Raw genomic sequence first — 56,980 nt, 5'->3', positions numbered from 1 at the left:
TGCTCCGGATAGGTGGTGCACAGCTCCAGGTGGATGTTGCGGCTGCCGGCAGCCAGCTCCAGACCGTCGAGGCCGAATCCGTGGCCGATCACGATCGGCAGCTCCGGCATCTCGCGGTCCAGTTGTCGGAACATGGCCAACTCGTCAGCCGGCGCGGCTCGCACCTTCAGGATGTGGCCTTTGGTCGTCGCCTCGGGCGACCGCCTGAAGGTGTCCTGCGAGGGCGTGTTGTAGAATACGGGGAGCCGGCGGCGGGCGATCTCGGCGAAGAGCTTCAGCCACAGCGGCGAGTGGAAAGGCTCGTAAGTGGAGCCGGGGTTCACCGTGACGTGGAAGATGTCGGGATGCTCTGCGGCGAGATCGAGCCAGCGCATCGAGTCGTCCCAGTGGTGGGGGTTGGCGACTACGCTGCCGCGCAGGCGGGAATGGCTCTCCACTGCGGCCAACATCTCCGCATTGCCGGCATCGAGATCGTCCTTGTAGGCCGAGGTGGCGGAGACGACGCCGTACTCGATGTTGAAGCGCTCGTATTCGCGCTGCATCTGGTCGGCGCCAAAACAGGTGGAAGGCTGTTCCGGCATCGTGCCGATGTGGCAGTGCAGATCGATGGCGGGCAGCGAGGGCAGGCCGGCCAGCTCCGGGAGTGGCGCGGGCGGCTCCTCGGCGTCGATCTCCAGGTCGAGAAACCGGAGGGTGTTGCGGCCGAGTATGTCGGCCTTCTGCTGGGGTGCGATGTCCGCGTCAACCGCCATGTTCAGGGCGGGGCGCATCGGTCGCAGCGGCGCCATCGAACCGTACAACAGGCGGGTGGGGCCGGCCGCCGCCAGCAACTCGACAGCGCCCGGGCTCACCTGCCAGCTGGTTTCCACGTACAGGTGGTCGAACTCCTCGAGGAGCATCAGGAGCTCGCCGAGGTGGTGGTAGCTGACGCCGGCCAGAAGAACCCGGGGGCATCCCAAACTGGCGGTCTTTTCGGCGATCTGCGTGAGTTGCCCCCGCTCGTTACAGACGAAGATCAGTGGTTTGCCGGAGCTGTTGGCGCGCTCGAGGCCGCGAGAGAATAGCAGCGAGCCGACCGGACACGGTATCGCGGTCATGTGAAAAGCGAAGGCTGCGGCGTTGCCGGCGACCGCACGCTCGATGGTTAGATCCAGTCGGGTTACGGCGCGCGGATCGACCACCGCCACTGGCAGAATCCGCGCATCGACCGAAGCCAGCGACATCAGGTGGTCGTTGCCGGCCACGGCATCGACCTGAATGGCGCGCATGCTCATGGTCAGGGCGCGATCGACCCCGTTTTTCGCCATGGCGGCACCGAGATCGGCATGTCCGATTTTGACAGGGCGGGCCGGATAGCCGCCGGCGACAGCGAAGGCATCAACAATCATGCGACCAATGACCCAATGCGGCAGATTACAAGCTGACCGATTCTCTCTTGTTGAACTCCCGACAACACATTCACTGTAACGACGGAAAATGAGCAGCGCAACAATTACGGCGCCGGCGAGCGAGCCGGCTGCCGCGACTCATTGTCGCATGGGTAGGAATCAGGGGCGTTGTTGAAAAACTGGAATCACCGGGCTTGCCCAGGTTGGCGACGGTGCCATTATCAATGTAATATTGGGCTTCCGAAAGGAGAGACGAAATGACTTCCAACCAATATTGGTGGCCGGATCAGTTGAATCTGAAGATACTCCGCCAAAACTCCTCCCTGTCCGATCCGATGGGCAAGGATTTCGACTACGCCGAGGCTGTCAAGACCCTTGACGTCGATGGGCTGAAGAAGGACATCGACCAGGTGATGACAACCTCGCAAGACTGGTGGCCGGCCGACTACGGCCACTATGGGCCGCTCTTTATCCGCATGACGTGGCACGCCGCAGGCACCTACCGCATCAGCGACGGGCGGGGCGGTGGAGGTTCCGGCTACCAGCGCTTTGCGCCCCTCAATAGCTGGCCCGACAACGCGAGCCTGGACAAGGCGCGCCGCTTGCTCTGGCCGATCAAGCAGAAGTACGGCCGCAAAATCTCGTGGGCCGATCTGCTCATCTTCGCCGGCAACTGCGCCCTGGAGTCGATGGGATTCAAGACCTTCGGTTTCGGCTTCGGGCGTCCGGACGTCTGGGAGGCTGACGAGACGGACTGGGGGTCCGAGACGACCTGGCTCGACGATCAACGCCACGACGCTGACGGTGACCTCCAGGGACCCCTTGGTGCCGACCACATGGGCCTGATTTACGTGAATCCGGAGGGGCCGAACGGCAACCCGGACCCGGTCGCTGCAGCACGGTACATTCGCCAGACGTTCAAACGCATGGCCATGAATGACGAGGAGACGGTTGCGCTTATCGCCGGCGGCCACACGTTCGGCAAAGCACACGGTGCTGTCGCTGAGGACAATGTGGGTCCCGAACCGGAGGGGGCTGGCATGGAAGAGCAAGGTTTCGGCTGGAAGAACCGCTTCGGCAGCGGCAAGGGCGGCGATACCTTCACCAGCGGCCTGGAAGGCGCCTGGACCAATAACCCGGTGAAGTGGGACAACAACTTCATGGAGAACCTGCACGCCCACGATTGGAAGCTGACGAAGAGCCCCGCTGGCAAATGTCAATATGCTCCCAGGAATGCCGCTGAAGTAGCAACGGTGCCTGACGCGCACGATCCGTCGAAGAAGCACGCCCCCATGATGCTCACCACCGACCTTTCACTGAAGGAGGACCCGGCTTACGCACCGATTTCCAAGCGCTTCCTCGAAAACCCCGGGGACCTCGAAGATGCCTTTGCCAAGGCATGGTTCAAACTGCTCCACCGGGATATGGGACCCCGCAGTCGGTATGTCGGGCCCCTGGTTCCTGCAGAGCCGCAGTTGTGGCAGGATCCCGTTCCCGACGTCGATCACGAGTTGATCGGGGACCAGGATATCGTTGACCTCAAGGCCAAGGTGCTCGCCTCGGGATTGTCCGTTTCCCAACTGGTCTCGACTGCCTGGGCCTCGGCGGCATCCTACCGCGGCACCGACAAACGCGGCGGCGCCAACGGAGCGCGCATCCGCCTCGCTCCGCAGAAGGACTGGGAAGCAAACAACCCGGCCGAGCTCAACGAAGTGCTGCAGACGCTGGAGCAGATTCAGACAGGTTTCAACAGCTCGCAGAGCGGCGGAAAGAGGGTATCTCTCGCTGACCTGATCGTATTGGCCGGTTGCGCAGGCGTCGAGCAGGCTGCCCGGAACGCCGGTCACGACGTGCAGGTTCCCTTTGCACCGGGGCGCACGGACGCGTCGCAGGAGTGGACCGACGAGGAGTCGTTTGCCGTGCTCGAACCCACCGCGGACGGTTTCCGCAACTACCTCCAGGCAGGGCAGGACGGTAGAGCGGAGGACCAGCTGGTGGAGCGGGCATGCATGCTGACGCTCACGGCTCCCGAGATGACGGCGCTGGTTGGCGGCATGCGTGTCTTGAATGCCAACACCGGGCAGTCTGAGCACGGCGTTTTCACCGATCGGCCGGGGACGTTGACCAACGACTTCTTTGTAAATCTGCTCGACATGCACACCGAGTGGCAGGCGTCCTCCGCATCTCAGGACCTGTTCGAGGGACGCGATCGACAGACCGGCGATCTCAAGTGGACCGGCACCAGGGTCGACCTGGTCTTCGGCTCCAACTCCGAACTCCGGGCCATCGCGGAAGTCTACGGATGCGACGACACCCGGCAGGACTTCGTGCGCGACTTCGTGGCCGCCTGGAACAAGGTGATGAATCTCGATCGCTTCGACCTGGCCTGATTTCAGCCTTCAATCCAGGAGGCTCGACAGCTAAGGCGAGACCCCGAAGGGCGATTCCTTCGGGGTCTTGTCCTATCTGGCGCATTTCCGGGGAGTCGCGCCCCATCCGACCTGATTCCCAATTTTCCGGTTCGCGATTTCTATGCCGCACCCTGCCCGCGACCGCGACGGTTGCAGCCACGGAGGCTGTAATTTCGCCTTCGGTCTGTCCAGGGCCGCTACCGACCGCAGAAGCCGGCTGTTGACTGCGGACCAGTTTATGGACTAAATTTGGACTGGAAAGGAGGTGCCCATGAAGCTGTCCACCCAGATCAAGCCCATCAGTTACCTCAAGGCCCACGCCTCGGAGATCGTACGCACGCTCGGCGACCGGGGGGAACCGCTGGTGATCACTCAGAATGGCGAAGCCAAGGTAGTGCTTCAGGATATCGACAGCTTCGAGACGACACAGGAGACGATGGCGCTGCTCAAGATTCTCGCGCTGGGCAACCGGCAGATTGAGGCTGGCCAGGTGCAACCCGCAGCGGACGTGATCGCGCGGCTCCGGGAGCGGAAACGGGATCGCTGATGTCCTTTCACGTTCAGTTGGCCGATGACGCGGCCCGCGACCTGGAAGAGATTTGCGACTATATCGACAGACACGATTCTCGGGCGCGACGGGACTACGTCCTGCAACGGATCGAAAGGGCGTTCCAGGGCCTATCCGAGCATCCTCATCGTGGGAGCCATCCAAGGGAATTGCTCGACATTGGAATTAGAGAGTACCGGGAGGTCTTCTTCAAGCCCTACCGCATCATCTACCGGGTGGTCGGGGATACGGTTTACGTACTAGTCATCGCAGATGGGCGGCGTGACATGCAGACGCTGCTGCAACGACGCCTCTTGCAGACATAGGCCTCTTTCACGACCCTTCAACCGGAGGTTTCCCCAACCATGTCCAAATCAAGTCTGGTCCTGACCAAAGTCGCTACCTTCCTGGCCGGCGCGGGCGCGGGCGCCTGCTTCGCCATCCTCATCTATGGTGCGATCCAGGGCGAAGCAACGCCGTCCGGGCTTCTTCCCGCCGGAATCGTGCTGGCGGTGGTCGGAGCGGCCCTGCAGTACCGGTTGCACAAGAGCCGAGGCGACTCCGGCGCCTGAGGCGCATGGGCAGGTGTCCCGGTCCGTCCTGGATCAGGCACTGCCTTTCTGCTTCCGCATGGACCGCTGGGTGGTTCTGAAGAGCGTTGCAGGCGGCAGACCAACTCGTCGAGCGTCCACTCCAGCAATTCCATGGTGAGGGCATCGTCCCATGGCCGTTTTGTCTGTTGTAAAATCTGTCCCATCCCGTTTACCCATCCTCCAATCGGAGTGCTTCAGACCATGTCGAAAGTCAGTCCACTTTTTTCGAAAGTCGTGACCTGCATCGCTATCGTGGGTCTGGTGGCCTGCCTCGCTGTCGTCATCCACAGTTTGGCAACAGGCCAGGGCCTCCAACTTTTGGAACTCGCCATCGCGCTCTTGCTTACGGTGATGCTGCTGCATGGGCGCTTCCGCAAAGAGTGAGGCGCTTCCGGCTCGGGCAAGCCCACAATTCTCGCCGCGGGACGATCACGGTGCCGGAAATTTGTTTTCAGCCCGTGCTCGCAACCGAAGCGTGCAGCGGGCAATTCTCTCAATGTCGTTTGGGCGGACAGCATCGGCCAATGGGCAGCAGGAGAGTCGGGACATGAGCGCAGACGAAATCGATGTGCTTGTAGTCGGCGGCGGCCCGGCAGGCATGGCTGCGGGAATTTCCTTCGGCCGGGCGGGCTTGCGAACCCTGGTCTGCGAGCGCGCCTCGCTGCCGGTCGACAAGCCCTGCGGGGAGGGGGTGATGCCGACGGGCCTCAAGTACCTGGAGCGCCTGGGCGTTTCGGCCTATCTGGATCGGGCCCACATGCGGGCTTTTGCCGGAATCCACTATCTGCCAACTTCCGGGCCGGGAGCGTCCGCGCGGTTTGTCGAGGGCCCGGGACAAGGCATTCGCCGCACCGAGCTGTCGCGCGCGTTCTACAAACGAGCCCGAAAAATCGACGCTTTGGAGGTGCAGTCCCGAACGCCTGTGACCCTGGGATTGCGCGGACCCAACGGCACCGAAGCCTGGCTGGACGGGCGGAAGACCACGGCCCGAATGATCGTAGGCGCGGACGGCTTCCGATCCGAGGTCCGGCGCTGGGCGGGACTTCAGGGCGTGTCGACGCAGAGGCGACGGTTTGCCGTCCAGCAGCATTTTCGTTGCGAACCCTGGTCGGAATACGTCGAGGTGCATTGGGCGGGGGATGCCGAGGCTTACGTGACGCCGTGCGGGCGGGAGGAAGTGGGCGTGGCCGTGCTGTGGGCGGCGGAAGACAAGAAGTCAGGCGGCGGACAACGCTTGATGGAGTCGATGCTATCCCGTTTCCCCCGGTTGAGGGCATCACTCCAGGGGGCGGAGCCATCCAGCGGCGCCCGGGCAATCGGGCCGATGCACCAGGTGGCGCGCTCGCCGGTTTCCGACGGGGTCGGATTGGTGGGCGATGCCTCCGGATACCTCGACGCAATTACGGGGGAGGGCATCAGCCTGGCGCTGGCACAGGTCCAGGCGCTCTACGACTCCATCGGACCCTGGATGCTCTCCAACGATGCCGTGCCATCGGCCAGGGAATTGCAAGGCTACTCGCGGCGCATCTCGGGAATGGTTCGCCAACACCAACTGATCACCCGCCTGGTTCTATTCCTCAGCCGGAAGCCAACGTTGGCCGAGCGGGCGATCAAGGGTCTCGGCCGGCAGCCGGAGTTGTTCCGCTGGCTGCTGTCGGCCAATATGGGTGCAGTGTCAGCGGCCTCTTTTCCCAAGCTGGAGATGATGCGGTTGGCGACGGCGCTGGTTCGTGGCTGACCCTGAACATGCCTGACAAGTGCTTGAAGATAAAAAGGGATATGGAGTTTTCGGGAGCCTGTCGGCCGGCGATCCAGCCTCAATGGTCATCCTCGTAATCCTCACTTTTGCCGCCGAGCCACCAGCCCAACCCGAAGGTGGCCAACAGTCCCAAACAGCCGGTCGCTCTTCGGGACATGCGGGCCGACGCATCAGTCAATTTTGCTTCCTCCGTAGCGAACAGCGAATCCGCCCGCTGTTCTATCCATCGGTCCAGGTCTGTCAGTGACGGTGGGGGTCCAAGCTCCAGGTCCAACGTGATCGGCACACGTCTGCCTTCCTCAATGGTGAGGCCGCGCTTTTCGAGAGCGCCCATCGGATCGTGCAGGCACTCGAGAAGATCGTCAAGCCAGCCCTGAATCTGGAGCAGCGCCTCGCGATAGACCTGCTCGAGCAGTTGGCACCCCTCGGTATCCACAATGCCGGGAATTGCCCGTCGAACTTCATCATAGTCATCCAGGAGGCGTTCAAGACAAGTCTCCATTCGGGCGGCGCCCCGCTGCACGGCGTTTTCCGAAGTATCGGCAACTTCAAGCAACTCGCCAAGTCGGTTGACCTCATCGACGAACCGATCGATGTCGGCCTGAATCAGTTCCATATGGCTCCGCACGTAGCTGAGAATGTCGGTAACCTGCTCTGATCGGTTGGGCCTGCTCTCCATGCGCGCCCGGAACTTGGAGGCGATGGGGCGCACGCTTTCACCCAACGCGAGCGTTCGCCGCGACAAAATCGATCCGGAGTTCATGTCCCGATTCCTCCCGGTCATACTACCATAGAGAGATTGGCCTCCGACCCAAGGGTCTTAGGCGGGAAGACCAACCTCACGATGCGAGCGTAGCCCCACCCGATTCGTCTTTGCTGAGGGCCTGTCGGATTTCCCGTAACGGATCGTGACAGGTAACTGGATCCAGCCGTTCAGCTTCGTGCCGCAGACCGGGCAACGGTGGAGCACCTAAAGGAAGGGCCGTTCATGAGGACGAGAGACCGGAAAGCAGCACGCTGCAGGTCTCCTTCGGAGCACCCGATACCCGTGCTGGCACTCTTCGTCTACGGCACGCTCAAACGCGGATTCCGAAACCACCAGGCGTTCTGCCGGGGGTTTGTGGAGTTCCGGGAGGCCACCGTTCGCGGGCGTCTATACGAGGGCCCCGGATATCCCATTCTGAAGGTGCCCGAAGCAGACATCCTGGCCCAGGGAACCACAGATCCACTGGCTGACGCAGCCACGCAGACGCGACTTTCCCATCGGGTGCAGGCCGGGCTCCAGCGGCTCCCGGAAGGCGCCACGGGGGAGATCTGGGACATCGTCTGCGGGGAACTGTTCACCTTTGACGACCCCCGGACCCGCCTTCACCCCATCGACCGCCTGGAGGGGTTCCACCCCGGTGGCCGCTCACTCTATCGGCGCGTGCTCGTCCCCGCCACGGTGGAGGGCGCCCGCCAGCCTGCCTGGGTCTACGCGGTCGAGGATCTCGGCACCAGCCGCCGCCGGATCACCTCCGGCCGCTGGCCGGAGTAGCATCCCGCAAGCTCGCCGTCGCGACAGGATGCAGTTCTGGTTGTAAGCGACACGAATTTCGCATTGCATGATCCTTGTGCCAATGGAACGGAGGTCCTGATGAAGAAAGTCACCGTCACCTTGCCCGAGGATTTGGCCCATTGGCTTCGCATCAAGGCGGCCAAGGACGATCTTAGCGTGTCCCGATGGCTGGCCGAGTTGCTGGAACGGATGCGGCGACAGGAAGATCGATACGAGGCCTCTATGCAGCGGTACCTGGCGATGAAGCCGCGCAAGATCGATTGGCCGAGTGATCGCCGGCCGACGCGGAAGGAACTGTACGACCGTCCCGGTCCTCGTTGACACCAACGTCGTGGCCTCCCGCAGGTATGTTTGGATTTTCAATCATCTCGCGACCGCAGTCGAAGAAGCCGTCCGGGTGCACAGCGGCAAATGACGCCTCTAACTATTGTGGCTCACGATTCAACTGCGTCCTTTGAGATTTCGATGCATTGATGCTATGATGCTGTCATGCGGACTACCGTGACTATCGACAGCGACGTACTGGCGGTTGCGCGAGCGCTGGCGGAGCGTAACGGGACCAGCCTCGGCCGGGCCTTGTCGGAGTTGGCGCGGCGCGGTTTCAGGAGTACTCACGCTGCCAAGGAACAGGGGCAAGGTGCGGTTTTTGCCGTTGAGCCCGGCGCCGACGCCATCACCAGCGAGGACGTCTACCGGTCCTTGAGCGACTGGCCGTGATTTCCCTCCCGGACGTCAACGTCCTGATCGCGCTGGCTTGGCCGAACCACGTGCACCACGCCGCGGCCTGGGCGTGGTTCGACATGCATCGGAATGAGGGCTGGGCAACCTGTCCTTTGACAGAATCGGGATTTGTCCGAGTCTCCTGCAACCCCTCGGTTGTCAGACACACCGTTACCCCCCTTGATGCCATCGCGGTGTTGGAGAAACTCACACAATTGGGTGTCCATATGTTCTGGCCGCTGGACAGGTCCATCGTGCACTTGCCGGAGTCCATTGGGGTGCGCCTTCAGGGATATCGGCAGATATCCGATGCCCTATTGCTGGCTGCCGCCATGCAACGAGAGGGGCAATTGGCCACTCTGGACGCCGGTTTGGAAGGGTTGGTTGCAGGAAACCAACGCGCCTTCTTGCGCGTAATTCCCGTGTGAATCCGCATCCTCCTCCATTGGAAATTCATGAGATCGGGTTGATACCACGGTTGGCTCTGCCAGCAGACCGCCGTTGGCTACAATTCGGCGTGGCTCCGTGGATCTTTGCAGACATGGTAGCGGGCACGCCGGCGGGGGCGCGACGACAAGCTGACACGGGTCAATCGCTGGAACCCGGGAACTGCGCCCGACATCGCTGGGCGGGGCTTCGGGGGCGCTGTCGGTTCGTGCTAGAATCGGACTCGCCTGCTTCGAGGTCCCGTTAGGAAAGAGGAACACCAAATGTCAGTGATCGATCAACTTCTGGAGAACAATTCCCGCTACGCCGACGGCTTTGACAAGGGCGACCTGCCGCTGCCTCCGGCGTGCGGCCTGGCGGTGGTGGCCTGCATGGATGCGCGCCTGGATGTGCACAAGATCCTCGGCATCAGTGAAGGGGACGCGCACATCATTCGCAATGCGGGCGGTGTGGTCAGCGATGATGCCATCCGCTCCCTGGTGATTTCCCAGCGCCTGCTGGGCACTACGGCCATCGTGCTGATTCACCATACCGATTGCGGCATGCTGACTTTCCGGGACGACGACGTCAAGGATGCCATCGAGGCCGACACCGGCCTGCGACCGTCCTTCTCCCTGGAGGCCTTCGGCAACCTGGAGCAGGATGTCCGCCAGTCCATCTCACGCATTCACGCCAACCCCTTCATTCCCAACAAGGACCAGGTGCGCGGCTTCGTCTACGACTGTTCCACCGGACGGCTGAACGAGGTGGCACCCGACTGAGCCACGCCTCCTCCCCTGAATCCGAGATACTCCAGACTTGCCATTGAACCGTCGGTCGAGAACCGGCCGGCTAAAGCGGCCAGCCGGCCGGGACCCGCACCACGACGGTTCTGGCGATCTTGTCGTGCCAGGCCTGTCGCTCGGGGTCCCAGAGGATCCAGAGCCAACCCAGTCCCGCGGCCACCGCCGACAGGATGCTGGCCAGCCCCCTTACCAGCGCATCGGTAAAGGCGAGGGGCTTCCCGTCCGTCCGAACCACCCGCAGACCACAGATGATGCCGCCCACGGTGGTTGCTTTCCAGCTCCAGAGAGCCACCCGATAGACCAGCAGCAGGACAAAGGACCTGCCCGGATGTATCTCGAAGAATGCCAGCGTGATTGCCGTCACCAGGAAGAGGTCGAGCAGCAGGGCTCCCAGCCGGCGAAGAAAAGTGGCCCGCGGAAAGGATGCAAGGTGCTCGCCCTGGGGCGGGGAAGCCGCCGGCGCCGTGTCACTGCTGGAGGGCTCGGCAGCACCGCCGGTGGAGGCGTCGCTTCCCGGCTCGGCAATCGGCGGTGGTGTGGGAGCGGGGGAGGGGGGATTCTCCCGCCTCAAGCCGGCAACCAGCGCGGTGGCGGCCGCTCCCAGTCCCAGAAGGCTCACCAGGGCCCAGGCGGTGAGGCCGGCGACCGGAACCATGCCAACCAGGATGATGGCCGCCAGGCCGATCCCCAGCGACCGGGCAGCCTGCAGACGGTTGTGCGGCGACTCCTCGGGCAGAACCCGACTTCCGATCCAGCGAGCGGCGGCCACGTTGCCGATGAGGCCGACAATCATAAAAGCGAGCCACAGGAAGGGCACCAACGCCAGTCCGACCACCGACACCGTCAGTATGAACGACACCGGCGAGATCAGGAGAAGCGTCAGAAATCCCGCCAGACCCGTGGTCAAGGGCTTCCGGCCGAGTGTGTCGGTACAGGCGCGCACCGGCCCGTCAAACACCAGGTTGATGAGCAGGAACAAGAGCGCGAAAACGGCCACGAAAGCCCACATCCAGGGGAGATCGGGTACTATCGGCCGGCCCCAGAGCATTCCTCGAGTGAGCCAGGGAGCGGCATTCGCGAACTGGTCTCCTAACTCAAAGGCACCGACCGAGACCTGATCTCCCCCCGGGGAGAACCCCTCAGGCACCTTCAAGCCACTGCCCACGGCCACCAGGTCTCCGCCAACCTCGGCTCCAGGTTGGAGGTCGCCTGTTCCGCCTACCACGACAACGTCCCCGCCGACCCGGGCGGTGCCGGCAAGGGTCGCGGCTCCGGCAACCACCACCAGATCTTGCTCTATTTCGCCCTCAATCCGAGCGGTGCCCGCGATAACGACTGCGCTCTCGACCCGCTTGCCGGCAGGGAGGGTGTAGCTTCGTCCGATTTGAACGACTTCTCCGTCGACGTCGATGTCCAGATCGATGTCCACATCAACCTCAACGGGAGGATCGGGTGTCGATGGCGCCGTGGTCTCTTGAACCGCTCCGCCGGTGGCGACCAACCCCAGTGTGACTGCCAATACCGCCAAGGGTTTCCAATGTGTCTTCATTGTCTGACGCTCCCTTCCCAAAGAACGCTCTTGAGTGCCTCCAAGAGCAGTGCCAAAAACACCCACATGCCACTGACCCAAAGGATCAGGTAAGCGGCAACGGGTTCCAGAAACACCCGCCATAGGATCTGGGCCTCGCGCGCCATCGCCGCGCCGTTGATGGCCGCATCCTCGGCTGTCGCGACGAAAACGCCCCAGGCACTTCCAACCCTGCCGCCCGAGGTCCAGTCCACCAACAGTCCGCCCAACAGAATCAGGGCGGTCCATGCAACCAGCCGGACCGCCGGCCGCTGCCAGATCCCACCGGTCCGGACCGGTTCGCGCCGGGGGCTCCGCCGGGTTTGGCGCACCTCGGCCATGATTCGAGGCAGCAACGTCCCGGGGGCTTTCGGAGCCGGCAGTTCCGCCAGCTTTCGCTGAATGAGGGATTCCAGATCAGAGGGTTTCATCATCCGCCACCATCAATTTCCTGAGGGTCTCCCGGCCCCGGTGTATGTCGGTCTTGATCTTGCCCAGCGAGACTCCCAGCACTTGGGCGATTTCAGCGTAGCTTCTCTCCTCGAAATGAAACAACACCAGGGGCACCCGCTGATGCCGCGGCAGGCGGCGCACGGCCCTCTCCAGCCGGGCATGCTCCTGGGACCGCTCCAGGTCCGCATCCTGTGCCTCCCGCGCCACCAGGCGTTCTTCATAGGCCGGTTCCGTATCGGGCTCGCCGGGTCGCCTCTGACTGAACAGGCGCCAGCGGGCCCGGAAGCGGGACAGGTGGTTCAGACAGAGGTTGGTGGTCACGGTTCTGAGCCATCCTCCGGCGGAAGGATTCTCGCTCAGACGGTCGAACCGCTCAAAAGCCTTCAGGAACACGGTCTGGGACACGTCCTCGGCCTCGCTTTCGTCTCCCAGCAACCGGACCGCGGTTCCGAATACCATGTCCTGGTACTTGCGAACGAACGCTTCAAATGCGGTGGTTCCGGTCATCGCCCTCAAAGGCTCGCCCAATCATCTTCTCAAAAACCCACAAGCGGGGAGAAAGTTTCAAGGATGGACGGTTATTTTCGGGTTTCCCGCCGGATTGCCCCACTCCCCGATCGCTTGCGGAACACCTGCGGGCCGGGCCGGTTACAAGGCGTCGAGAAGCAGCTCTTCCACCTTCAGCCAGACCTCGGGGTCGCGGTCCATCTTGGCGTGAGCCCTTCGGGCGATCGTTTTGTACCAGGGGAGGTGGGACAGGTCGATGTCCAGGTTGGAGTAGTCGAAGCGGAAATTTCCGAGAATCCGGGTGCGGCTGGAGTCGGCCGCCCGGATGGGCGCCTCCCCGCGGATGAAGCGCCCGTTGTCCTGGTAGAGGTTGGCGGCGGCGCGGACGTTGGGAGGGATCAGGCCGTCGCCGCGCCCCACGCTGTCAACCTGGATGGTCAACAGAACCGGGATGTCCAGCCGGTCCAACTGGCGGGCGAACTTTACCACGGCGGCACCTCCGAAGCTCTGTCCGTAGAGAACGATGCGGGCCCCGCCACGTTCCTCCGGCTGGAGGCGTCCGTCGCCGTTGCTGTCCAGGCAGGCCCGCACCAGTCGAAGGGCCAGGTCGCGCTTGAGGTTTTCGACGGTCTCCACGTGTACTCCGGGAAGTGCCTTGCGGCGGAGCCATTGAGCCGTCCGGCCCACCCCCACCTCGGTGTTGCGCCAGGAGTCTCGGCCGCCCATGAAGCCCAGAACCAGGGTGTGGCCCGGCTGCAGCGGCCTGGGTGCGGTAAAGTGCTGAAACTGCTGGGGGGGGCGCGGGGCGCAGGAGACTTCTCGGCCGGCTGCCAGCAGTAGCAGGAACGGGAGGAGCCGTGAGACAGTTGCTGCAAGAGATGGTTTCCCGTTGATGCGCGCGCGCCGGTCCATGGGTCGATCAAACTGAGTTACCAGTGGCACATCCCCTCCCTGAGCGGCTACAACAAGAGTGTCCCTCTGCCATTCCAATTGGACCTGAAAACCCGCGTTTTGCAGTTTCGGCGCTGACAGGTGCTGCATCAGCCTGATCGGGTATCAGTTCATGGAGGCTATCACGGGTACGCCGCCGGATGGGGCAAAGGTTATGCCCCGGCGCACCACCCGTACCGTTTGCTCCCCATCGGATACTGGCCTTTGGCAAGGACTTTTCCTAAAATCACCCCAAGTCGGCAAACAGTCTCTTCCCTCCAATGAGGTTCTCCCATGTTGCGGAACGGCATTCCGGCAGTCGCTCTGCTGCTGGTCGCTTGGGCTCCGGCAGGGGCTGAGGAGGAGTTTTCCCGGGACATCCGGCCGCTGATCCAACGGTATTGCCTGAGCTGCCACTCGACCGCCCAAAAAATCGGTGAACTGGACCTGGAGCGTTTCTCCGATGGAGCGGAGGCGCGCCGGGACCTGCAGGTCTGGACCCGGGTCATCGACATGGTCGAATCCGGCCAGATGCCCCCCGAGGCATCTCTTCAGCCGAGCGCCGCCGAGCGCCCGAGGATTCTCGAATGGGCTCGGGACCTGCTGGAGGCCGAAGCCCGATCCAGAGCGGGAGATCCCGGCCGGGTGGTGCTGCGCCGCCTGAGCAACGCCCAGTATCAATACACCTTGCGGGACCTTCTGGGGGTAGATCTGGATCCGGCCCGAGAGTTTCCCATCGACGGAGCCGCCGGGGAGGGGTTTACCAACACCGGCGAGGCCCTGGTGATGTCGCCCGCCCTGCTGGGAAAGTACCTGGATGCCTCCAAGGGGATCGTCCGGCACGCGGTGCTGCTTCCCGACGGATTTCGGTTTTCCAGGCACAGCACCCGTCGTGACTGGACCGACGAGATCCTGGGGCGAATCCGCTCCTTCTATGGCCGCTACACCGAAGTGCGTCGCCGGGAGTGGATGTACGGGGATGTCCCACTTGCGATCGACTACGGACAGGTTCCCCTCGAAGAGTACGTCCGGGCAACCCTGGAGTTGCGTGAGGTTGGCGCGGATCTGGATCAGATCGCCGGCAGCCGGGGACTGTCGGGGAAATACCTGAGAAATCTATGGAGAGTCCTCAACGGGGAGGTCGGGGGGGACACCTTTCTGTTGGAGAACGTGCGCTCGCTCTGGCGCTCGCTCTCCCCAAAGGACTCCGCGAAGCTGGTGGTGGAGATCGAACGCTGGTACGAGCCCCTGTGGAGGTTCAACAGCGTGGGCCATCTGAACCATTGGCTGGAGCCGGTGACGCCCCTGGTCGGAGAGCAGAGTTTCTCCGTTTCCCTGGAGACCCCTGAGCAGAATGGAGCGACGGCGCTCTACCTGTGGACCGGCGACGCCGGAGACGGGGCCGACGGAGACTACCTGGTGTGGAAGCGTCCCCGCTTCGAGGGCAAACCCATCCCGGTGCACGGCGACAAGCCCCGGCCCAGCGACCTGCCTCCGATCCTGCTGCGGGACCTGCCATTGGTGAGCCGGACTCTGGACACGACCCTGAAAAGAACCTTCGCCGACAGCCGGCGCTATCTTGCGGCAGCGGCGCGGCTGGTGGGGCCGGGCGCCCCGCCGGACCTGGAGGCGCTGGCAGCCGGCGACGGATTGAACCCGGAACTGCTGCGGCGTTGGACCGGCTTTCTGGGAATCGGGCCGCCGAAAGCGGGTCTCGAGAAGCCTCTGTCCCAAGCGATGCATAGCCTTCAGAAAACGGCCGAGCTCAACGGCTGGCGCACACCCTTGTCGGGAGGGGCGCCGGCTCCCTACCAGGACACTGCCTACCTGGTGGCGAACTCGGGGGATCAAAGCTGGCAGATCCCGGGCACGGTTCCTCCCAAGTCGGTGGTGGTGCATCCCACCCGGCAGCGGTGGGTCGGGATGGGCTGGCGTTCCCCGGAGGAACTGACGGTGGGAGTGGAAGCGCGGGTGGAGGATTCCCACTTGGGCTGCGGCAACGGCATCGAATGGATCCTGAAGCTTCGCCAGTCGGGGCTGGAGCGCATCCTGGCCTCGGGGAGCCTGAAAAACGACAACCGCGCCATACGCCCGGACCAGAAGTTCCGGCTGCGCCGCGGGAATGAGATCTCGCTGCTGGTGGGATCCCTGAAGCACAACGCCCGCTGCGATCTGACCCGGGTCGACCTGACCGTTCGGGAAGAAGCCGAGGCCGCCCGCGTGTGGGATCTGGCGGACAACGTCATCGACTCGGTGCTGGAGGGCAACCCGCACGGCGACGCTTTTGGAAACCCGGGCGTCTGGCGCTTTTTCACGCTGCAAGAGCCCCCGAGCGATCGCTTGCATGCCATTGCCCCGGGTTCGGCACTCTACCGCTGGCTGGACACCCTCTCGAGTCCCACACCAGGTCATCGGCCGGCGGAGGTTGCCGGGCAAGTGGCGACACTGCTGGACTCGGGACCGCAGGCCGCCGGAGACCATGCGGACGCCCTTCTCTATTCCCGGATCACGGCTCTGGATGGACCCTTTCTGAGAGGCATGGACCTGGCTGCTGCCGGACGGGAGGTCGAATCCTGGAGCAGCGACCGGTCGACCGACCCCGGGCCGGGCGTCTCCAACGGGCTGGACGGGATCGAGTTCGGCCGGCACCCCGGCGGTCAGCCACTCGATGAGGGCAGTTTCCTGGTGCATGGACCCGCCCGCATCCGGGTGGAGGTGCCCCCGAGGATTGCCCGGGCCTACAACTTCGTAGCCGAGGCGGCCCTGGATTCCAGTTGGGGCCGGGCTGGCAGCGTCCAGGTTCACGCGGGCCTGGAGGTTCCGCAATCGATGCAGGGTCTCATTTCCCCGGTAGGCGCCAACGACGCCCACCCGGAAGCCAATGCCAACCCGGAGCCGGCCAGGTTTCCCGTGATTGTGGGGAACGACGCCACCCAGGGACGGTTCCGGGAGGCCTTTGACGCCTTCCGCAAGTGGTTCCCGCCGGCCCTGTGCTACACGCAGATCGTTCCGGTGGACGAGGGCATCACCATTTCTCTGTTCCACCGGGAAGACAGGGCGCTCAGTCGGCTGATTCTGGAGGAGGGACAGAAGAGAGAGCTCGATCGACTCTGGCACGAGCTGCGCTATGTGAGCCGGGACGCGTTCACCATCGCCGATTCCTTCGAGGAGTGGTGGAACTTCGGAGCCCACTACAAGAAATTCACCCGGGAATCCCGGGAGGCGCCGATTCGCCGGCGGGCGGAGCAGTTTCGGGAAGAGCTGCGGTCGTCGCAGTCCAGGCACCTGGATGCCTTGCTACGCTTTGCCGAGCGCGCCTATCGCCGGCCCCTGGAGGCCCGGGAGAAAGCGGGTGCCCTGAATCTCTACATCTCTCTGAGAGACGAGGGGCAGGAGCATGATTCGGCCCTGCGCAGCCTGTTGGGTCGGGTGCTGGTGTCTCCCAACTTTCTCTACCGCATCGAGCAGCCGGCAGCCGGGGTGGAACCGCAACCGGTGTCCTCTTGGGAGCTGGCCAGCCGGCTCAGCTACTTCCTCTGGTCTTCCATGCCTGACGGAGAGCTGTCTCGACTTGCCGACACCGGCTCTCTCCGGGATCCGGAGGTGCTGGTCGGGCAGGCCGGCAGGATGCTCAAGCATGCCCGCACCCGCGCCCTGGCCGTGGAGTTCGCCGCCCAGTGGCTGGGATTCCGGGAATTCGACCACAACCTGGGCAAGAACGAGCGCCTGTTTCCGACCTTTGCCGGCCGGCGTGCCGATATGTATGAGGAATCGGTCCGGTTCTTCGAGGAGCTCTTTCGCCGCGACGGGTCGGTGATCGATATCCTGGATGCCGACTACACCTACCTCAACCAGGAGTTGGCCGACCACTATGGGATTCCCGAGGTGTCGGGGAGCGAATGGAGGCGGGTGCAAGGGATCAAGCGGTATCAGCGAGGGGGTGTGCTGGGGATGGGCAGCATGCTCAGCAAGCAGTCGGGAGCTTCCAGGACCAGCCCCGTGCTGCGCGGAAACTGGATCTTCGAGACCCTGTTGGGAAATCATCTGCCCAAGCCTCCCCCCAACGTACCCGAGCTTCCCGAGGACGAAAGGCACACCCAGGGCCTGACGGTGCGCCAAATGGTGGAAAGGCATCGCAGCCTGCCCGGATGCGCCACCTGCCACGACCGGATCGATCCGCTGGGGCTGGCCCTGGAGGGTTTCGATGCCATCGGCCGCCGCCGCATCCGAGACCTGGCCGGCCGTCCCGTGGACTCCGGCGTGGAACTGCAGCCGGGCATCGAGTTTCGGGATCTTGCCGGGCTGCGGACCTATCTGCTGGAGCAGCGGAGAGAGGAGTTTCTGCGGAATTTCTGCCGCAAGCTTCTGGGGTATGCGCTGGGGCGCTCGGTGGAGGTGTCGGACGAAGGACTCCTGGACGAGGTGCAGCAGTCCCTGGAGAGAGCGGACTTCCGTTTCTCGGCGGCAGTTGCTACCATTGTGCAGAGCCCGCAGTTTCTAAACCAGCGCGGACGGGATGCGGGGAGTCCCGACCAACCATGAATTCCCTTGAATCGCTTCAACGGAGGCGGGGCGCCGGCTTCACCCGGCGCACCCTGTTGCGCGGCCTGGGCGTGAGCCTGGCGCTGCCCTGGCTCGAGTCCATTCCGGCCTGGGCCGGTGTCTCCCCCCAGCCTCGCTCAGGCATGGAGGCGCCGCTCCGTTTCGCCTGCCTTTTTGCCGGCAACGGCTTCTATGAAGGGGAATGGTGGGCCCGGACCGAGGGGCGATCCATGAAGTTCGGCAAGGTGCTGGAGCCGCTGGCGCCCTGGCAGCACAAGTTGAACTTCGTGCGGGGACTCTACAACGCCGAAGCCCTGAAGGGGAACATCCACAGCTCACAGACCGGCAATCTCCTCTCCGGAGCGCTGCTGGCGCCCGGCGGAAAGATTCGTTCCGGCACCAGCATCGACCAGGTGCTGGCCCAGCGCCTGGGGACCGGGACCAAGGTGCCCAGTCTGGTTCTGGGATGCGAAAAGTCGATCGCCAGCGTCCACAAGAACTACTCCATGCTCTACAGTTCCCACATCTCCTGGAGCTCTCCCACCACGCCCACACCGCTGGAGATCTACCCGGCCCTGGCCTTTGACCGCCTCTTCCGGGATGGTGGCGCCGAAGCCGGCGATGCCAGCGTGCTGGATGCCGTCCTGGAGGAGGCGACGGACCTCCGGCGGCGCATCAGCACCCTGGACCGGTACAAGTTCGATGAGTACCTCAACTCGGTCCGCGAGGTGGAACGGCGAATCGAGCAGGCGGGGAAGGACCGCATGCTGCAGGGCTGGAGACCGACACTGGAGAAGCCGAACCGGCCACGCCCCTCCGACGGATTGCCTCAGGACATCCACGAGCACATGCGCCTGATGTGCGACATCCTGGTGCTGGCCTTCCAGACCGACAGCACCCGTTTCTGCACGCTCAAGCTCAACAACGATCTCTCCCAGCTTCGCTTCCCCCACCTGGGAATCGATCACACCATCCACCACATGCTTTCCCACGGGGATTCCGACGACTGGCTCAAGGTGAACCACTACTTCGTCGAGCAGGTGGCCTACCTGGCCGGGCGATTGGACGAGATCCGGGAGGGGGAGCGGACGCTGCTGGACAATTCAGCCATCCTCTTCTGCTCCAGCATGCTGACCGGAAACCACGATGCCTCCCAGTTACCGGTGGTGCTCCTGGGACGGGCCGGGGGCCGTATCGAGACCGGCCGCGTGCTGGACTACCTCGACGGCTCCAACCGCCGAATGTCCAGCCTCTACCTGTCCCTGGCCTCGAAGTTCGGCGTCAAGCTGGAACGGTTCGGGGATTCCGACGAACCCCTGAGGAATATCTGAGCTTCTTGCACCTCCTTCCCATTGACTCTCCAAGAAAATCGTCTGCAATGACAGCCGTCGGCTGTGCCTCCCGGGGGCGGGGGGTAAGAGCGTACCGCGAACCATGATCGCCGCGGCCGTCTCCAGCCTGCCGGCAGGCCGGGAAATTCTCTGAGGACATGCACATCACGGTAGTGGGTACAGGTTACGTGGGATTGGTGACGGGAGCGGCGCTGGCCGATTTCGGACTGAACGTGAGCTGTGTCGACAGCGACGCGCGGAAGATCGAAACGCTATCTTCCGGAACGGTGCCGATTTACGAGACCGGCCTGGAAGAGCTGGTCAATCGCAATCTGAGGAACGGGCGGCTGACCTTTACGACCGATCTGGAGGAGGCTGTGCGTGTTTCCCTGACGGTATTCATCGCCGTGGGGACCCCGGACCTGCCGGACGGCAGGCCCGACCTGAGCCAGGTCGATTCGGTGGTGGACGCCCTGGCCGAGTGCATGGACGACTACAGGGTCGTCGTCACCAAGAGCACGGTGCCGGTGGGGACGGCCAGACGAATTCAAAGGCTGTTGACGGAAAAGCAGGGGGATCCGGTCAAGTTCGACGTGGTTTCCAATCCCGAGTTTCTGAGGGAGGGTTCCGCGGTGGAAGACTTCATGCGGCCCAATCGGGTGGTGATCGGGGCGGATAGTGACAAGGCAGTCGCTATTGTCAAGGAGATCTACCGCCCCCTCACCCTGAATGAGACTCCCTTCGTCATTACCAGCCTGGAAACGGCCGAGCTCATCAAGTATGCCTGCAACGCCTTTCTGGCGACCAAGGTCTCCTTTATCAACGAGATGGCCAACCTGTGCGAGAAAGTCGGAGCCGACGTCCATCAGGTGGCCCGGGCCATGGGGCTGGACAATCGGATCGGCCCCAAGTTCCTGCACCCGGGTCCCGGCTTCGGGGGCTCCTGCTTTCCCAAGGACCTGGTGGCGTTGGCCAGGACCGGCCGGCAACTGGACGCGCCTCAGAGGCTGGCGGAAGCCGTGATTGAAATCAATCGACGGCAAAGGGAGAGGGTCGTCAGCAGGATCAAGGGCGAGCTGGGCAGTTTGGAGCGCAAGAGAATCGGCGTTCTGGGGCTGGCTTTCAAGCCCAACACCGACGACATTCGGGGAGCGCCGGCCATTGACATCTGCCGGAGGCTTCTGGGTGCAGGAGCCCGGATTCAGGCCTACGATCCCGCGGCCATGCCGAACAGCCGGGGTGTCCTCGATGACGAGAACGTGGTTTTCTGCCCGGATGCCTATGCCGCGGCGGCCGGAGTGGATGCCCTCTGGATCGCTACCGAGTGGAACGAGTTCCGGAACATCAACCTGGCCCGGATCAAATCGGTGATGCAGGCGCCTGTCCTCTTCGATTCCCGCAACGTGTTCGATCCCGAGAAGGTGCGTGCCCTGGGATTTCGCTACTTCGGCACGGGACGCCCCGGTCCGCTCCCCTGACAAGTGTGGGCTGACCGCTATGAAGTGAACTGCTGCCGGAAATAGGGAATGGTCAGCTCCAGCCCCTCATCGATGTCGATGGTCGGCTCCCAGCGCAGTTTTTGCCTGGCCAGAGCGATGTCGGGCTGCCGGCGAACGGGGTCGTCCGAGGCTGCCTCCCCGTGGACGATGCTGGCGGAAGATTCCGTCAATTGAATGGTCTTCCTGGCCAGATCGAGAATGGTCAGCTCCCGGGGGTTCCCCAGGTTGACAGGCCCGCGGAAGTCATCCTGGTTCATCATGCCGACCAGACCTCGAACCAGATCCGAGACGAAGCAGAAGGAGCGGGTCTGCAGTCCGTTGCCGTTGATCCGCAGGTCTTCCCCCTTCAGCGCCTGGACGATGAAGTTGCTCACCACCCTCCCGTCATTGACCGCCATCCGGGGACCGTAGGTGTTGAAGATTCTGACGATGCGGATGTCGACCCGGTCCTGACGCCCATAGTCCATCATCAGGGTTTCCGCCACCCGCTTGCCTTCGTCGTAGCAGGCACGGACTCCAATGGGGTTCACGTTGCCCCAGTAGTCCTCGGGCTGGGGATGAACGCGGGGGTCCCCGTAGACTTCCGAGGTCGACGCCTGCAGGATTCTGGCCCGGGTCCGCTTGGCCAGTTCCAGCATGTTGGTCACTCCCAGGACGTTGGCCTGGATGGTCCTGACGGGATTGAACTGGTAGAAGACCGGAGAGGCGGGACAGGCCAGGTTGTAGATCTGCTCGACCTCGATGTCGACGGGATTGATGATATCGTGGCGCAGAATTTCAAAGTTCTTGGAGTCCAGCAGGTGAAAAATGTTTTTCTTGGAGCCGGTAAAGTAGTTGTCCAGGCAGACGACTTCGTGGCCCTGGGCAAGCAGGGAATCGCACAGATGCGATCCGATCAGACCGGCGCCGCCGGTAACCAGTATCCTCATGCCATCATCCCCCTTGCGGGACACCCTTCCCATTGTTCCGCAGAAAGCGTTCGCGCAGCGCCTTTTTCTGAATTTTCCCCGTTCCCCCCTTGGGCAGGCTGGTCAGGAACTCCACGCTGGAGGGCACCTTGTAGGCGGCCAGCTTTTGGCGGCAATACTGCTTCAGTGCCTGTTCGGAGAGGTCGGTTCCTTCCCTGGGGACCACCAGGGCCTTGGGCGATTCGCCCCATTTGGGATCCGGGGCTGCAATGACGGCGCACTCCAGCACGTCCGGATGGGAGAAGAGTGTCTTCTCGATCTCGATGGAGGAGATGTTCTCGCCTCCTCGCACAATAATGTCCTTCTTGCGGTCCACGATCATGAGGTAGCCTTCCGCATCCACCGTGGCCAGGTCGCCGGTGTGAAGCCATCCCTGCTTCAATACCTTGGCTGTTTCCTCGGGTTGCTTCCAATACCCTTTCATGACCACGTTGCTTCTGGCCACGATTTCCCCTACCGTCTCTCCGTCGGCGACCACGTCCTGTCCCCGCGGGTCGACCACCCTGACTTCGCTGCCCGGCAGTTCCAGCCCGGTCATGGCTGCCCGCCGATAGCGGGCTTCGCCATCCTCCCGCAGGTGCGACTTGAGCAGGGAAACCGTCAGGACGGGCGAGGTTTCGGTCAAGCCGTAGCCGCAACTGCACTCGCATCCGAAAGCAGCTTCCAGTTGGCGGACCATGTCCGGGGGGACGGAAGATCCTCCCAGATGGACCAGTCGGAGGCTGTCGAGACGGTAGTTGGGGATGGCTTGGGAGTTGAGCAGCAGGGTGGCCATGGTCGGGACCAGGTTGAGCGAAGTTACCCCTTCGTTCTGGATCAGTTCCAACACGGTCTTGGGACGGAAATGACGCAACATGACGTGGGTCCCGCCGACGCAGGTGATGCTGTGGGTGGCGCCCCACCCGTTGGCATGGAACAGTGGAATGGTGTGCAGTTGCACGTCGGCTTCCCGGTTCTGAAGAGCGAAGACGACACTCTGGGCGTGCAGGTAGAGATTGCGGTGGGTCAGCATCACTCCCTTGGGCCGGGCCGTGGTCCCACTGGTGTAGAACAGCTCGGCAACCGCATCCTCGTCCCGAATGGTTTCGGGGAAGGGTTCCGGACTGTACTCCTCGATAGCCTGCTCGTAGCCGAGGGGGTTAAGCCAGGAAAGGGATGGCTCTCCATCCAGAAGGACATAGCCTTGGAGGTCGAGCAACTCTTTGCGAACCTCCGCGATCAGGGGGAGGAACTCCTCTTCCATCAGCAGCAGCCGCGCCTCGGAATGGTTGAGGATGTAACGAAAATCCCCGGCAGTGAGGCGCATGTTGAGAGGGAGAAAGATGGCGCCGGTCTGTACCACCCCGTAGTAGGCTTCCAGGAGCCGGTGAGAATTGCGGCTGAGATAGGCCACTACCGTTCCGGGCTTGACGCCCAGAGACGCCAGGAAGCGGGACAATCGGTGGATTCTCCCGCTGAACTGGCGGTAGCTGAAGCGCCGGGCTCCGCAGACCACCGCGGTCTTGTCGGGGTGGAGCTTCACCGAACGGCGAAGGAACATCAGTGGGGTGAGTGGGACATTCATGATATGCCGGGCGGCGCTCGGGAGTTGCGGGCCAGGGAACAATAGTACGCGAGCGGCCCGTTTTCCGGTAGAGTTTGCATCGCCGACACTCCCCGGGGAGTCGGCCGGGCTCGATGAGTCGCCCTTGGCCAAGCGGAAGGGAGACCCCTGGAATGTGGGGCTAGGATATTGACCAAGCTGGGTTTATTTGGTACTTTGCCGTCGAGGACGAAGGAGTCGGTGAGCCAGAGATGAGCCAGATTACAGTGACACTGCCGGACGGCAGCCGGAAGGATTTCGATTCTGGAGTAACCGTTTTGGACGTGGCCCGGTCCATCGGGTCCCGCCTGGCGCGAGCGGCCCTGGTGGGCAAGGTGGATGGCCAACTGGTGGACTTGACCGCCAGGCTGGACAGTGACGCCTCGGTCACCATCCTGACCGAGCGGGACCCGGAGGCCCTGCAGGTATATCGTCACAGCAGCGCCCACCTGTTGGCGCTGGCGGTCATTGAACTGTTTCCGGGAACCCAGCTGGGTATCGGACCACCCATCGAGAACGGCTTCTACTACGATTTTCAGCGGGATGCTCCTTTTACGGCGGAGGAACTGGAGAGCATCGAGCAGCGGATGTTGGAGCTGGTGAGGGCCGACTACCCCTTTGAACGACAATGGATGGACAAGGCGGAGGGGTTGGAATGGTTCCGGAAGCAGGGAGCCGACCTCAAATGCGAGTTGATCCAGGACAGGGCCGGGGAACGCTTTTCCTGCTACAAGGTCGGAAGCCTCATCGATTTCTGCAGGGGACCTCACATCCCATCCCTGGGCAGGATCAAGGCGTTGAAGCTGTTGTCGGTGGCCGGGGCCTATTGGAAGGGTGACGAGACCAACCAGCAGCTCCAGCGAATCTATGGAACCTCGTTCTACGACAAGAAGCAGCTCGCCCTCTATCTCCATCAACTGGAGGAGGCCAAGAAGCGCGATCACCGCCGCATCGGCAAGGAGTTGGACCTCTTCAGCCTGCAGGAGGAAGCAGGCCCGGGCCTGGTCTTCTGGCACCCCAATGGAGCCTTGATTCGCAACGAGATCGAAGATTTCTGGCGCCAGCAACATCTCAGCGGTGGCTACCAATTCGTGTACACCCCCCATATCGCCAAGAAGGACTTGTGGCGCACCAGCGGGCACGTCGACTTCTATCTACAGAGCATGTATTCGGCGATGGAAGTGGACGAGGTGGACTATCAGCTCAAGCCCATGAACTGCCCGTTCCATATCCTCATCTACAAGAATCAGTTGCGGAGCTATCGCGACCTTCCGTTGCGGTGGGCTGAAACCGGAACCGTGTATCGGTACGAACGTTCGGGTGTGCTGCAGGGTTTGCTGCGGGTGCGGGGATTCACTCAGGACGACGCCCACATCTTTTGCCAGTCAGAGAAGATCGAAGAGGAAATCCTGGGCGTGCTGGACTTCACCCTGTCGCTGCTGCGCAGTTTCGGCTTCAGCGACCTTGAGGTCTTTCTGTCGACGCGGCCCGAGAAGTACGTCGGGTCGGTCGAAGACTGGGACGTCTCCACCGAGGCCCTGCGCAGAGCCGTGGAGGCGCGAGGACTGGAGTACAGCACCGACGAAGGAGGAGGCGCATTTTATGGGCCCAAGATCGACCTGAAGATCAAGGATGCCATCGGTCGTTCCTGGCAGTGCACCACCATTCAGTTCGATTTCAATCTTCCGGAGCGCTTCGATCTCTCCTATGTGGGAGAAGACGGAAAATTGCACCGTCCCTACATGGTTCACCGCGCCCTGCTGGGGTCCATGGAACGGTTCTTCGGGATATTGATTGAACATTACGCCGGCGCGTTTCCACTGTGGCTGGCCCCAGTCCAGGTCGTTGTTCTGCCAATCAGCCAGCGACACGCGGAAGCGGCCTCGACCCTCGAATCCAGGCTGGTTCAAGAGAAGTTTCGGGTCAAGAGCGACCTGCGGAACGAGAAGGTGAACGCCAAGATCCGGAGAGCTCAAGTTGAGAAAGTACCCTTCATGGTTATCTTGGGAGACAGGGAGTTGGAGCAGGGTACACTTTCGGTCAGGAACCGGTTTGACGGCGATCTCGGTTCTTTTTCCTTTGAAAAATTTCTGGATTTGATTCAGGATTTACGGGACAAGAAGGCAGTGCGGCCCTAGCCGGTCCGCATCTGTCGAAAATGGCAAAATCACGGAGGTGGATGTATTCGTCGCAAGCCCACGTTTAGTCGTCAGCGGATCCGCGTCAACATCAATGATCGCATTCGGGCCAGAGAAATTCGGGTGATTGATGTGGACGGCCAGCAACTCGGTGTTATGCCTCCGGCGGATGCACTGAAGGTGGCCAAAGCAAAAGAGCTGGACCTGGTTGAGATTTCCGCCACGGCCAAACCCCCGGTCTGCCGTATCATGAATTACGGCAAGTACCTGTACCAGCTCAAGAAGAAGGCGCACGAGGCCAAGAAGCACCAGAAGATGATCCACGTCAAGGAGGTCAAGTTTCGTCCCAAGACCGACAATCACGACTACGAGTTCAAGAAGAAGAACATCCTTCGCTTCCTGGAAGACGGAGACAAGGTAAAGGCGTCGGTCAATTTTCGGGGTCGGGAAATGGCGCACAAGAGCATTGGACGCCAGTTGATTCTCCGCCTGATCGAGGACGTCGGCGAGCAGGGTTCGGTTGAGGGAAATCCGAAAATGGAAGGCAACCACATGTTCGTCATTTTTGCAGGCAAAAAGTAGGACAGGGGGCCGGCCCAGGCCGGAAGCCCTGCCCGTTGCGGGAGAGGGGAAGTGCCCAAGCTAAAAACTCATCGCGGAGCCAAGAAGCGGTTCAAGCTGACCGCCAGTGGCAAAATCAAGCGGGGTCATTCCCACGCCCGCCACATCTTGACCAAGAAGACAACCAAGCGAAAACGCAAGCTCGACCAGTCGGACCTGGTGAGCCGCAGCGATCTGTCAAAGGTCAAAAAAATGTTGCCCTACGCCTCCTGATAGGGGGTTGGGCAAGCCCGTCCACCGGGCACTAGCGTATTGATGGGACGGAGGTGAAGCAATCGTGGCAAGAGTCACGCGAGGCGCCGGACGGAGAAACCGAAGGCGTAAGCTCCTCAAGGCCTCTTCGGGATTTCGAGGCACCAAGAGCAAGCTTTTTCATTCCGCCAGGGAATCGGTCGATCGGGCGTTGAGATTTGCCGCCCGCGACAGGCGGGTGCGCAAAAGAGATTTCAGGGCCTTGTGGATCGTGCGCATTTCGGCGGCGGCCAGGCTCAACGGGCTTTCCTACAGCAGGCTGATACACGGCTTGAAGCAGTCGGGCATTGAGCTGGACCGCAAGGTTCTGGCCGACTTGGCGGTGAACGATCCGGCCATGTTTGCCAAGTTGGCCGAGACCGCCAAACAGGCGGCAGCCGCATAGGACGGGCTCGGCGGCTGCGATTGGCCCGGAACTGGACCGGCATCCGGTTGCCGGTCGCGGTTCCGAACGTCCTGGCGGGGCTTTCGGTGTTGGAATAAAGCGATAGGGGTGGGTGTAGCGACAGGGGGGCTTCAGGCCCCTTTTTTTCTGGTTTCACGCCGATAGTCGGCTTGGGAGCCCGGGATGTTGGAGAAGCTGGCCGCGTTGAAACAGTCCTTCGATGCCGATTTGGCGGAAGCCAGATCCGGGCAACAGCTTTCATTGCTGCGAGATCGATACCTGGGCCGCAAGGGAGGGCAGTTGACTCTGCTGATGAAGGGACTCAAGTCTCTTGCCGTGGCCGATCGAAAAGAGGTCGGGCGCAGCCTGAACCAGTTCAAGGCCAGGATCGAGACCGCCATGGAGACCGCCAGACAAAGGATCGAGTCGGAGTCGATCCGGCAGGAGACGGCCAGGGTCACCCTCGACCTGACACTCCCGGGCAAGCGGCGCGGGCTCGGCCACCTGCACCCACTGACCCGTGTGCGGCGCGACATCGAGGAAATCTTTTGTTCCATCGGCTATTCGGTTGCGGACGGACCGGAAATAGAGACCACCTATTACAACTTCGAGGCTTTGAATATTCCCGAGGATCATCCCGCCAGAGACGAGGGAGACACCTTCTACGTTTCGGAAAGCCTGTTGTTGAGGACCCACACCTCGCCCGTGCAGATTCGGACTATGGAACGGCTGAATCCACCGCTCCGCATCATCTGTCCGGGTACTGTCTATCGAAGGGACACTCCCGATGCCACCCATTCCCCTGTCTTTCAGCAGGTTGAGGGTCTGGCCGTGGATGAGCACCTCACCTTCCGGGATTTCAAGGGGACGATGGAGTATTTTCTGAAGGCCTTCTTCAGTGATGGAACCCGGGTCCGCTTTCGTCCCAGTTACTTCGGCTTTACCGAGCCCAGCGCCGAGGTGGATATCTCCTGCACGTTCTGTTCGGGCGGCAGGTGCCGCGTCTGCAAGCAAACCGGTTGGATCGAGGTATTGGGAGCAGGTATGGTGGATCCCGAAGTGTTCCGCCACGTGGGTATCGACTCTGAACGCTATACCGGATTTGCCTTCGGCGTCGGCATTGAGCGCTTTGCCATGATCAAGTATGGGGTCGAAAACATTCAGCACTTCTATCAGAATGATTTGCGGTTTCTACGGCAGTTCTAGTTATTGGCTCGTGTGTAAAACCTGAACGATGATCGTTAGCTATCGCTGGCTTGGAGAAATGGTGGATTTCGACGCCGGACCCGATCGGCTGGCGGCGGATTTGACCAATTGCGGCGTGGTGGCCGAGGTCATCGAATCCGGATCCTCGGACACTCTCCTGGAGCTCGAGCTGACCACCAATCGACCGGATTGTCTGGGTCACCGGGGCGTCGCCAGAGAGATTGCCACTCTCTATGGCAAGACCCTTCGGACAAGGCAGGTCGAGTTGTCCGAATGCCGGCCGTCGACCTCCAGTCAGGCCTCGGTCGAGATCGAATCGCCCCGACAGTGTCGCCGCTACTCGGCGCGGTTGATTCGGGGGGTTCGGGTCGGGCCCTCTCCGGATTGGCTGTGCCAAAGGCTGGATTCCCTGGATATTCGTCCCATCAACAACATAGTCGATGCCACCAACTACGTGCTGATGGAGTGTGGCCATCCGACCCATGCCTTCGATCTGTCCAGGATTGACGCCGCGCGAATCGTGGTGCGAGAGGCGCGCAACGGCGAGCGCCTGGTGACTCTCGACGGGGTTGAGCACCGTTTGAGGGAGGGGATGCTGCTCATTGCCGACCCGGTAAAGCCTCTGGCCCTGGCCGGAGTCATGGGAGGACTGGTTAGCGAAATCGGCTCTGGCACCAGAGATGTATTGGTGGAAAGCGCCTGGTTCGATCCCGTTTCGGTTCGAAAGACCTCCAAGGCCCTGGGAATCCATACGGAGGCCTCTCATCGGTTCGAACGGGGAGCAGACCTGGAAGCGACCCTGCCCGCCGCCAACCGAGCCGCCCAACTGATTCAGGAACTGGCCGGCGGAGAAGTCCTGCAGGGACCCATCGACAACTATCCCGGCGTCTTGCAGAGGCCTCCGGTGCTGCTTCGCCGGTCGCGCCTGGCCAGACTCCTGGGTCTGGAAATTGACGGCGACGAGGTTGAGAGGATCCTCAACTCCCTGCAGTTCAGGATTCTCGACAGTGGGCCCGAAGGCTGGAGGGTTCACCTCCCGACCTCCAGGCTGGATGTGGACCGGGAGATCGACCTGGTCGAGGAGATTGCTCGTCACCACGGTTACGGAAACCTGCCCTCCACGCTGCCGGCCTGGCAGGGCGGCGCCCAGCGCCGCCAGGATCACCGAGTCGAAAAGACCGTGACCGAGCGCTTGTTGCACCTGGGATATTCTCAAACACTGACCTATCCCCTGGTGGATGCGAGGGAGGATCTCAAATTCGGCGCCAAGCCGGCGATTTCGGTGTTGAATCCAATTTCCTCCGAGACGGGAGTCATGAGAACCTCGCTCTTGCCGGGGCTCTTGGCTTCGCTGTCGTGGAATTACAATCGCGGTATTCGAAGCCTCAAGGTCTTTGAGATAGGAAAAGTCTACGGTTGGGTTCAGCCGCAACAGTCTGGAGAGCAATCCAGGGTGGGGCTGCTGGTGACAGGCAACCTGGAGGAAAAAACGGTTCACGGCGCCGCCAAGGCTTACTCGCTCTTTGACCTCAAGGGGGATATCGAGACTCTGTTGGAGCCGTCGACACCTGGCAAGGAGGATGTTCGGTTTGAAGCTTGCGACAAGTTGGATTCCCACTGGAGTTCGGTTGCTGCCGGACAAATCCGGCTCGGGGATGCGGAGCTGGGCAGTTTCGGTAAACTGGATCCCGGCATTTGTTCGGACCACAAGATTGGACAGCCGGTGTTTGCGGCTGAAATCGAGTTGAACCAACTCCATCCACTGTGGCGTTCCGAACCCAGAGCCAAGCGAATTCCGCGTTTCCCTGCCATTCAGAGGGACCTCTCCATTGTGGTGGATGGTGACGTTAGCTATGGGGACATTGAATCGGCTATTCGGGGCACTCGAATCCGGGAGCTCCATTCGATATTTCCGTTTGACCTGTATCGGGGAGGTCGATTGCCGCACGGCAAGAAGGGAATATCGATCCGACTCGTTTACCAGAGGCTGGATCGAACGCTGGTGGAGGAAGATGCCAATCGATTCGACCAAGCGGTGTTGGCCAGCCTGAGAGACAGGTTCGGTGCACAGCTAAGGGGATGACGTTGGGAGACGGATTGGAAAAATTTGCTGACCTCGAGAGCCGGGTTTATCGAATGGCGGAGTTGTTCAAGGCCACCAGGGCTCAAAAGGAAGCCCTGGAAGCAGAAGTCCGGAGACTCAAATCGGAAATGGAGCAGTTTGCCTCGGAGAATGATCGGCTGAAGTCCGAGGTCTCGGAATTTGGAAAGGACCGGGAGATGATCAGGGAGAAAGTCGAGCGGATCCTGGGCAGTTTGGACGGATGGGAAATTTGAATGGTCGACCTTTGGAGTGCGGACGATGCAAAGCGAAAATGAGGTCAGGCGGGTTGAGATCTGCGATCGGGTTTACGCTGTCACCGGGGCCATCGACGGAGACTACCTGGAGCGGCTTTCGGCTTATGTCGACGGAAAAATGCGAGAAATCCAGGAGTCCAGTCGAACCGTCGATACCGTCAAGGTAGCCGTGATGGCGGCGCTGAATATTGCCGATGAGCTGTTTCAGCAACGGGATCAGGCCGAGCGGTCAGACGCCGCTCTCGCCGACAAGAGCAGCCGCTGCTCCGATATGCTGGACGCGTTCCTTCCCGAATGAGAAATGGACCGCCGGGAAGATAGGCCATACTCCGCCGAGAGGTCGGATGATAGTCAGATGATCGACGGGGCCCGACGTTGTGTGCGGATCATACACTGTGAAACAGGCGTGCTTCAGACAAGCCCCCTGTCCTTCCGCGCGGATCATACGAGAGTGAAACAGGGGCCTGTTACGAACCTGGGAGACTGGGGCCCTCCACCGGCTCGATTGGGGGCTGGATCTCCTATCCGGCGATCTCGCTGGTTCCGTCCCCCCCACCGGTTCGACTGCGGGCGGAGCCCTTGTCTCACCGACTCCCCCTCAAGGGGGGAGTGATTCTTCAGGCCAGCACAAGGCTTCCAGTAGAACTCTATCACTCCCCCCTTGAGGGGGAGTCGCAGAAGCCGAGCCGCAGGCGAAGGCTGATGCGGTGGGGGGCAAGGCTCGACTCCGGACCGTGCGACGGCGCGGCTGATACAGGGCGAAACAGCGGTACTTCAGACAAGATGCGTAACGTGTCGATCAAATAACTCTCCACTCTCCACTAGCCACTATTCACTTTTTGCCTAACCCGCCGCCGTCCCACACGACGGGGCGGCCCATGAGGGGTGAGACAGGGTGTTCCAGGTAAGGGGCTTGACCTGGAGAATCGGCTTTCACTAGAATCCTTCCACCCTGCAATGTACGTGTAGGCATGTATTATTTGAACCAACACCTATTTGAAGGGAGCCTGACCTTTGTACGGTGTGTAAGCTTCACCATGTGAAGCTTCCTAATGTTCAAGGAGTGGCGCCCACCTGGTCTCCAGGTCCAAATAAGGTGTCTCACGGCAGAGCGGGGTTTTTCTTTGCCCGCCGGCCGCAGCCCGCCCTTCAATTGTAATCTCCAAGTCTGTCGTCTATGATGGCTTGAGGCCATCAACCTCCTGAAGCACTTGGCCGTTATAAGGGTTTCCCAGCCATCCCCGCCAAGCCGCTGATTGGATCACATTCCGCCGGGGGGATATGCCCGTCAAGAATCTGCGGATCCTGTTTATTGGCGACGTCTTCGGAAGACCGGGACGAGAAGCCGTTCGAGGCCATCTTCCCCAGATTCTGGAGGAAAGACGGATCGACCTGTGCGTGGCCAACGTCGAAAACTCGGCCGCAGGACGCGGGATTACTCCGCCATTGGCCCACCAGTTTCTCGAAATGGGGGTAGAGGTGTTGACCTCCGGAAATCACGTGTGGGACCGGAAAGAGATCCTGGATTACCTGGACCAGGAGCCTAGGCTGCTGCGTCCGGCCAACTATCCGCCGACAACTCCGGGCCATGGCCTCTTTGTGGGTGAAACCCGGAGCCACGTCCCCTTTGCAGTGATCAATCTGCAGGGTCGGCTGTTCATGCCCCTCACCGATTGCCCGTTCCGTGTGGGCGAACAGCTTATCGACAGACTCTCGCCGGACGTCAAGGTAGTCCTGGTGGATTTCCACGCCGAAGCCACCGCGGAGAAGCAGGCGATGGGCTGGTATCTGGACGGCAAGGTTTCGGCCGTGTTGGGGACCCATACACATGTGGCCACCGCCGACGAGCGCACGCTCCCGAAGGGGACCGCCTACATGACCGATGTCGGCATGACCGGTGCCCACGACTCGGTCATCGGTGTCGAGACCGACATCATTCGATCCAAGTTCATCGACCAGTTGCCGGCACGCTTTGGGCCGGCCAAGCAGAACGTCAGGATCAATGCGGTTGCGGTCGATATCGATCCGGAGACCGGCCGGGCTCAGGGAATCGAGAGACTTTCGGTAAGGGCGGAGTCCCCTTAAACAAACGCCGGCGCCTTGTGGCTGGAAGCCGGTTCAAAGTCGAGCATGGGCAGATTTTTTATTCACATCGATGCACAGGATGCACAGGATTTTTCGTACCTGAAACAACTGAGAGTTATCCAAGAAGGCCAAAAAGAAATTCACGAAGGAACACGAAGGACGACGAAGGGCCACCACGGGGTTGGTGAAGCCTCGCCAGGAGTTTTGTGGAATGTTTGATCAACTGACCGAGCGCCTTCAGAGAGTGTTCAAGACTCTTCGGGGTGAAGGCAAGCTCTCTGAGGCTCACGTCACCAGCGCCTTGCGAGAGATCCGACTGGCTCTCCTGGAAGCGGATGTAAACTTTCGGGTGGTCAAGCAGTTCGTAGAGGCAATCAGAGGGAGGGCCACCGGTCAGGAGGTTTTGCAGTCGCTGACCCCGACCCAGCAGGTTATCAAGATAGTCAGGGACGAGTTGGTGGAGCTACTGGGAGGAAATTCCTCCGCCCTTTCCTTTGCCGGCAAGCCGCCGTCCGTTTACTTGATGGTGGGCCTGCAAGGTTCGGGGAAGACGACCTCTGCCGGAAAACTGGCCCGGTGGCTGGACCGCAACGGTCACCGGCCCCTTTTGCTTTCCATAGACGTGTACAGGCCGGCGGCCAGGGAGCAGCTTTCCGTGATTGCCCGGGACCTCGATCTTCCCTGTTACCGGGGAGAGGGCATCGATGACCCGCTACAGCTCTGCCGCTCGGCGCTTGTGGAGGCCGGGACCAGCGGCTGCGATGTTCTCCTGATCGATACCGCGGGCCGACTCCATATCGATGATGCTCTCATGCGCGAGCTGCAGGAGGTCAGGGATCTGGTGGTCCCCACCGAAACCTTGTTGGTGGCTGACGCCATGACCGGTCAAGACGCCGTCAAGAGCGCCCGGGAGTTTCACCAGCGCTTGACGCTAAGCGGCGTCATCCTGACCAAGATGGACGGCGACGCCAGGGGCGGGGCGGCACTGTCCATACGGTCGGTGACAGGACAGCCCGTCAAGTTTGTGGGCGTGGGCGAGAAGTACGATGCCCTGGAGCTCTTTCATCCGGATCGGATGGCTTCCCGGATTCTGGGCATGGGGGATGTGCTGTCCCTGATCGAGAAGGCAGAGGAGACCATCGATCGTGAAAAGGCCTTGGAGCTTGAGAGAAAGGTCCGAAGCGATTCCTTTACCCTGGAAGACTTCCGGGATCAGATGAGACAGATGCGACGGCTGGGGTCGATGGAGGAGATTCTTTCCATGCTTCCTCAAGTGGGCGCGTTCAAGGAACTGAACAAGGTCAAGGTGGACGAAAAGGAACTGCTGCACATTGAAGCCATCATCAATTCCATGACCCCCAGGGAGCGAACCCACCATCAGATTATTAATGGAAGCCGGCGCAAACGCATCGCTCGCGGCAGCGGCACTTCGGTCCAGAAGGTCAACCAGTTGCTCAAGCGTTACGTGCAGGCGCGCAAAATGATGAAGCAGATGAGCAGCGGCAAGATCGGCAGGCGTCTGAGACGGTTGAAGCTGTCGGGGTTGGGCTAGTCAATGACCACTCGAGTTGGTCTTGTCGGCCTTGGCGGGCCAACCGCCGGAACCTACCTGGAGTGCCTCAGGCGTATGCCCGAGGTACAGCTTGCGGCGGTGGTGGCACCTGGGTCCTGTCTGAAGATGGATCGGGGCGGAGGGCTACAAGGGGTCGCCACTTTCCCCCACCATCGAATCCTGCTGGAGCAGTTTCCCGCCGAAGGGATGGTCGTCTGTGTTTCCGGCGACCGCCGGAAGGAAACCGTGGTGGACTGCGTCCGCGCCGGCAAACCGATTCTCTGCGAAAACCCGATCTGCGAAACATTGGTGGAAGCCCGTGAAACGTGGGCCATTTCCCAGGCTCACGACGTGCTGTTCGGGGTTTGCTTTCCGGTTCGATTCAGCTCGGCTTGCAGACAGGTTCGGAAACGGGTCCTGCAGGGAAACCTGGGGAATCCCTTGACTGTCACGGTCCGCAGGCCGGAAGGGATTTCCGGGGGCTCATCGGGAGACGCTTCCGGGGGGGATGGCGGCCTCGGGCCAAATCCGGGAACCGCCCTGGTCGATACACTGCGCTGGCTGTTGGGTGGAGAATTCACCCTGATAACGCTGATAGGCTCCGAGGAGGGAGCCGGCCAACCTTCAGGATGGCTGCGCTTGGAGATGAACCATGGGACTGTGGTCATCCTGGAAAGCAGCCTGATAGACTCGCTGGAAGCAGTCAAGATGGCGGGGGCGGCGTGTCTTGAGATCTGCGGTCCTCAGGGGCGCCTGGATCTGGAGTTTTTCGCGGGTGCGGATTCCGGCGGGTTGGAACCGGGTTGCGACAGATCCAGGGGATCGCCCATAGGGCGGATGCTGGCCAATTTCGTGGAAGCGGTCCGTGGCCGGGCGCGGGTTGCGGCCGGGGGAATGGACGGATTACGAGCCATCGAGGTTGTGGAAGCCGCCCGGCGCGCCTGGAAATATCGGACGGCCGTGGTTCTCTGAGTCGGTTGAGGGAGGTGTGTCATGCAATCAAGTCGGAACAATCCTGCTCTGGGTGGCGGTGACTACGCCTTGGGCATGGTCACCTGGAACCTGGGAAAAGACTGGGATCTGCCGACCCTGATCGAGGCCTGCGAGGAGACAGGCTTCCGTTCGGTCGAACTGCGCACAACCCACCAGCATGGAGTGGAACCCCATCTGAGCAGGGAAGAGCGCGTTGCCGTCGCGAGCCGCTTCGGCTTCTCTCCAATTCGCCTGCTGAGCCTGGGGACTGCTTGCGAATTCCACTCCACCGACAGGAGCGTAGTCGGCAGAAATGTAGAAGAGACCAAGCAGTTTGTGGAACTGGCTCACGATGTGGGAGCCCTCGGAGTGAAGGTGCGCCCCAATGGGATTCCCGACGAGGTTCCGGAGAGTCAAACCCTGAGCCAGATTGCGGAGGCCTTGCGGGAGTGCGGCAAACACGCTCAGGGCTACGGCGTGGAAATCTGGCTGGAAGTCCACGGGCCCAAGTCAAACAGTCCGGCTCGGGTGCGGAGGATCATGGAGTTGGCCGATCATCCCATGGTGGGGGTCTGCTGGAACTCGAACCCCGAAGACGTCAGGGAGGGTTCGGTGGCCGGGAGCTTCGAACTGTTGAAGCCCTGGTTGAGGAATGTTCACATCAGGGAGCTTTGGAGGAAGGACTACCCCTGGCGAGAACTGTTCGACCTGCTCACGCAGTCGGGTTACCGCCGGTATACGCTGGCCGAGATTCCAGCCAGCTCCGACGCGGTTCGACTGATGCGCTACTACGAAGCGCTCTGGAACGAGCTCAAGGGGTAGGGGCGTTTCGCGATTGCTGCGTTTCCGGGTCAAGCCCTGATGTTGACCCAGACGTGTACGTGGGGACTGCCGCGGAAGTACCAGACCATGTTCTTGCTCTGTAGCTGCCAATTGTCCCAGATGCCGTCGTTCCCGATATCGCCGCTGCGGTAGAACGACAGGCTCAGTCCATCCAGCTTGCCCTCCTTCTTGATGTAGCGCATGGCTTCCTCGGCATCTCGCCGGCGAAAGGGCAACAGCAGGTCGGCCAGCACCTCCTCTACCAACTCCACCTGGTCGCGGCTCATTTCCGAGACGGGCAGGCCGGCCAACTCCTCATCCAGTCTCACGGTTCGAGTCTGCTGTTCCTTGCGGGGATCGGCAAGCAGTGCCATTTGGCGCTGCCTGCCGTCCAGGGCCTGGAATACGCGGTTGGCTGACTTGGCCTGGTACCAGTAGACGTTTCCGGGATGGTCCGGAGCCTCGTAGAAGTCACGGGCCGCATGACCATAGAAGATGGGTCCACCGAAGGCGGCTCCTTCCACCGAATCTCCGTCGCAGCGCATGGTGCAGTGGCGTCCGGTTAGAACGAACTCGAACTTTCCGGTTGCCGGTCGTCCGAAGATGGCGATGGAGTAGTTGCCCAGGCTTCCCCCGTCCTCCTTCATGTGTTCCATGACCTTGTCCACGTAGTCCGGATTGTGAACCCCTTGAAAGATCTCCCTGATCATGGCCTGCTGGTCAGCCGTGTAGAACCGGTTGATCTTGTGAGGCGTGATCGCCCAGTTGTTGTCCACCTTGGAACGAAGGGGATGATCGAAGGGGAACGTCATGACTCTTCGTTGTTCCTCCGACAGGCTCTTGTAGAGCGTGGCCACCAGAGTCTCCGAATGGGGAGGGACTCTGGTAGCGGCCGCTGACAGCGCCGCGTCGGGAAGGGTTGCCCGGGCTGCCAGTCCCACTCCTCCCAGAACGGCCGCCTTCAGAAAAGTTCGACGCTCTCCTATCGAGAACCCGGATGATACCTGCCTGGTTTGATTCCCCATGACTCCTCCTTGCGCCTGAAGCCGTTATGAAATGCCAAACGATGGTGGTTTGAACGTATTATACACCCGGCTTCAGGGATTTGGTGGGGTAAGCGGGCGGGGAGGAATGCCCTTGGGGTGGGTTGATGGTGCCCAGGGACGGAATTGAACCGCCGACGCCAGCCTTTTCAGGGCTGCGCTCTACCGACTGAGCTACCTGGGCATCCCGCGGCTTTGGCGCCGGCGCAGCTTGGGCCAAAGCCTGGGAAGTATAGTGAAAGTCCCTCGCCATTTCAAGCACCTTGGGGAACCCCTATGGACGCTATATCGGCCGTTCGCGCGATGACTTTCGATGTCTTCGGCACCGTCGTCGATTGGCGGACCAGCATCATCCGTGAGGGTGAGGCTGTCGGGTGCGAGAAGGGCATTGAGGCGGACTGGGCGGCTTTTGCCGATGAATGGCGGGCCGGCTACGGTCCCGCCATGGGGCGGGTGCGCCGCGGCGAGCTGGGGTGGACCAGGATCGACGACCTGCACCGGATGATCCTCGACGGGCTGGTGCCCAAGTACGGGCTCGGGAGTCTCACCGAGGATGAGCTCGACCACTTGAACCGGGCCTGGCACCGGCTGACGCCCTGGCCGGACACGGTCGAAGGGCTGACCCGGCTGCGAAGGCGATATGTGCTGGCGTCACTCTCGAACGGAAACGTGGCTCTCCTCGTCAACATGGCGAAGAACGCCGGGATTCCGTGGGATGCCGTGCTTTCGGCGGAACTGGCACGCCACTACAAGCCCGACCCCGCGGTCTATCTGACGGCAGCCCGGATACTGGGCCTCGCTCCAGAGCAGGTGATGATGGTCGCGGCCCACAAAGTCGACCTTCGGGCGTCGACGCGCCTCGGCTTCAAAACGGCCTATGTGCCGAGACCGACGGAGTTCGGGCCGAACATGGAGCGGGATCTGGCGCCTGATCCGGACTTCGACCTGGTGGCCACCGACTTCAACGACATGGCGAACCAGCTCGGGGTCTGATGCACGCGTTGGAACGGACCAATGGAGGCGTGGCGGACCGACGTCGTCAGTCGTCGTTCCTGCTCTCGATCCAGGCGCGCACTTCGTCGAGCGCGTCGGCAAGCGCCCTGCGCCTGCGCCTCAAGGCGCTGCGAGTCCGGAGCGGCATGTTGCGCAGCGCGAAGAAGGCACGCACGGTGCGCCAGACGGCGGATTCCCGCTCGAATGCCAGTGTGCCCAGGACGGCCAAAGCCACTAGTGCGAGTCCGATCGCCAAGCCGGTCCCCGTGCCGGTTCGAGTGCCCGCAGAGGTAGCTATCGCAGCAATCCAGAATCCGTGGATCAGGCCGCCGCCGACGATCTGACGTAGCGTACGCTTTTGGAGGTTGAGCGCTCCCCTTCCGATCCGGTCGGTGAGCCAGTACGGAATGGCGAAAACGATGGCGGTTGCGATCGCCATCGGGCCGAGCAGCAGAGCAAGGAGCCCTTCCCGCAGTGTAAAGCGGATGACCTCGCCGGTTGGGATGCGCTGGTCGAGATCGCGTTCGCGGAGCCGGAACCGAGCCAGACTCGTTCGAAATTCCTCCACCTGCGCCATGATTTCGGCCAGCCGCGCCGGGTCCCTCTGGCGCAGTTCCGCCATCCCCGCGGCAATCAGGCGGCGGCGGCCCAACCGCTCCCGCCCGTCCCGAGACGCCCCGCGGGCGGCGGCGTAGAGGCGATCGATACGCTCGACCATTGGCAGGTCGTGCCGCGGCTCCGCCTCGACCATCAAGTGCTTGAGGCGGTGCTCGATCCGGGTTGTGAGAGCCCGTATGGCGGTTGCTTCGTCCTCGGTAAATACTGCAGCGAGGTCCGCGTAGTCCACCGTGCGCCCGAAGACGGCTGTCACCCGGGAACGGAAGCGGGCCAGGGCGTCGAAGTTGAGCCCGACCGGCACGATGCTCACCGCATGCCCTTCGGCGCAACTGTTGAGGGCCATGCGGGCGGCGCCGGTTCGCAGCGGCTCGAGTCGGCCGCGGGCGTGACTGGTGCCTTCCGGGAAGAGGCAGATGGCCTCGCCGGCCGCGAGCGACGCCGCTACCGCGGAAAACATCTCCACGTTGCGGGAGGTGTCCACGCCGGGGTCCTTTTTGCGGTACACGGGAATCGCTCCCGAGCGGCGGATCAGCGGGCTGAGCGGGTGCCGCTCGAAGAGCGTGGACTTGGCGAGGAACCGGATGCGGCGTCCGGCCGTGGTCTGAATGACGGCCGGGTCGATGAGCGTGTTGGGGTGGTTGGCAACCAGCAGCAGCGCTCCGGTCGGCAGCGGCCCGCCGATGTGCTCGACCCTGTAGTAGGCGAATACGACGAGGCGACCGAACCCCCACACCCATGATCGCGGAGACGTCGTTCCGGCGGGCGCGGTCGGAGCAGCCGTCATGGTTTCTCAGTCGCGTCTGGCGGCGAAGCGGAGGCGGACGTAATCGGCCGACCAGCCGCCTTCCGCTGTGCTCAGGACCGGCTCGAGACGCTGCCGCATCTCGTTCAGTACGGCCCGCCGGTCACCCTTCGGGACACCGGCCAGGTATGGCTGGGCGAACGTCTGCAGCCAGTCGGTCAGGTCCGACGGCAGCAGCGTCGGACGCGGGAAGAGACGGATGGAGTCGACGTTGAAACCGTTTGCCTCGAGCCGGTCACGGTACTCCTCCGCGGTCGGGAAATACCACGGATTCAAGGCTTCTGCGTCGATCCCGCGCCTGGCCAGGACCTCGCCGAAAGCGGCGCGTATCGAGGCAACGCAGCCGTGGCCGCCGAACTCGGCCACCAGGCGTCCACCGGGTGCCAGCGCGTAGCGGATGGCGGCCAGGGCCGCATCCGGATCCCGAATCCAGTGCAGGACGGCGTTGCTGAATACGGCATCGAACTCTGCGTCGAAGGCGAGCGCGGTGGCGTCCGCGACCCGGGCGTCGATCCCGCGCTGGCGGGCCGCGCGCACCTGCCCCGGGCTGCTGTCGACCGCCACTACGCGGCAGCCGGCCTCGACCAGCTTCTTCGTCAGGGCTCCGTCGCCGCAACCGACGTCGAGCACTCGTTCGCCCGGCCGTGGATCGAGCAGCTCAACCACCGGCGCCCCCAGGTCGGAGACGAACCGCGCATGGGTGGCGTACCGATCGGCATCCCAGACTTGCATCGGATGATTGTTCTTACCGCTGGTCTCCCGACACCGTGGATCGGGTCCCCGGCATCTGAAGCATCCTGGGAGACCGATGGCGTTGGGAACGAGGTGCGGGTTCCGGCGGCGCCGCCGGAACCCGTCATTGGAGGATCAGGGGAAACAAGCCCGGATTACAACTTCCGTTCGGCAGAAAGGCCCTTGTCCTTGGGGACGCTCAAGTAACCGATGATGCGATTCCTTCGGACCTCGTTGACGACCAGCTCGTAGCGCAACTTGGTGGGGCCCACCAGAAATTGCACCGGCTCGTTGATGGTGCGCCGCTTCTTCTCCAGGGTGTTGTCGTCTACCACGATACGGACATTGTAGCGTTGCCTTCTGCGATTGGTCTTGGTCACCCCGATACGAATATCTCCGACCAAGGCGAAACCCTTTTTCTTCTGAATGTCGAACTCGTAGAAGTTCCGCTCGCCCTTGAGACGCAATTGCTTGAGCTCATCCTTGTTCCTGGCGATCTGCTGGGTCAAGGTGGCCCGAACGTCAACGATCTCGCGGCGGGCCCCCTCCAATGCCTTGCGTGTGGCCTCCACGTCGGTTTTGACCTTGGTAACGTCGGCATTGACGGCTCCAAAGCGACTGTCGGCGGTACTCTTGAGCTCGGAAAGCTGCCGGGAATCGGCTTTTCGGGCAATTTCCGTGTTGAGCTGCTGGACCGACCGCTCCTGTTCCTCCCTGAGCCGGCGGGCCGCGGCCCGGGCCCGGTTCAATTCCTTCTGGGTCACGCCCAGCCGTTCCTGCACGACCGTGAAGTCGGCCGTCAAGGCGCCCAGACTCTGTTCGAATTTCTGGTCCTGCTCTTCCTGCTCGTCAACCGCCTCCATCATCTCATCTTCCAGGGCGGCCACCTGGTCCTGGGATTCGAGGATCTGATCCTTGTTGCCCAGAACCTGGTAGATCAGAAAGATCTGCAATCCCAGCAGAATGATGAAGCCGAACAATCCCCAGCGAGGCGTGGACCGACCCGACATGCCGGTCATGGCCGGCTGCTTCGGCTTGGGTTGGTCGAGGGGCTTGCCGTCCGTAAAACTGTTCATGGTTGTTCTCTCCTTTCTCACTCAAACCTGCTGGAGATCGGCTGACTATCCTTGCGCTTTTTAAACCGGTAGCTTAGCAATGTTCAGCCTGAATTCCCATGAAAAGATGGCGTCATCCGCCGGCGAGTTGCTTCATGGTTGGGACCGATTGTCCTTCAAGGAAGGCGACTTGATGAAATCGGACTTCTATTCCTAAAATGTCGGCGGTTCAGGGAGCTGTTTCTGATGAAAGCCCTCATGTTCGCAGCCGGTACGGCCGGTGCCTTGCTACTCGTATCCGGTCAGTCGTCCTTGCCCCCGAGTCAAGGGACGTTCCAGCAACGGACCCTCACTCTCGGCCGGGACGCCTACCGCTATCAGGTTTTCCTTCCGGCCGGATGGCACCCGCGGAAAAGTTGGCCCGTGGTGCTTTTTCTCCACGGCAACGGCGAGCGGGGAGATGACGGTTGGCGCCAGACAGTGGTCGGTATCGGCCCCGCCATTCGGCGGAATCCCGAGAGGGTTCCAGCGATCGTTGTTCTACCGCAATGCCGCCGGGGAATGTGGTGGACCCACATCCGGATGGAGAGGTTGGCGCTGGCAGCTTTGGAGGCGTCGGTTCGGGACTTTGGCGGTGATCCCACCAGAATATTCCTGACCGGAATTTCCATGGGAGGGTACGGCACCTGGAGTCTGGCGGCCAAGCATCCGGGAACGTTCGCCGCGCTGGCTCCGATCTGCGGCGGCGTGGTGCCTCCCCCGGGAGTCAAGGTCCCTGAGGATCATCCGCCGGTGAAATTCTCTCCCGATCCCTACCGCAGCATGGCCGTCAGAATCGCCCCCACTCCGGTCTGGATATTTCATGGAACCGATGACCCGAGGGTGCCGGTCTCGGAATCCAGGAGAATGGCCGGGGCGATACGGGCATTGGGGAAGCCGGTGCGCTTCAGCGAATATGCGGGAGTCGGCCACGATTCCTGGGAGCGAGCCTACGCCGAACCCGATTTTTTCTCCTGGCTCCTGTCGCACCGGTCGGTCGGGCCGTAGCCGGCATTTCCCATTGAGGGGGTAGTTCGTCAATGCGGACTACCTGCGCCACCGCGTGCCCAGGCCGGGCGGAAGCCATGGCAAGGCCTGAACCTGACAGCCGCGTGGTCCGTTTGCCTTCATCCCGATCCTTTCCCTATAATGGCCCCGTTTATTCAGGACCGGAATGGTGCAATTGGCCCTCCAGGAGTCGTTCCACCCCCTTCGGTTGGCACCAGGACGCAGATGGCTCAGACACTGGCGGAAAAGATATTCTCCAACCACTGTGGTAGAGCAGTGCGAGCCGGGGATTTCATCCTGGCGGACCTGGACCTGGTTATGGCCCATGACACCACCTGCGCCTGGGCCCTGGAGCCCTTTTACCAGATCGCCGAGCGGGTTTTCGATCCTAAAAAGATCTTCATCCCCTTTGACCACGCCTTTCCGAGCCCCAGCGTGGCCATGTCCAAGTTACAGAGCCAGATCAGAAAGTTTGCCGATGAGCAGGGTATTCCGGTGGTCTATGACGGGGTGTGCCACCAGGTCATGTCGGAGCGCCTGATCAATCCGGGCAACCTCATCCTGGGCGCAGACTCCCACAGCCCCACCGGCGGCGGGCTGGGGGCCCTCACCATCGGCGTGGGTTCTACTGACGCCGCCATCGCCATGGCCACGGGCAAGAGCTGGTTTCGGGTTCCCCAGACGATCCGGGTCACTGTCAATGGTGAACTGCCAAGGGGTTGCTATTCCAAGGACGTGGTGCTGGCGGTGGCCAAGGAGATGGGGCCTGACGGGGCCAACTATCGGGTTATCGAATACGCGGGACCCACGGTGGAAGGCTTCAACGTCCCGGCCCGGTTGACGCTGACCAATATGAGCGCCGAAATGGGGGCCAAGGCAGCCGTGGTTGCCCCCGACGACCAGACCCGGGCCTATCTTGAGGAAAATGATCGACTGGTGGCCTTCGAACCTCTGCGCAGTGATCCCGGGGCTTCCTTCGAACGGGAGCTTCGCTTCGATGTTTCGGACCTGAAACCGATGATTGCGCGCCCCCCGGATATCGACAACGATGTGCCGGTGGAACAGGTCGAAAGCGAGAAGGTTGCGGTGGATCAGGTTTTTATCGGATCCTGTACCAATTGCCGCATCGAGGACCTGGAGGTCGTTCACCGAATGTGGAAGGGGAAGCGGGTGAAAGAGGGATTGCGAGCGATTGTTACCCCTGCCTCGCGCCGGGTCTACCTGCAGGCGCTCCAGCGAGGGTACGTTGAAGAGTTCGTCAACTTCGGGGCGGTGGTCTCCAGTCCCGGTTGCGGGCCCTGCCTGGGCCGGTCGGGTGGCGTGCTCTACGACAACGAGGTGTGCGTTTCCACCAGCAACCGCAACTTCGAGGGACGAATGGGCAGCCCCACGGCCAAGATTTTCCTGGCCAGTCCCGCGACCGCCGCGGCGACGGCCCTGACGGGCATCATTACCGACCCAAGAAGGTACGTTGCCTGAACTGGGATTGCGATTCGATGAATTGGAAATTCGGGGACAACATCAATACGGACCTGATTACTCCCGGCCGTTACAACATCACAACCGACCCCAAGGAGTTGGCCAAGGCCTGCTTTATCGAGTATCGTCCGGAATTCCGACAGCAAGTTCAACCAGGCGACTACGTGGTGGCCGGTCACAACTTCGGCTGCGGCAGCTCGCGCGAGACGGCGGCGGTGGCGCTCAAGCACTCCCACCTGCGAGCCGTCATCGCCAAGTCCTTCGCCCGAATCTTCTTTCGCAACGCCATCAACCTGGGGCTTCTGTGTGTGATCGCCGAAACCGACTCCATCGAGGAAAGCGACCGTCTGCAGTTGAACATACAGGCGCAGCTGCTCCGCAACGCAAGCAAGGATCAGACCATACCGATTGAAATTCCCGGCATGATGCTCCGGCTCCATCAGGAAGGCGGCATCATCAACTTTCTCAAGAAAAATGGCCTCTCCGCACTCGCCGACCTGGAAAAGTTCTAAGCCTGGCAGTTTTGGAACACCAGTTACTCAGAACAGTCCGGCCCCCGACGACGGGGCGGATCATAAGAGAGTGAAACAAGAGAAGTTCATGGCCTGTCGGGAACAAGATTATTGAACATCGATGCACAGGATGCACAGGATTAACAGGACGAGAGCTTCTTGCACCAGAATCCAGCTCGGGTGATGAACCGGTCCGGGATTGCGGATGCCCAGGATTACAGGACACCGGACTCCCAAGACCATATCCTGTATATCCTGTGCATCGATGTTAATAATCCTTAGTGGCTGTGCGCGCCGTTGACGCAGAGCCGTCTCGCTTAGTGGCCCTTTGTGGTCCTTCGTGTGTCTTCGTGGATAACTCTTTTTTCTTTTGTTTCAAATAAGGTTGCCTTGAAGGGAGCCACTGGAAAATGAAACCTCTAGCCAAACCGAGGGCGCTGGTAGTGACGGTCAGCGACTCCACATCGCGCGGGGAGCGTGAGGACCTTTCCGGTCCGGCTGCCTGCGAGGCCCTGCAGGCGCTGGGGTGCGAGGTTCTGGACCGTGCCGTGGTCCCGGACGAGTTGGAGAGCATCAGGGAGTGCCTGTTGAAGGGCTGCGAGGTTCACAAGGCCGAACTGGTGGTGACCACCGGTGGGACCGGCCTGGCCCCAAGAGACGTCACTCCCGAAGCCACGGCCTGCGTCATCGAGAGGGAAGTTCCCGGGCTGGCCCAGTTGATGCGGTCGGAGGGGATCAGGAAGACTCCCAGGGCGGCTCTCTCTCGCGCCCTGGTCGGCGTGCGCGGCAGGACTCTCATCGTCAACCTGCCCGGAAGCGTCAAGGGGGTTCGGGAGTCCCTGGACGCCTTGCAGGCCGTGCTGCCCCATGCGCTGGAGGTCATCTCCGGGAACACGGTCCGCTGCGGCGGCTAGTCGCCCCAGGCTCAGACCTTGTCCGGCACGACGTATGGCGGACGATAGGAACGTTTTAGAAATTGATTGGCTTCCCGGTCGTCGGCGAATCGCTCCTGTTGGGGATCGAAATTCAAGGTTCGGCCGGTGCGATAGGCGATGTTGGCCAGGTGCGCCAGTGACGACGAGATGTGCCCTTCCTCGATCTCGGAGTTCAGATGTTGGGGCTTGCGGGATCTCACCGCTTCAATGAAATTCACATAGTGGTTGCCAACCTCCTCCCGGGCCGGTCCAGGTTCGCGTTTTCTTCCCAGGAAGGTCCGATAGGCATGGTATTTGGATATCTCGACATACCCCTCGGAGCCGTAGATAAAGGCCCCGACCTGGCTGTCGCCTTCCGAGTTGGTGATCCAGTGCCGGACTTCGAATGTCAACAACTTCTTCTGGTCGGGGTATTCGAAGCTGGCCATCTGGACGTTGGGAGTTTCCTGGTCGTCGTCAAAGAGAAAGTGCCCCCCCATGCACTGCACCTTTCGCGGAAGCCCCACGCCCAGACCCCAGCGGGCCAGGTCCATTTGGTGGGGGCCCTGGTTTCCGATATCTCCGTTGCCGTATTCCCACTGCCAGTGCCACTCGTAGTGAAAGCGGTTACGAGTGAAGGGACGACTTGGGGCCGGCCCGATCCATAAATCGTAATGGACGCCCGGCGGAACGGGCTCCACTTTGGCCCTCCCGATGCTCTTCCGCCACTTGTAACAGAGCCCTCGCGCCATGTAGACCTCTCCGATCAAACCTTGGCGGATCTTCTCCATGACTTCCTGGAGCGCCGGGCTGCTGCGATTCTGAAAGCCGACCTGAACGATACGGCCGTACTTGCGAGCCGCCTCCACCATCTTTCGCCCCTCCCAAATACCGTGAGAGCTGGGCTTTTCCACATAGACATCCTTGCCCGCCTGACAGGCCCAGATGGTATTCAGGGCGTGCCAGTGGTTGGGAGTTGCAAATGAAACCACGTCGATCTCCTTCTCATCCAGGAGTCGACGCACATCCACGAAGGATTGGGGTTTTTTGCCGGTCAGCTTTTCCGCTTCGGCCACTCGATGGTTCAAGATGTTTTCGTCCACGTCACACAGGGCCGCCACCTCCAGGTTGTGGCTCCGCAGTTGGGCGAAATCCCGGATGTGCCCTGCGCCGCGGCCGCGCAGGCCCACCACCGCCACCCGAATTCGGCTGTTGGCCCCCAGGGGACCCGAGGCCTGGGCCAGGCCCGAGCCGGCCGCCGCCAGAGACGTCATCAGAAAGGTGCGCCGATTGATTGCGTTCATGGGGTTTTCTCCGGAGAGCCTTTTGCAAAATTCCACAGGTAGGGGACGTGAATTGGGGACGTCCCCAGTGCTGCACGACGAATTTTACAAAAGGCTCCAGAAATGATGGTGCGGATGTTGGCAACATTGTAGCAATCCTGCATTTCGATAAACATCACTTTTGGACCTGTCCGACTGGGACCGCCGGCTAGTCGGGCGCCGGGAGAAAAGGGGTTTTCCCGGACCGCCCGAAGCCAATCGGTAGGGTTTGGCGTATAATGGCCGCGAGACCTTCCGCGTCCTGACGGGGAGTTGCAATGGCAATCGCATCGACTACCTTCGAGGAGCAGTACTTCTCCATCCTGGAGCGAGCCTCCAAACCGGGCCGCTATATCGGCGGTGAGCCCAACATGGTTCGCAAGGATCCGGAGTCGGTTCAGATCCGTTTCGCCCTTGCCTTTCCGGACGTGTATGAAATCGGAATGTCTCACAACGGCCTGCGGATGTTGTACCACCTGCTGAACGGTATCGAGGATGTCTACGCCGAGCGGGTCTTTGCACCCTGGGTCGATATGGCCGACTTGATGCAAGCCGAAGGATTGCCGTTGTTGAGTCTCGAAACCAAGACGCCGATCGACCGGTTCGACCTGGTGGGGTTTTCTCTCCAGTCCGAGCTGACCTACATCAATGTCCCCTACATGCTGGATCTGGCGGGAGTGCCCCTGCGTTCGGAAGACAGGGGCGAGGGGGACCCGTTGATCTGTGCCGGCGGACCCTGTACCTCCAACCCGGAACCGCTGGCGGACCTGGTGGACTTCTTCGTTATCGGAGACGGGGAAGAGGTTGTCCTCGAGCTGGTGGATCTCTGCCGGGAGGCCAGGCGGAATGGGCTCCGGCGCTGGCAGATCCTGGAGCAACTGGCGGCACTGCGAGGCGTCTATGTGCCTCAAGTGCATCAACCCGAAGCCCCCTGGACGGTGGAGCCGAACCCGGCAAAACCCCGCACCCTGGTGAAGAGACGCTGGGTGGAGGCATTGTCACCCGACTTCTACCCGACCAAGCCGGTGGTGCCGGTGATCGATGCCATTCAGGATCGCGTGAGCGTCGAGGTCATGCGGGGGTGTACCCAAGGGTGCCGTTTTTGCCAGGCGGGCTACTGGTACCGCCCTACCCGGGAACTGGAAGTCAACGACGTCATGCGGCTGACTTCGGAGATGCTGAAAAACACCGGGAACCGCGAGGTGGGACTGCTCTCCCTTTCGACGGCCGACTACAGCCAGGTGGAATGCCTGACGCGGGAAATGTCTCGGACGCTCTCCCGGGACAAGGTCTCCATTTCGCTGCCCTCCCTGAGAGCCGATGCCTTTTCCGTTTCGCTGGCCGAGAACGTCGGAGAAGTCAGAAAGAACGGGTTCACCTTTGCCCCCGAAGCCGGGAGTGTTCGATTAAGACAGTTTGTGAACAAGAACATCAGCAACGAGGAGCTGTTCCAGGCCATCGAGACGGCCTACAGGCAAGGCTGGAACCTGATCAAGCTCTACTTCATGATCGGTTTGCCCAGCGAGACCGACGCCGATATCCGCGAGACGGTGGATCTGATTCGCCAGATCGGCGGGATCGGAAAGCGGTTCAAGGGACCGCGCAAGGTGAATGCCAGCATCGGCACCTTTGTTCCCAAGGCATTCACGCCGTTTCAATGGGATCGCTTTGAAGACCTGAAGGTGACCACCCAGCGCCTGGATTACCTGAAAGCCAAGGTGCGGTTTCCTTTCGCCCGACTCAAGTGGCATGACCCGGCCGAGTGTTTCATCGAAGGTGTCCTCTCCCGGGGAGACCGAAGGGTGGGAAAAGCCCTGATACAGGCCTACCGGCTGGGTTGCCGTTTCGACGGTTGGGACGAAACCTTCAACTATCAGCTTTGGATGAAGGCTTTCGAGCAGAGCGGGGTCGACCCCCACTTCTATAACCGCGATTTCGCTTTGAATGAAGTGCTGCCCTGGGATTTTATCGATATCGGAGTCTCCAAGCGGTTCCTGTTGACGGAGCGGGAGCGATCCTATCGCAAGATTCAGACCTACGACTGCAAGTGGGGAGACTGTCGGGGATGCGGCATCCCGGGAAACTACGAGGATATCAAGCTGGCCGGAATTCCCGCGGAAGAGGAGCAGCCGGTGGATGTTCATTGGCCCCGGACAGATGGGATTGGCGGGCCCGGCGGAAACCCGGCAAGCTCAAACCCGGTCCCCGATCAGGATGTCCAGGCAGAGGGGCCGCTGGTCCAGATCACCCTTCCTGCGGATTCAAAAGCTCCTGAGACCAGGGAGACTGACCAACCATCGACTGTAGCGGCGCTGGCTCCTTCCGCGGAAAAACTGCCCTCCCGGTCCTACCTGGTTCATTATCGGAAGGAGGGTCCTGCACGGTTGCTGTCGCATCTCAACGTCCTCAAGCTGCTGGAGCGCGCCTTGATTCGCAGCGACGTGCGCTTGAAGTTCACCGAAGGGTTCAACCCTCGACCGAAATTCACGGCCTCGCCGGCCATTCCTCTGGGGATGTCCAGCCGCTCGGAATATCTGCGGTTTGAAGCTTTCGGGGAATTGTCCGAATCGCTGGCGGCTCAACTCAATGACTGCCTGATAGAGGGTCTCGAGGTTCAAACCGTCGAGGCAGTGGAGGAGGGCAAGAAAATAAGGATGACCCAACCCCTGCAGGTCAGCTATCGGGCCTGGCTCCCCGATGGAGCCACATTGTCAGCCCCAGACGAGGTCGCCGAACTCACCGGTCGAGTCTATGATCTGATCAGCCATCTGGCCGATCGTGATCGCGGCAACGCCTTCTACTGCAATACTCCCGAGCACGAGAGAATTGCCGATCTGAGGGTGATTTGCGAAGAGCCGCTTGAGCTGATCTTCACGCTCTCCCTCAATCCCGAAACGGGCTCCATGATGAAGGCCAAGAATCTTCTGGGAGAAGTGCTGGGTTGCCCTGAGACTCTCTTGAGCCGGTTCAGATTCTCGAAGGAGTCCCTGTCTTTTGAAAGCTCCGCTGGCGCGGCGAAGGTGGCCTCCCCCAACGCTCACCCCTGAATCAACCTGCAAAACTGATGTTTGAAGGCGGGTCAGGAAGCCTGTCCATCGGCGGAGTGCGATCCCCCGGCGGAGTGCGCCGACGGGGCATCATCCTGATTGCGGTTTCGGTAGCTGGTGCAATCCACGCAGGTTGACTCGCGCCAGTTCGCTTTCATCTCCGGGTGGTCGCACACCAGCCTGCGGTTGTACTGGGTTCGGGTACGGAAGAATTCCTTGGGAGCTCTCTCCCTGGAAAAAGCACAACTGCGCAGTTTCTTGACGCCGGCTTTCATGATCGGTCAACGGAGTCGGTCGGTGGGTCGGAAGCGAGGGAAACGTCTCCCAGCACGCGGAAGCGACGGCTTCGCTGAAGCACCAGTTGCTCGGCGGAGAGCGCCTTCAACGCCTTCAGGCCCTCTTTCAACTGTCGATCCACCGAAGCGGCAGTCTGTTCGGGGTCGTTGTGGGCTCCGCCCTCGGGCTCGGGGATCACCTCGTCCACAATACCCAGGCGCTGCAGATGGCTCGAGGTGATTTTCAATGCGTTGGCGGCTTCTTCAACCTGCGACTGGTCCTTCCAGAGAATGGCGGCGCACCCTTCCGGGGAGATCACCGAGTAGTAGGCGTGCTCCAGCATGTAGACGCGGTCCCCGATCCCGATTCCCAGGGCTCCCCCGCTGCCGCCCTCCCCGGTAATGGTGACCAGAACCGGCACGGTCAGACGGGCCATCTCCCGCAGATTCTGAGCGATGGCTTCGGCCTGTCCCCGCTCCTCCGCTCCGATGCCGGGGTAAGCTCCCGCCGTGTCGATGAAGATGAAAATGGGGCGGTCGAACTTTTGAGCCAGCTGCATCAGGCGCAACGCCTTGCGGTAGCCCTCCGGCTTGGGCATTCCGAAGTTGCGAAACAGCTTCTGCTCCGTATCCCGCCCCTTCTGGGTCCCGAGAATCATGCAGGGTTCCCCATGGAAGCGGGCCATGCCGCCGATCATGGCGGGGTCGTCGGCAAAGCGTCGATCCCCGTGCAGCGGTGAAAAATCGCTGAAAATAAGTTCGATGTAGTCCTGGACGTGGGGGCGCCGGGGGTGGCGGGAGAGTTGGACGCGGTGCCACGAGGTCAATTCCGTCGAGGAATCCCGACGCATGCCATCAAGGCGCCGGCGAAGCGCCTCCAGGTCTTTGGCGGTGCCGTCGGATGAAGGCTGGCGAGAGAGTTCCTGGATCTGCTGCTGGAGGTGCTCGACCTCGTGGCGCTGATTTGCGGTGTCTTTGGCCATGGTGGACTCCGGTTGCACCGAAAATTAGCGGCGAACCGAACCCGTCCCGCAAAGGGTCTCTACCTGCCGGACGAACCGCCCGTCGGCCCTCACCCGACCTAAGTGCCTTGATTGCAAGGTTATCAGATAGGATTGAGGGTGTTCAAGTTGAAAGGTAACCCGGCTGTCGCCCGGGTTTTCCTCCATGATTGAGCGCAACTTCAGGGGCAGATCCTGGGCCATGGCCTCCAGCTTGACGTAAATGGTTACCGGCGAGGCCACCTGCGGACCAATGATCGGCTGGATCTCTCGGACGATTACCTTGCGATTTCCGGAGTCTTCCAACTCAAGGACGCCCCGGACCAGAACGGCCGCCTCCGATTCCATCAGCGACTCGCAGCGTTTGAAGAGGTCCGGAAACACCACGGCGTCGACCGAGCCGCTGAGGTCCTCCAGGGATAGAGTAGCCATCCGATCGCCCTTCCGTGTCCTCAGCAGCCTCAGGGAGCTGATCATGGCCCCGACATGAACTTCCTGACTGCTTTCCAGTTCGTTGATGTCCTCGAGTTTGGTGGAAGTAACCGATTCGATCTGATCCACGAACTTTTCCAGCGGGTGTCCCGTGATATAGAACCCCAGGGCTTCTTTTTCGCTGGAAAGGATCCGCGCCTGCGGCCACTCCGGGGTGTCGGGCAGTTCCCGGGCGAGCTGGAGCGATTGGTCGTCGCTTGAGGGAGCGCCGTTGAAGCCGGCGAAGAGTCCCCGCTGGCCCGATTCCCGGTCCCGCTGGATCCGCTGGGCCGAGTCGATGGCGCGATCGAGCGAGGCCAGCAACTGGGACCGGTGCCCTCCCAGGGAATCCAGGGCGCCAGACTTGATCAAGCTCTCGATGACCCGCTTGTTCAGCACCCTCAGGTCGATCTCCTCGCAGAATTCAAAAAGGGACCCGAACCGGGAAACCCGCTTTCTGGCCTCTAGTATGGAGACGATGGCATTGGTCCCCACGTTCTTGATGGCCGCCAGGCCGAACCGGATCTCCGGCCCGGATGGAGTGAAGTGAAGGTCGCTCACATTGACGTCGGGAGGAAGGATCTTGATGCCCAGGTCCCGGCACTCGTTGATGTACTTCACGATCTTGTCGCTGTTGTTGATTTCGCTGGTCAGCAGCGCCGACATGAAGCAGACGGGATAGTTGGCCTTCAGGTAGCCGGTCTGGTAGGCCAGAATCGCATAGGCGGCGGAGTGGGCCTTGTTGAACCCGTAGCCGGCGAACTTCACCATCAGGTCGAATATGCGCGCCGTCTTGCGTGCATCGAATCCCCGGTCTTTGGCGCCGGCAATGAATTTCTCACGCTGGGCTTCCATCTCTGCCTGCTTTTTCTTTCCCATGGCACGCCGCAACAGATCTCCTTCCGCCAGTGAATAGCCCGCCAGCTTGTTGGCGATCTGTTGCACCTGTTCCTGGTAGAGGATGACCCCCAGGGTTTCCTCGAGAATCTCTCTCAGCTCGGGCAAGTCGTAGGCCACCTTCTTCCGGCCGTGCTTCCTCTTGATGAAGTCGTCGATCATTCCGCCTCCGAGAGGTCCGGGGCGGTAGAGAGCGTTGAGAGCGGTAAGGTCTTCCAGCTTTTCCGGCTTGAAGCGCCGCAGGATGTCCTTCATGCCAGCGCTTTCAAACTGAAAAATGCCGTTGGACAAGCCCTTGGAGAACATCTCGTAGGTCTTGCCGTCGTTTACCGGCAAGGTTGCCAACTCGACTTCTTCTTCGGTGGTCTGCTGGATGAGCTTGACCGCCTGGTCGAGGACGGTCAGGGTGGTCAAGGCCAGAAAGTCCATCTTGAGCAACCCGATCTCCTCCAGGTAGTCCATGGCGTACTGAGTCGTTATTTCGTCCTTGTTGCTCTTGTAGAGGGGCACGATCTCCGTCAGGGGCACCGGGGAGATCACCACGCCGGCGGCGTGGGTGGAAGCGTGGCGCGCCATTCCCTCCAGTCGCAGGGCAATGTCAAACAGCTCACGTACCCGCTCGTCCTTGGCGATCATCGAGCGCAAGGCCGGTGTTGTCTCCAGCGCCTTGGTCAGCTTCATGCCGATTTCCGCCGGAATCAGTTTGGCGATGCGGTCCACCTCGGCGTAAGGCATGTCCAGGCCTCGCCCCACATCCTTGACGGCAGCTTTGGCCGCCATGGTCCCGAAGGTAACGATCTGACAAACGTTGTCGCGGCCGTATTTCCGGGTCACGTAGTTGATGACTTCCTGGCGGCGGTTGGTGCAGAAATCGATGTCGATGTCAGGCAGGGAGATCCGTTCCGGGTTGAGGAATCGTTCGAACAGCAATCCGTGCTGCAAGGGATCGATGTCGGTGATCTTCAGGCAGTAGGAGGCCAGGCTCCCTGCCGCCGAACCTCTGCCGGGTCCGACCGGAATCCGCTGGTGCCTGGCGTAGCGCATGAAGTCCCAGACAATCAGGAAATAGCTCGGGTAGCGCATCTCCTTGATGATTCCGATTTCGTGCTTGAGCCGCTCTTCGTAAGCCTCCAGAGGGAGCTTCAGATCTCCGCGACCCTGCAGAGATCTCCAATAGGGGGTCCGGGCTTCGAAACCCTCCCAGCACACCTGCTCGAAATACTCGTCCAGGCTTTTCTCTCCAGGCACCTCGAAGTGCGGAAAGGTCTGGCCGGCTTCTTCGAACTGAAATTGGCACCGTTCCGCAATGGCAATCGTTTGCCGGATGGCTTGCGGGTGGTCCCGGAAGAGATCCGCCATTTCCCGGGCGCTCTTGACGTAAAACTGGTCGGTGGCAAAACGCATGCGGTTGCGGTCGCTCATGGTCTTGCCGGTCTGGATGCAGAGCAGCACCTCGTGGGGACGGGAGTCCTGTTGGGTGACGTAGTGACAGTCGTTGGTGGCGACGATGGGACTGTCCAGGTCCCTGGCCAGCCGAACCAGGTCGGGGTTGATGCGCTTTTCAACTTCCAGGCCCTGATCCTGAAGCTCGATGAAATAGCGGTCCCTTCCGAAAATGTCCTGGAATTCACCGGCGACCTGACGGGCTCGGTCGTAGTGTCCCTCGGCCAGGTTGGAACAGACCTCTCCGCTCAGGCAGGCCGAAAGGCAGATCAGCCCCTCCTGGTGCCGGGACAAGAGTTCCTTGTCGATGCGCGGTTTGTAGTAGAAACCCTGCAAGAAGCCGTGTGACACCAGCTTGACCAGGTTGCGGTACCCGGTGGAGTTTTCGCAGAGCAGGACCAGGTGGTGGTTGGACTTGTCACCGCCCGTGCGTTCGCCGGCCGCTCCTCGCGCCACGTAGACCTCGCAGCCGATGATGGGCTTGATCCCGTGCTTGTGAGCAGCCTTGTGAAAGCTCATGGCGCCGAACAGGTTGCCGTGATCGGTGATGGCCGCCGCCGGCATCTCGAGTTCGGACAGGCGCTTCATCAGCGGCTCGGCTGAGCAAGCGCCGTCCAGCAGGCTGTAGTCGGTGTGGAGGTGCAGGTGAACGAAGTTTTCCGGGTTCATTGGCGTCTATGGCTGAAACAGGTGATGGAAGCCCGTCAGGTGATTGCGGGAACCACGAATCGACGGGCGCAATTCATGGACTGGCGGTCACTCCCACTCTATGGTGGCGGGCGGCTTGGAACTGATGTCGTAAACCACCCGGTTGATTCCTTGCACTTCGTTGACGATTCGGGTCGAGATTCTCTCCAGGAGGGAATAGGGCAGCTTGACCCAATCGGCGGTCATCCCGTCCCTGGAGTGTACTGCCCGCACCGCACAGGTGTACTCGTAGGAGCGTTCATCCCCCATGACACCGACGCTCTTTACGGGCAACAGCACGGCGAAGGCCTGCCAGATGTCCTGGTAGAGCCCGGCCCGCCTGACTTCGCTGACGACGATTTCATCGGCTTCCTGAAGGAGCGTAACCCGGGCCGGGGTCACTTCGCCCAGGATGCGGACAGCCAGTCCCGGCCCCGGGAAGGGTTGCCGCCCGACCACTTCCTCGGCCAGTCCCAACTGCCTGCCGACGTTGCGGACCTCGTCCTTGAACAGATCGCGCAGGGGCTCGACCAGCTTCAACTGCATGGTCTCAGGCAGGCCGCCGACGTTGTGGTGGGACTTGATGGTGGCCGAGGGGCCCTTGACCGAGACCGATTCGATCACGTCCGGGTACAGGGTCCCTTGAACCAGGAAGTCCACCCGGCCCAGTCGGCGGGCTTCGCGCTCGAAGACGGCGATGAATTCCTTTCCGATGATCTTGCGTTTGCGCTCGGGGTCGGTCACTCCGGATAACAGCTCCAGGAATCGATCGCCGGCGTCGACTCCGCGGACGTGGAGCTTCAACTGGTCTTGCATCCGGGAAAGCAACCGAACGTATTCATTCTTTCGCAGCACTCCGTTATTGACGAAAATGCAGGTCAGATTCTCTCCGATGGCTCGATCCACCAGAACAGCAGCCACCGTCGAGTCGACACCGCCGCTTAGGCCGCAAATCGCTTTTCCCCGGCCTACTTGCCGCCGAATTCGATCGACGGACTCCTGGATGAATTGGGACGGCGTCCAATCCCCCCGGCATCCGCAAATCTCGAAGAGAAAGTTCTCCAGTATCCGTTTGCCCTCTTCGGTATGGGCCACTTCGGGATGAAACTGCAGACCGAAGATGGAGCGGTCCGGATTCTCGGCCGCGGCCAGGGCGTTGGCTGAGAGGCCCGTGGGCCGAAATCCCGGGGGGAGCCGGACGATGTGATCTCCGTGGCTCATCCAGACGTTGGATTGGGCTTTGACGCCCTGGAACAACGGGCTCTCGGACTCGAGATTAAATTCCGCCAGGCCATATTCACGCCTGCCTGCGGCTTCGACCTGGCCCCCCAACTCCAACGCCAGAAGCTGGAATCCGTAACAAATACCCAGCACCGGAGTGGTCAGCTTCCAGAGTTCAGCGGCAGTACGGGGAGCCTGGTCTCCATAGACCGAATCCGGCCCACCGGACAGGATAATGCCTTGGGGCCGGCGCTGCCGGATCTGCTCAATGGGCAGATCAAAGGGAACGATTTCGCAGAAGACGTTGGCTTCCCGAACCCGTCGGGCGATGAGTTGAGTGTATTGCGAGCCGAAATCCAGAATGAGAACGCAATCGTGGGAAGGGGGCATTGCGGAGGTCCCTGGGGAAGACGGTTGGATTATATGCGAGCCGGATGGCTGGCTTCAATAAGTCGCCGGTGTGATTGAACCCAACGCCAGAAAGAACTCCCGGTTCCCTTCGGCCCCCAGGATCGGAGAGGGAATCGATCCCAGGAGTCGATATCCCAGGTCCCTGGCGCAAGCGCTGACCTTGTCGACGGCCAGGCGGTGCTTTTGAGGGCTTCTGACAATCCCCCCCTTCTCGACCTGGCCCTTGCCCAGCTCAAACTGCGGCTTGACCAGACAGAGGGTTCGGGTTGTGGACTTTTGGAAAACATCGAGCACGGGCAGAACCAGGCAGAGAGAGATGAAGGACAGGTCCAGCGTGATCACGTCAGTGGTCTCTCCTATGTCTTCAAGCTTCAGGTAGCGGGCATTGAGTCCCTCCAGGCAGCGGACCCGGCCATCTTTTCGCAACTTCCAGTCCAGTTGATTGTGCCCGACATCGACCGCGTGGACCCTGGCGGCCCCCTGCCGGAGCAGGCAATCGGTAAACCCGCCGGTGGAGGCCCCGATATCCAGGCAAATCTTTCCCCCGACCTCGATTGAAAAATGCTGCAAAGCGTGCTCCAGCTTCTGTCCTCCGCGGGACACATAGATCCTGGCCTCGGATTTGAGGCGAAGCCTCGATGTCGAATCCACCCGGGTCCCGGGCTTGTCGATCCGTTGCCCGTCAGCCAATACGGAACCCGCCAGGAGCAGGGCCTGGGCCTGGTGGCGGCTCTGGGCCAGGCCGCGGGCCAGCAGCAGCTTGTCAATCCTTTCCTTCATCTTGGGCTAGCCCGCATTTCTCACCAGGCCGCTGGAGGCATTACAAGAAGTAGATTATCTTCAGCACCTTGATTGGCTCAATGTCAAGGGCTTGCGCATCACAGACGGCGCTGGGCATGCCCTGGCTTGTCCTTTTCCCTTCAGCGCGCACAGGCTCCCTCGACCGTAGAAACCGCTACGCTCTTCGGTCGCGAGCACGCGCTGAAGGGAAAATTCCTGCGCCATGATCATGCCCCCTGGTGAGAAATGCGG

General features: G+C 61.5%; 50 protein-coding genes, 1 tRNA gene and 1 other RNA gene (1 of these 52 cut by a window edge). 33 read left to right on the top strand and 19 right to left on the bottom strand.

What is annotated here, in order from left to right; genetic code table 11:
• On the bottom strand, positions 1-1,388 hold the 5' portion of the coding sequence (locus OXI69_03480; protein MDE2665192.1) for an amidohydrolase family protein. 178 nt of this gene lie to the left of the window's left edge; 1,388 of the gene's 1,566 nt are visible here — the first part of the coding sequence; its start codon is at positions 1,386-1,388; its stop codon lies off the left edge, out of view.
• A gap of 257 nt (positions 1,389-1,645) precedes the next feature.
• On the opposite strand from OXI69_03480, the gene katG reads away from it, so the two are divergent.
• The 6 genes from katG to OXI69_03450 all read left to right on the top strand — a co-directional run bounded on the left by katG (position 1,646) and on the right by OXI69_03450 (position 6,677).
• Positions 1,646-3,778, top strand: coding sequence for a catalase/peroxidase HPI (katG, locus tag OXI69_03475; GenBank protein MDE2665191.1), 2,133 nt, complete (start codon positions 1,646-1,648; stop codon positions 3,776-3,778).
• A gap of 292 nt (positions 3,779-4,070) precedes the next feature.
• Entirely contained in the window at positions 4,071-4,346 is a 276-nt protein-coding gene (locus OXI69_03470) for a type II toxin-antitoxin system Phd/YefM family antitoxin (GenBank protein ID MDE2665190.1), read from the top strand.
• A complete protein-coding gene (locus OXI69_03465) occupies positions 4,346-4,672 on the top strand; it encodes a type II toxin-antitoxin system RelE/ParE family toxin (GenBank protein MDE2665189.1) in 327 nt (108 codons plus the stop codon). The genes OXI69_03470 and OXI69_03465 overlap by 1 nt, the downstream gene beginning before the upstream one ends.
• Before the next feature lie 39 nt (positions 4,673-4,711).
• Positions 4,712-4,918, top strand: a complete 207-nt coding sequence (locus OXI69_03460) for a hypothetical protein (GenBank protein MDE2665188.1) — start codon at positions 4,712-4,714, stop codon at positions 4,916-4,918.
• Between the two features lie 222 nt (positions 4,919-5,140).
• Complete coding sequence (locus OXI69_03455) at positions 5,141-5,323, top strand: hypothetical protein (GenBank protein MDE2665187.1); 183 nt, start codon at positions 5,141-5,143, stop codon at positions 5,321-5,323.
• A 163-nt stretch (positions 5,324-5,486) separates the two neighbouring features.
• Positions 5,487-6,677, top strand: a complete 1,191-nt coding sequence (locus OXI69_03450; GenBank protein ID MDE2665186.1) for an FAD-dependent monooxygenase — start codon at positions 5,487-5,489, stop codon at positions 6,675-6,677.
• 79 nt (positions 6,678-6,756) lie between these two features.
• On the opposite strand, the gene OXI69_03445 is transcribed toward OXI69_03450, so the two are convergent.
• Positions 6,757-7,461 (bottom strand): hypothetical protein, encoded by a 705-nt coding sequence (locus tag OXI69_03445; protein MDE2665185.1) that lies wholly within the window; start codon positions 7,459-7,461, stop codon positions 6,757-6,759.
• Between the two features lie 225 nt (positions 7,462-7,686).
• Here OXI69_03445 and OXI69_03440 point away from each other — a divergent pair, with 225 nt between their 5' ends.
• The 5 genes from OXI69_03440 to OXI69_03420 all read left to right on the top strand — a co-directional run bounded on the left by OXI69_03440 (position 7,687) and on the right by OXI69_03420 (position 10,184).
• Complete coding sequence (locus tag OXI69_03440; GenBank protein MDE2665184.1) at positions 7,687-8,235, top strand: gamma-glutamylcyclotransferase; 549 nt, start codon at positions 7,687-7,689, stop codon at positions 8,233-8,235.
• A gap of 99 nt (positions 8,236-8,334) precedes the next feature.
• Positions 8,335-8,577 carry a hypothetical protein gene (locus OXI69_03435; protein MDE2665183.1) on the top strand — a complete coding sequence of 81 codons (243 nt, stop codon included), beginning with the start codon at positions 8,335-8,337 and terminating at the stop codon, positions 8,575-8,577.
• 168 nt (positions 8,578-8,745) lie between these two features.
• The gene (locus tag OXI69_03430; GenBank protein MDE2665182.1) at positions 8,746-8,973 is read left to right on the top strand and encodes an antitoxin; all 228 of its coding nucleotides are present in this window, start codon (positions 8,746-8,748) and stop codon (positions 8,971-8,973) included.
• Positions 8,970-9,404 carry a hypothetical protein gene (locus OXI69_03425; GenBank protein MDE2665181.1) on the top strand — a complete coding sequence of 145 codons (435 nt, stop codon included), beginning with the start codon at positions 8,970-8,972 and terminating at the stop codon, positions 9,402-9,404. The genes OXI69_03430 and OXI69_03425 overlap by 4 nt, the downstream gene beginning before the upstream one ends.
• Positions 9,405-9,686: 282 nt before the next feature.
• The gene (locus tag OXI69_03420) at positions 9,687-10,184 is read left to right on the top strand and encodes a carbonic anhydrase (GenBank protein ID MDE2665180.1); all 498 of its coding nucleotides are present in this window, start codon (positions 9,687-9,689) and stop codon (positions 10,182-10,184) included.
• 70 nt (positions 10,185-10,254) lie between these two features.
• Here OXI69_03420 and OXI69_03415 read toward each other — a convergent pair whose 3' ends face one another.
• The 4 genes from OXI69_03415 to OXI69_03400 all read right to left on the bottom strand — a co-directional run bounded on the left by OXI69_03415 (position 10,255) and on the right by OXI69_03400 (position 13,677).
• A complete protein-coding gene (locus OXI69_03415; GenBank protein MDE2665179.1) occupies positions 10,255-11,757 on the bottom strand; it encodes an RDD family protein in 1,503 nt (500 codons plus the stop codon).
• Positions 11,754-12,209, bottom strand: coding sequence for a hypothetical protein (locus tag OXI69_03410; protein ID MDE2665178.1), 456 nt, complete (start codon positions 12,207-12,209; stop codon positions 11,754-11,756). The genes OXI69_03415 and OXI69_03410 overlap by 4 nt, the downstream gene beginning before the upstream one ends.
• The gene (locus OXI69_03405) at positions 12,193-12,735 is read right to left on the bottom strand and encodes a sigma-70 family RNA polymerase sigma factor (protein ID MDE2665177.1); all 543 of its coding nucleotides are present in this window, start codon (positions 12,733-12,735) and stop codon (positions 12,193-12,195) included. The genes OXI69_03410 and OXI69_03405 overlap by 17 nt, the downstream gene beginning before the upstream one ends.
• 141 nt (positions 12,736-12,876) lie before the next feature.
• On the bottom strand, positions 12,877-13,677 hold the full coding sequence (locus tag OXI69_03400) for a hypothetical protein (GenBank protein MDE2665176.1): 801 nt from the start codon (positions 13,675-13,677) through the stop codon (positions 12,877-12,879).
• A gap of 282 nt (positions 13,678-13,959) precedes the next feature.
• On the opposite strand from OXI69_03400, the gene OXI69_03395 reads away from it, so the two are divergent.
• The 3 genes from OXI69_03395 (at position 13,960) to OXI69_03385 (ending at position 21,016) form a co-directional block, all read left to right on the top strand.
• Complete coding sequence (locus tag OXI69_03395) at positions 13,960-18,207, top strand: DUF1592 domain-containing protein (GenBank protein MDE2665175.1); 4,248 nt, start codon at positions 13,960-13,962, stop codon at positions 18,205-18,207.
• The gene (locus OXI69_03390) at positions 18,204-19,538 is read left to right on the top strand and encodes a DUF1552 domain-containing protein (protein MDE2665174.1); all 1,335 of its coding nucleotides are present in this window, start codon (positions 18,204-18,206) and stop codon (positions 19,536-19,538) included. The genes OXI69_03395 and OXI69_03390 overlap by 4 nt, the downstream gene beginning before the upstream one ends.
• 158 nt (positions 19,539-19,696) lie before the next feature.
• Positions 19,697-21,016 (top strand): UDP-glucose/GDP-mannose dehydrogenase family protein, encoded by a 1,320-nt coding sequence (locus OXI69_03385; GenBank protein ID MDE2665173.1) that lies wholly within the window; start codon positions 19,697-19,699, stop codon positions 21,014-21,016.
• A 17-nt stretch (positions 21,017-21,033) separates the two neighbouring features.
• On the opposite strand, the gene OXI69_03380 is transcribed toward OXI69_03385, so the two are convergent.
• Both OXI69_03380 and OXI69_03375 read right to left on the bottom strand, forming a co-directional pair.
• Complete coding sequence (locus tag OXI69_03380; protein MDE2665172.1) at positions 21,034-21,966, bottom strand: SDR family oxidoreductase; 933 nt, start codon at positions 21,964-21,966, stop codon at positions 21,034-21,036.
• Positions 21,967-21,970: 4 nt separating this feature from the next.
• Positions 21,971-23,569, bottom strand: coding sequence for a long-chain-fatty-acid--CoA ligase (locus tag OXI69_03375; protein ID MDE2665171.1), 1,599 nt, complete (start codon positions 23,567-23,569; stop codon positions 21,971-21,973).
• A gap of 230 nt (positions 23,570-23,799) precedes the next feature.
• Between OXI69_03375 and thrS the strand changes: the two genes are divergently transcribed.
• From thrS to OXI69_03310, 13 genes are all read left to right on the top strand, one after another.
• Positions 23,800-25,725, top strand: coding sequence for a threonine--tRNA ligase (thrS, locus tag OXI69_03370; GenBank protein MDE2665170.1), 1,926 nt, complete (start codon positions 23,800-23,802; stop codon positions 25,723-25,725).
• Positions 25,726-25,803: 78 nt separating this feature from the next.
• A complete protein-coding gene (infC, locus tag OXI69_03365; GenBank protein MDE2665169.1) occupies positions 25,804-26,307 on the top strand; it encodes a translation initiation factor IF-3 in 504 nt (167 codons plus the stop codon).
• Positions 26,308-26,358: 51 nt separating this feature from the next.
• Positions 26,359-26,559: a 50S ribosomal protein L35 gene (gene rpmI, locus OXI69_03360; protein MDE2665168.1), complete on the top strand. Its 201-nt coding sequence runs from the start codon at positions 26,359-26,361 to the stop codon at positions 26,557-26,559.
• A gap of 64 nt (positions 26,560-26,623) precedes the next feature.
• A complete protein-coding gene (rplT, locus tag OXI69_03355) occupies positions 26,624-26,983 on the top strand; it encodes a 50S ribosomal protein L20 (GenBank protein MDE2665167.1) in 360 nt (119 codons plus the stop codon).
• A 183-nt stretch (positions 26,984-27,166) separates the two neighbouring features.
• Complete coding sequence (gene pheS, locus OXI69_03350) at positions 27,167-28,189, top strand: phenylalanine--tRNA ligase subunit alpha (protein ID MDE2665166.1); 1,023 nt, start codon at positions 27,167-27,169, stop codon at positions 28,187-28,189.
• Positions 28,190-28,217: 28 nt separating this feature from the next.
• The gene (gene pheT, locus OXI69_03345) at positions 28,218-30,272 is read left to right on the top strand and encodes a phenylalanine--tRNA ligase subunit beta (GenBank protein MDE2665165.1); all 2,055 of its coding nucleotides are present in this window, start codon (positions 28,218-28,220) and stop codon (positions 30,270-30,272) included.
• Between the two features lie 14 nt (positions 30,273-30,286).
• Entirely contained in the window at positions 30,287-30,526 is a 240-nt protein-coding gene (locus OXI69_03340; GenBank protein ID MDE2665164.1) for a hypothetical protein, read from the top strand.
• Between the two features lie 25 nt (positions 30,527-30,551).
• A complete protein-coding gene (locus OXI69_03335; protein ID MDE2665163.1) occupies positions 30,552-30,845 on the top strand; it encodes a cell division protein ZapA in 294 nt (97 codons plus the stop codon).
• A gap of 648 nt (positions 30,846-31,493) precedes the next feature.
• Positions 31,494-31,669, top strand: a non-coding RNA gene (gene ssrS / locus OXI69_03330) — 6S RNA.
• A gap of 159 nt (positions 31,670-31,828) precedes the next feature.
• Complete coding sequence (locus OXI69_03325) at positions 31,829-32,632, top strand: TIGR00282 family metallophosphoesterase (protein ID MDE2665162.1); 804 nt, start codon at positions 31,829-31,831, stop codon at positions 32,630-32,632.
• A gap of 211 nt (positions 32,633-32,843) precedes the next feature.
• On the top strand, positions 32,844-34,184 hold the full coding sequence (ffh, locus tag OXI69_03320) for a signal recognition particle protein (protein MDE2665161.1): 1,341 nt from the start codon (positions 32,844-32,846) through the stop codon (positions 34,182-34,184).
• 3 nt (positions 34,185-34,187) lie between these two features.
• Complete coding sequence (locus OXI69_03315) at positions 34,188-35,156, top strand: Gfo/Idh/MocA family oxidoreductase (GenBank protein MDE2665160.1); 969 nt, start codon at positions 34,188-34,190, stop codon at positions 35,154-35,156.
• A gap of 21 nt (positions 35,157-35,177) precedes the next feature.
• Complete coding sequence (locus OXI69_03310) at positions 35,178-35,978, top strand: TIM barrel protein (protein MDE2665159.1); 801 nt, start codon at positions 35,178-35,180, stop codon at positions 35,976-35,978.
• Between the two features lie 29 nt (positions 35,979-36,007).
• Here OXI69_03310 and OXI69_03305 read toward each other — a convergent pair whose 3' ends face one another.
• Positions 36,008-37,003, bottom strand: coding sequence for a DUF3500 domain-containing protein (locus tag OXI69_03305; GenBank protein ID MDE2665158.1), 996 nt, complete (start codon positions 37,001-37,003; stop codon positions 36,008-36,010).
• A 126-nt stretch (positions 37,004-37,129) separates the two neighbouring features.
• A tRNA-Phe gene (locus OXI69_03300) sits at positions 37,130-37,205 on the bottom strand.
• A 92-nt stretch (positions 37,206-37,297) separates the two neighbouring features.
• Here OXI69_03300 and OXI69_03295 point away from each other — a divergent pair.
• On the top strand, positions 37,298-38,014 hold the full coding sequence (locus OXI69_03295; protein ID MDE2665157.1) for a haloacid dehalogenase type II: 717 nt from the start codon (positions 37,298-37,300) through the stop codon (positions 38,012-38,014).
• A gap of 46 nt (positions 38,015-38,060) precedes the next feature.
• Here OXI69_03295 and OXI69_03290 read toward each other — a convergent pair whose 3' ends face one another.
• From OXI69_03290 to OXI69_03280, 3 genes are all read right to left on the bottom strand, one after another.
• Complete coding sequence (locus tag OXI69_03290; protein ID MDE2665156.1) at positions 38,061-39,416, bottom strand: 1-acyl-sn-glycerol-3-phosphate acyltransferase; 1,356 nt, start codon at positions 39,414-39,416, stop codon at positions 38,061-38,063.
• 6 nt (positions 39,417-39,422) lie between these two features.
• Positions 39,423-40,166: a methyltransferase domain-containing protein gene (locus OXI69_03285; GenBank protein ID MDE2665155.1), complete on the bottom strand. Its 744-nt coding sequence runs from the start codon at positions 40,164-40,166 to the stop codon at positions 39,423-39,425.
• Between the two features lie 155 nt (positions 40,167-40,321).
• Positions 40,322-41,242: a hypothetical protein gene (locus OXI69_03280; protein MDE2665154.1), complete on the bottom strand. Its 921-nt coding sequence runs from the start codon at positions 41,240-41,242 to the stop codon at positions 40,322-40,324.
• Positions 41,243-41,467: 225 nt separating this feature from the next.
• On the opposite strand from OXI69_03280, the gene OXI69_03275 reads away from it, so the two are divergent.
• The 4 genes from OXI69_03275 (at position 41,468) to OXI69_03260 (ending at position 45,173) form a co-directional block, all read left to right on the top strand.
• Positions 41,468-42,268, top strand: a complete 801-nt coding sequence (locus OXI69_03275) for a prolyl oligopeptidase family serine peptidase (GenBank protein ID MDE2665153.1) — start codon at positions 41,468-41,470, stop codon at positions 42,266-42,268.
• Between the two features lie 225 nt (positions 42,269-42,493).
• Complete coding sequence (locus OXI69_03270; GenBank protein ID MDE2665152.1) at positions 42,494-43,747, top strand: 3-isopropylmalate dehydratase large subunit; 1,254 nt, start codon at positions 42,494-42,496, stop codon at positions 43,745-43,747.
• A 17-nt stretch (positions 43,748-43,764) separates the two neighbouring features.
• Entirely contained in the window at positions 43,765-44,259 is a 495-nt protein-coding gene (locus tag OXI69_03265; GenBank protein MDE2665151.1) for a 3-isopropylmalate dehydratase, read from the top strand.
• A gap of 410 nt (positions 44,260-44,669) precedes the next feature.
• Positions 44,670-45,173 carry a MogA/MoaB family molybdenum cofactor biosynthesis protein gene (locus tag OXI69_03260; protein MDE2665150.1) on the top strand — a complete coding sequence of 168 codons (504 nt, stop codon included), beginning with the start codon at positions 44,670-44,672 and terminating at the stop codon, positions 45,171-45,173.
• 11 nt (positions 45,174-45,184) lie between these two features.
• Here OXI69_03260 and OXI69_03255 read toward each other — a convergent pair whose 3' ends face one another.
• Positions 45,185-46,477, bottom strand: coding sequence for a Gfo/Idh/MocA family oxidoreductase (locus OXI69_03255; GenBank protein MDE2665149.1), 1,293 nt, complete (start codon positions 46,475-46,477; stop codon positions 45,185-45,187).
• Between the two features lie 296 nt (positions 46,478-46,773).
• Between OXI69_03255 and OXI69_03250 the strand changes: the two genes are divergently transcribed.
• Complete coding sequence (locus OXI69_03250) at positions 46,774-49,542, top strand: TIGR03960 family B12-binding radical SAM protein (GenBank protein ID MDE2665148.1); 2,769 nt, start codon at positions 46,774-46,776, stop codon at positions 49,540-49,542.
• Positions 49,543-49,574: 32 nt separating this feature from the next.
• Here OXI69_03250 and OXI69_03245 read toward each other — a convergent pair whose 3' ends face one another.
• The 5 genes from OXI69_03245 to OXI69_03225 all read right to left on the bottom strand — a co-directional run bounded on the left by OXI69_03245 (position 49,575) and on the right by OXI69_03225 (position 56,728).
• Positions 49,575-49,817 (bottom strand): hypothetical protein, encoded by a 243-nt coding sequence (locus tag OXI69_03245; protein MDE2665147.1) that lies wholly within the window; start codon positions 49,815-49,817, stop codon positions 49,575-49,577.
• Positions 49,814-50,800 carry an acetyl-CoA carboxylase carboxyltransferase subunit alpha gene (locus OXI69_03240; protein ID MDE2665146.1) on the bottom strand — a complete coding sequence of 329 codons (987 nt, stop codon included), beginning with the start codon at positions 50,798-50,800 and terminating at the stop codon, positions 49,814-49,816. Before OXI69_03240 ends, OXI69_03245 begins: the two co-directional genes overlap by 4 nt.
• A 24-nt stretch (positions 50,801-50,824) precedes the next feature.
• The gene (locus OXI69_03235) at positions 50,825-54,298 is read right to left on the bottom strand and encodes a DNA polymerase III subunit alpha (protein ID MDE2665145.1); all 3,474 of its coding nucleotides are present in this window, start codon (positions 54,296-54,298) and stop codon (positions 50,825-50,827) included.
• Positions 54,299-54,385: 87 nt separating this feature from the next.
• The gene (guaA, locus tag OXI69_03230) at positions 54,386-55,927 is read right to left on the bottom strand and encodes a glutamine-hydrolyzing GMP synthase (GenBank protein ID MDE2665144.1); all 1,542 of its coding nucleotides are present in this window, start codon (positions 55,925-55,927) and stop codon (positions 54,386-54,388) included.
• Positions 55,928-55,981: 54 nt separating this feature from the next.
• Positions 55,982-56,728, bottom strand: a complete 747-nt coding sequence (locus OXI69_03225; GenBank protein ID MDE2665143.1) for a TlyA family RNA methyltransferase — start codon at positions 56,726-56,728, stop codon at positions 55,982-55,984.
• Between the last annotated feature and the right edge of the window lie 252 nt (positions 56,729-56,980).

The organism is Acidobacteriota bacterium, from assembly GCA_028875575.1.
Classification (GTDB): domain Bacteria; phylum Acidobacteriota; class Terriglobia; order Versatilivoradales; family Versatilivoraceae; genus Versatilivorator.
The sequence above is the reverse complement of the archived record's forward strand: the minus strand, read 5'-3'. Positions and strand labels throughout refer to the sequence as shown.

What these genes read in the sequence shown, in the direction of transcription:
- katG (MDE2665191.1), top strand. Translation starts at nt 1,646, where the DNA reads ATGACTTCCAACCAATATTGGTGGCCGGATCAGTTGAATCTGAAGATA.
- OXI69_03470 (MDE2665190.1), top strand. Translation starts at nt 4,071, where the DNA reads ATGAAGCTGTCCACCCAGATCAAGCCCATCAGTTACCTCAAGGCCCAC.
- OXI69_03465 (MDE2665189.1), top strand. Translation starts at nt 4,346, where the DNA reads ATGTCCTTTCACGTTCAGTTGGCCGATGACGCGGCCCGCGACCTGGAA.
- OXI69_03460 (MDE2665188.1), top strand. Translation starts at nt 4,712, where the DNA reads ATGTCCAAATCAAGTCTGGTCCTGACCAAAGTCGCTACCTTCCTGGCC.
- OXI69_03455 (MDE2665187.1), top strand. Translation starts at nt 5,141, where the DNA reads ATGTCGAAAGTCAGTCCACTTTTTTCGAAAGTCGTGACCTGCATCGCT.
- OXI69_03450 (MDE2665186.1), top strand. Translation starts at nt 5,487, where the DNA reads ATGAGCGCAGACGAAATCGATGTGCTTGTAGTCGGCGGCGGCCCGGCA.
- OXI69_03445 (MDE2665185.1), bottom strand. Translation starts at nt 7,461, where the DNA reads ATGAACTCCGGATCGATTTTGTCGCGGCGAACGCTCGCGTTGGGTGAA.
- OXI69_03440 (MDE2665184.1), top strand. Translation starts at nt 7,687, where the DNA reads ATGAGGACGAGAGACCGGAAAGCAGCACGCTGCAGGTCTCCTTCGGAG.
- OXI69_03435 (MDE2665183.1), top strand. Translation starts at nt 8,335, where the DNA reads ATGAAGAAAGTCACCGTCACCTTGCCCGAGGATTTGGCCCATTGGCTT.
- OXI69_03430 (MDE2665182.1), top strand. Translation starts at nt 8,746, where the DNA reads ATGCGGACTACCGTGACTATCGACAGCGACGTACTGGCGGTTGCGCGA.
- OXI69_03420 (MDE2665180.1), top strand. Translation starts at nt 9,687, where the DNA reads ATGTCAGTGATCGATCAACTTCTGGAGAACAATTCCCGCTACGCCGAC.
- OXI69_03415 (MDE2665179.1), bottom strand. Translation starts at nt 11,757, where the DNA reads ATGAAGACACATTGGAAACCCTTGGCGGTATTGGCAGTCACACTGGGG.
- OXI69_03410 (MDE2665178.1), bottom strand. Translation starts at nt 12,209, where the DNA reads ATGATGAAACCCTCTGATCTGGAATCCCTCATTCAGCGAAAGCTGGCG.
- OXI69_03405 (MDE2665177.1), bottom strand. Translation starts at nt 12,735, where the DNA reads ATGACCGGAACCACCGCATTTGAAGCGTTCGTTCGCAAGTACCAGGAC.
- OXI69_03395 (MDE2665175.1), top strand. Translation starts at nt 13,960, where the DNA reads ATGTTGCGGAACGGCATTCCGGCAGTCGCTCTGCTGCTGGTCGCTTGG.
- OXI69_03390 (MDE2665174.1), top strand. Translation starts at nt 18,204, where the DNA reads ATGAATTCCCTTGAATCGCTTCAACGGAGGCGGGGCGCCGGCTTCACC.
- OXI69_03385 (MDE2665173.1), top strand. Translation starts at nt 19,697, where the DNA reads ATGCACATCACGGTAGTGGGTACAGGTTACGTGGGATTGGTGACGGGA.
- OXI69_03380 (MDE2665172.1), bottom strand. Translation starts at nt 21,966, where the DNA reads ATGAGGATACTGGTTACCGGCGGCGCCGGTCTGATCGGATCGCATCTG.
- OXI69_03375 (MDE2665171.1), bottom strand. Translation starts at nt 23,569, where the DNA reads ATGAATGTCCCACTCACCCCACTGATGTTCCTTCGCCGTTCGGTGAAG.
- thrS (MDE2665170.1), top strand. Translation starts at nt 23,800, where the DNA reads ATGAGCCAGATTACAGTGACACTGCCGGACGGCAGCCGGAAGGATTTC.
- pheS (MDE2665166.1), top strand. Translation starts at nt 27,167, where the DNA reads ATGTTGGAGAAGCTGGCCGCGTTGAAACAGTCCTTCGATGCCGATTTG.
- pheT (MDE2665165.1), top strand. Translation starts at nt 28,218, where the DNA reads ATGATCGTTAGCTATCGCTGGCTTGGAGAAATGGTGGATTTCGACGCC.
- OXI69_03335 (MDE2665163.1), top strand. Translation starts at nt 30,552, where the DNA reads ATGCAAAGCGAAAATGAGGTCAGGCGGGTTGAGATCTGCGATCGGGTT.
- OXI69_03325 (MDE2665162.1), top strand. Translation starts at nt 31,829, where the DNA reads ATGCCCGTCAAGAATCTGCGGATCCTGTTTATTGGCGACGTCTTCGGA.
- ffh (MDE2665161.1), top strand. Translation starts at nt 32,844, where the DNA reads ATGTTTGATCAACTGACCGAGCGCCTTCAGAGAGTGTTCAAGACTCTT.
- OXI69_03315 (MDE2665160.1), top strand. Translation starts at nt 34,188, where the DNA reads ATGACCACTCGAGTTGGTCTTGTCGGCCTTGGCGGGCCAACCGCCGGA.
- OXI69_03310 (MDE2665159.1), top strand. Translation starts at nt 35,178, where the DNA reads ATGCAATCAAGTCGGAACAATCCTGCTCTGGGTGGCGGTGACTACGCC.
- OXI69_03305 (MDE2665158.1), bottom strand. Translation starts at nt 37,003, where the DNA reads ATGGGGAATCAAACCAGGCAGGTATCATCCGGGTTCTCGATAGGAGAG.
- OXI69_03295 (MDE2665157.1), top strand. Translation starts at nt 37,298, where the DNA reads ATGGACGCTATATCGGCCGTTCGCGCGATGACTTTCGATGTCTTCGGC.
- OXI69_03290 (MDE2665156.1), bottom strand. Translation starts at nt 39,416, where the DNA reads ATGACGGCTGCTCCGACCGCGCCCGCCGGAACGACGTCTCCGCGATCA.
- OXI69_03285 (MDE2665155.1), bottom strand. Translation starts at nt 40,166, where the DNA reads ATGCAAGTCTGGGATGCCGATCGGTACGCCACCCATGCGCGGTTCGTC.
- OXI69_03280 (MDE2665154.1), bottom strand. Translation starts at nt 41,242, where the DNA reads ATGAACAGTTTTACGGACGGCAAGCCCCTCGACCAACCCAAGCCGAAG.
- OXI69_03275 (MDE2665153.1), top strand. Translation starts at nt 41,468, where the DNA reads ATGAAAGCCCTCATGTTCGCAGCCGGTACGGCCGGTGCCTTGCTACTC.
- OXI69_03270 (MDE2665152.1), top strand. Translation starts at nt 42,494, where the DNA reads ATGGCTCAGACACTGGCGGAAAAGATATTCTCCAACCACTGTGGTAGA.
- OXI69_03265 (MDE2665151.1), top strand. Translation starts at nt 43,765, where the DNA reads ATGAATTGGAAATTCGGGGACAACATCAATACGGACCTGATTACTCCC.
- OXI69_03260 (MDE2665150.1), top strand. Translation starts at nt 44,670, where the DNA reads ATGAAACCTCTAGCCAAACCGAGGGCGCTGGTAGTGACGGTCAGCGAC.
- OXI69_03255 (MDE2665149.1), bottom strand. Translation starts at nt 46,477, where the DNA reads ATGAACGCAATCAATCGGCGCACCTTTCTGATGACGTCTCTGGCGGCG.
- OXI69_03250 (MDE2665148.1), top strand. Translation starts at nt 46,774, where the DNA reads ATGGCAATCGCATCGACTACCTTCGAGGAGCAGTACTTCTCCATCCTG.
- OXI69_03245 (MDE2665147.1), bottom strand. Translation starts at nt 49,817, where the DNA reads ATGAAAGCCGGCGTCAAGAAACTGCGCAGTTGTGCTTTTTCCAGGGAG.
- OXI69_03240 (MDE2665146.1), bottom strand. Translation starts at nt 50,800, where the DNA reads ATGGCCAAAGACACCGCAAATCAGCGCCACGAGGTCGAGCACCTCCAG.
- OXI69_03235 (MDE2665145.1), bottom strand. Translation starts at nt 54,298, where the DNA reads ATGAACCCGGAAAACTTCGTTCACCTGCACCTCCACACCGACTACAGC.
- guaA (MDE2665144.1), bottom strand. Translation starts at nt 55,927, where the DNA reads ATGCCCCCTTCCCACGATTGCGTTCTCATTCTGGATTTCGGCTCGCAA.
- OXI69_03225 (MDE2665143.1), bottom strand. Translation starts at nt 56,728, where the DNA reads ATGAAGGAAAGGATTGACAAGCTGCTGCTGGCCCGCGGCCTGGCCCAG.